The sequence below is a fragment of the Rhizobium sp. TAL182 genome (assembly GCF_002117725.1).
GTDB classification, from domain to species: domain Bacteria; phylum Pseudomonadota; class Alphaproteobacteria; order Rhizobiales; family Rhizobiaceae; genus Rhizobium; species Rhizobium esperanzae.
On record NZ_CP021024.1, the window covers coordinates 2,197,382 to 2,252,417 of the forward strand.

At 61.5% G+C, this 55,036-nt stretch carries 59 protein-coding genes (1 of these 59 only partly in view); 35 read left to right on the plus strand and 24 right to left on the minus strand.

From position 1 onward, the window contains the following. Positions 1-196, minus strand: the 5' end (the start) of a protein-coding gene (locus Tal182_RS11055) for an ornithine carbamoyltransferase (RefSeq protein WP_085859458.1). 668 nt of this gene lie to the left of the window's left edge; 196 of the gene's 864 nt are visible here — the first part of the coding sequence; the start codon lies at positions 194-196; the stop codon falls past the left edge of the window. Between the two features lie 573 nt (positions 197-769). Between Tal182_RS11055 and Tal182_RS11065 the strand changes: the two genes are divergently transcribed. After that, on the plus strand, positions 770-1,051 hold the full coding sequence (locus tag Tal182_RS11065) for a DUF982 domain-containing protein (RefSeq protein ID WP_064802447.1): 282 nt from the start codon (positions 770-772) through the stop codon (positions 1,049-1,051). A 168-nt stretch (positions 1,052-1,219) separates the two neighbouring features. Here Tal182_RS11065 and Tal182_RS11070 read toward each other — a convergent pair whose 3' ends face one another. Further along, a complete protein-coding gene (locus Tal182_RS11070) occupies positions 1,220-2,047 on the minus strand; it encodes a nickel-binding protein (protein ID WP_085859460.1) in 828 nt (275 codons plus the stop codon). A gap of 413 nt (positions 2,048-2,460) precedes the next feature. Between Tal182_RS11070 and Tal182_RS11075 the strand changes: the two genes are divergently transcribed. From Tal182_RS11075 to Tal182_RS11080, 3 genes are all read left to right on the plus strand, one after another. After that, the gene (locus Tal182_RS11075; protein ID WP_011425300.1) at positions 2,461-2,718 is read left to right on the plus strand and encodes a DUF982 domain-containing protein; all 258 of its coding nucleotides are present in this window, start codon (positions 2,461-2,463) and stop codon (positions 2,716-2,718) included. A gap of 120 nt (positions 2,719-2,838) precedes the next feature. Then, entirely contained in the window at positions 2,839-3,009 is a 171-nt protein-coding gene (locus Tal182_RS31495; RefSeq protein ID WP_164517744.1) for a hypothetical protein, read from the plus strand. Beyond that, positions 3,009-3,245, plus strand: coding sequence for a hypothetical protein (locus tag Tal182_RS11080; protein ID WP_064802451.1), 237 nt, complete (start codon positions 3,009-3,011; stop codon positions 3,243-3,245). Before Tal182_RS31495 ends, Tal182_RS11080 begins: the two co-directional genes overlap by 1 nt. A gap of 172 nt (positions 3,246-3,417) precedes the next feature. Here the strand turns inward: Tal182_RS11080 and Tal182_RS11085 are convergent, their stop codons facing one another. The 4 genes from Tal182_RS11085 to Tal182_RS11100 form a co-directional block, all read right to left on the minus strand. Then, entirely contained in the window at positions 3,418-3,966 is a 549-nt protein-coding gene (locus Tal182_RS11085) for a nuclear transport factor 2 family protein (protein ID WP_085859461.1), read from the minus strand. Positions 3,967-4,046: 80 nt separating this feature from the next. Then, the gene (locus Tal182_RS11090; RefSeq protein ID WP_085859462.1) at positions 4,047-4,850 is read right to left on the minus strand and encodes an SDR family oxidoreductase; all 804 of its coding nucleotides are present in this window, start codon (positions 4,848-4,850) and stop codon (positions 4,047-4,049) included. A gap of 53 nt (positions 4,851-4,903) precedes the next feature. After that, complete coding sequence (locus tag Tal182_RS11095) at positions 4,904-5,302, minus strand: heme-binding protein (protein ID WP_085859463.1); 399 nt, start codon at positions 5,300-5,302, stop codon at positions 4,904-4,906. A 162-nt stretch (positions 5,303-5,464) separates the two neighbouring features. Then, positions 5,465-6,352 (minus strand): AraC family transcriptional regulator, encoded by an 888-nt coding sequence (locus tag Tal182_RS11100; protein ID WP_064810341.1) that lies wholly within the window; start codon positions 6,350-6,352, stop codon positions 5,465-5,467. Between the two features lie 252 nt (positions 6,353-6,604). Between Tal182_RS11100 and Tal182_RS11105 the strand changes: the two genes are divergently transcribed. Then, positions 6,605-6,790, plus strand: coding sequence for a hypothetical protein (locus Tal182_RS11105; RefSeq protein ID WP_085859464.1), 186 nt, complete (start codon positions 6,605-6,607; stop codon positions 6,788-6,790). Between the two features lie 29 nt (positions 6,791-6,819). On the opposite strand, the gene Tal182_RS11110 is transcribed toward Tal182_RS11105, so the two are convergent. From Tal182_RS11110 to Tal182_RS11140, 7 genes are all read right to left on the minus strand, one after another. Next, positions 6,820-7,209, minus strand: coding sequence for a RidA family protein (locus Tal182_RS11110; protein WP_064802462.1), 390 nt, complete (start codon positions 7,207-7,209; stop codon positions 6,820-6,822). After that, on the minus strand, positions 7,210-7,791 hold the full coding sequence (locus tag Tal182_RS11115; RefSeq protein ID WP_085859465.1) for an NAD(P)H-dependent oxidoreductase: 582 nt from the start codon (positions 7,789-7,791) through the stop codon (positions 7,210-7,212). Next, positions 7,791-9,197 (minus strand): FAD-binding oxidoreductase, encoded by a 1,407-nt coding sequence (locus Tal182_RS11120; RefSeq protein ID WP_064802467.1) that lies wholly within the window; start codon positions 9,195-9,197, stop codon positions 7,791-7,793. Before Tal182_RS11120 ends, Tal182_RS11115 begins: the two co-directional genes overlap by 1 nt. Position 9,198: 1 nt before the next feature. Beyond that, positions 9,199-10,512, minus strand: a complete 1,314-nt coding sequence (locus Tal182_RS11125) for a cytosine deaminase (RefSeq protein ID WP_085859466.1) — start codon at positions 10,510-10,512, stop codon at positions 9,199-9,201. After that, positions 10,512-11,354, minus strand: a complete 843-nt coding sequence (locus Tal182_RS11130; protein WP_085859467.1) for an ABC transporter permease — start codon at positions 11,352-11,354, stop codon at positions 10,512-10,514. The genes Tal182_RS11125 and Tal182_RS11130 overlap by 1 nt, the downstream gene beginning before the upstream one ends. After that, positions 11,351-12,178, minus strand: a complete 828-nt coding sequence (locus tag Tal182_RS11135; protein WP_064802473.1) for an ABC transporter ATP-binding protein — start codon at positions 12,176-12,178, stop codon at positions 11,351-11,353. The genes Tal182_RS11130 and Tal182_RS11135 overlap by 4 nt, the downstream gene beginning before the upstream one ends. 66 nt (positions 12,179-12,244) lie before the next feature. Beyond that, complete coding sequence (locus Tal182_RS11140; protein WP_011425314.1) at positions 12,245-13,261, minus strand: ABC transporter substrate-binding protein; 1,017 nt, start codon at positions 13,259-13,261, stop codon at positions 12,245-12,247. A 182-nt stretch (positions 13,262-13,443) separates the two neighbouring features. Here Tal182_RS11140 and Tal182_RS11145 point away from each other — a divergent pair, with 182 nt between their 5' ends. After that, entirely contained in the window at positions 13,444-14,394 is a 951-nt protein-coding gene (locus Tal182_RS11145; RefSeq protein WP_085859468.1) for a LysR family transcriptional regulator, read from the plus strand. Positions 14,395-14,412: 18 nt separating this feature from the next. On the opposite strand, the gene Tal182_RS11150 is transcribed toward Tal182_RS11145, so the two are convergent. Then, positions 14,413-15,210, minus strand: coding sequence for a creatininase family protein (locus Tal182_RS11150; RefSeq protein WP_085859469.1), 798 nt, complete (start codon positions 15,208-15,210; stop codon positions 14,413-14,415). 235 nt (positions 15,211-15,445) lie between these two features. Between Tal182_RS11150 and Tal182_RS11155 the strand changes: the two genes are divergently transcribed. Further along, positions 15,446-15,925 (plus strand): DUF2938 domain-containing protein, encoded by a 480-nt coding sequence (locus tag Tal182_RS11155; protein ID WP_064810345.1) that lies wholly within the window; start codon positions 15,446-15,448, stop codon positions 15,923-15,925. Positions 15,926-16,125: 200 nt separating this feature from the next. Here the strand turns inward: Tal182_RS11155 and Tal182_RS11160 are convergent, their stop codons facing one another. From Tal182_RS11160 to Tal182_RS11170, 3 genes are read right to left on the minus strand one after another with little or no spacing between them, the layout of a single operon-like run. Next, positions 16,126-16,767 (minus strand): ThuA domain-containing protein, encoded by a 642-nt coding sequence (locus Tal182_RS11160; RefSeq protein WP_085859470.1) that lies wholly within the window; start codon positions 16,765-16,767, stop codon positions 16,126-16,128. Positions 16,768-16,785: 18 nt separating this feature from the next. After that, on the minus strand, positions 16,786-17,886 hold the full coding sequence (locus Tal182_RS11165; protein ID WP_085860905.1) for a Gfo/Idh/MocA family oxidoreductase: 1,101 nt from the start codon (positions 17,884-17,886) through the stop codon (positions 16,786-16,788). Between the two features lie 32 nt (positions 17,887-17,918). Then, entirely contained in the window at positions 17,919-19,118 is a 1,200-nt protein-coding gene (locus Tal182_RS11170) for an ROK family transcriptional regulator (RefSeq protein WP_085859471.1), read from the minus strand. A 199-nt stretch (positions 19,119-19,317) separates the two neighbouring features. Between Tal182_RS11170 and Tal182_RS11175 the strand changes: the two genes are divergently transcribed. The 4 genes from Tal182_RS11175 (at position 19,318) to ugpC (Tal182_RS11190) (ending at position 23,579) form a co-directional block, all read left to right on the plus strand. Continuing rightward, complete coding sequence (locus Tal182_RS11175) at positions 19,318-20,622, plus strand: extracellular solute-binding protein (RefSeq protein ID WP_085859472.1); 1,305 nt, start codon at positions 19,318-19,320, stop codon at positions 20,620-20,622. Positions 20,623-20,703: 81 nt separating this feature from the next. After that, positions 20,704-21,642: a sugar ABC transporter permease gene (locus tag Tal182_RS11180; RefSeq protein WP_064802485.1), complete on the plus strand. Its 939-nt coding sequence runs from the start codon at positions 20,704-20,706 to the stop codon at positions 21,640-21,642. Continuing rightward, on the plus strand, positions 21,635-22,483 hold the full coding sequence (locus Tal182_RS11185; protein WP_064802487.1) for a carbohydrate ABC transporter permease: 849 nt from the start codon (positions 21,635-21,637) through the stop codon (positions 22,481-22,483). The genes Tal182_RS11180 and Tal182_RS11185 overlap by 8 nt, the downstream gene beginning before the upstream one ends. 22 nt (positions 22,484-22,505) lie before the next feature. Beyond that, entirely contained in the window at positions 22,506-23,579 is a 1,074-nt protein-coding gene (gene ugpC / locus Tal182_RS11190; protein ID WP_085859473.1) for a sn-glycerol-3-phosphate ABC transporter ATP-binding protein UgpC, read from the plus strand. 288 nt (positions 23,580-23,867) lie between these two features. On the opposite strand, the gene kdgD is transcribed toward ugpC (Tal182_RS11190), so the two are convergent. From kdgD to Tal182_RS11205, 3 genes are all read right to left on the minus strand, one after another. Continuing rightward, positions 23,868-24,794 (minus strand): 5-dehydro-4-deoxyglucarate dehydratase, encoded by a 927-nt coding sequence (gene kdgD / locus Tal182_RS11195; protein WP_085859474.1) that lies wholly within the window; start codon positions 24,792-24,794, stop codon positions 23,868-23,870. Positions 24,795-24,826: 32 nt separating this feature from the next. Beyond that, positions 24,827-25,801: a mannonate dehydratase gene (locus tag Tal182_RS11200; RefSeq protein ID WP_085859475.1), complete on the minus strand. Its 975-nt coding sequence runs from the start codon at positions 25,799-25,801 to the stop codon at positions 24,827-24,829. A 65-nt stretch (positions 25,802-25,866) separates the two neighbouring features. Further along, positions 25,867-26,577: a FadR/GntR family transcriptional regulator gene (locus Tal182_RS11205; protein WP_064802503.1), complete on the minus strand. Its 711-nt coding sequence runs from the start codon at positions 26,575-26,577 to the stop codon at positions 25,867-25,869. A 132-nt stretch (positions 26,578-26,709) separates the two neighbouring features. Here Tal182_RS11205 and Tal182_RS11210 point away from each other — a divergent pair, with 132 nt between their 5' ends. The 5 genes from Tal182_RS11210 to Tal182_RS11230 are packed head-to-tail and all read left to right on the plus strand — an operon-like array spanning position 26,710 to position 31,855. Continuing rightward, positions 26,710-28,305, plus strand: coding sequence for an ABC transporter substrate-binding protein (locus tag Tal182_RS11210; RefSeq protein WP_085859476.1), 1,596 nt, complete (start codon positions 26,710-26,712; stop codon positions 28,303-28,305). 20 nt (positions 28,306-28,325) lie between these two features. Then, positions 28,326-29,354 carry an ABC transporter permease gene (locus Tal182_RS11215; protein WP_085859477.1) on the plus strand — a complete coding sequence of 343 codons (1,029 nt, stop codon included), beginning with the start codon at positions 28,326-28,328 and terminating at the stop codon, positions 29,352-29,354. 11 nt (positions 29,355-29,365) lie between these two features. Next, a complete protein-coding gene (locus Tal182_RS11220; protein WP_085859478.1) occupies positions 29,366-30,268 on the plus strand; it encodes an ABC transporter permease in 903 nt (300 codons plus the stop codon). A 1-nt stretch (position 30,269) separates the two neighbouring features. Then, on the plus strand, positions 30,270-31,115 hold the full coding sequence (locus Tal182_RS11225) for an ABC transporter ATP-binding protein (RefSeq protein ID WP_085860906.1): 846 nt from the start codon (positions 30,270-30,272) through the stop codon (positions 31,113-31,115). After that, positions 31,112-31,855, plus strand: coding sequence for an ABC transporter ATP-binding protein (locus Tal182_RS11230; RefSeq protein WP_085859479.1), 744 nt, complete (start codon positions 31,112-31,114; stop codon positions 31,853-31,855). Before Tal182_RS11225 ends, Tal182_RS11230 begins: the two co-directional genes overlap by 4 nt. Before the next feature lie 23 nt (positions 31,856-31,878). On the opposite strand, the gene Tal182_RS11235 is transcribed toward Tal182_RS11230, so the two are convergent. Both Tal182_RS11235 and Tal182_RS11240 read right to left on the minus strand, forming a co-directional pair. Continuing rightward, positions 31,879-32,409, minus strand: coding sequence for an NADPH-dependent FMN reductase (locus Tal182_RS11235; protein WP_085860907.1), 531 nt, complete (start codon positions 32,407-32,409; stop codon positions 31,879-31,881). A gap of 13 nt (positions 32,410-32,422) precedes the next feature. Then, positions 32,423-33,487, minus strand: a complete 1,065-nt coding sequence (locus tag Tal182_RS11240; RefSeq protein ID WP_085859480.1) for a LacI family DNA-binding transcriptional regulator — start codon at positions 33,485-33,487, stop codon at positions 32,423-32,425. Positions 33,488-33,670: 183 nt separating this feature from the next. Here Tal182_RS11240 and Tal182_RS11245 point away from each other — a divergent pair, with 183 nt between their 5' ends. The 5 genes from Tal182_RS11245 to ugpC (Tal182_RS11265) all read left to right on the plus strand — a co-directional run bounded on the left by Tal182_RS11245 (position 33,671) and on the right by ugpC (Tal182_RS11265) (position 40,708). Further along, on the plus strand, positions 33,671-36,190 hold the full coding sequence (locus Tal182_RS11245; protein WP_085859481.1) for a hypothetical protein: 2,520 nt from the start codon (positions 33,671-33,673) through the stop codon (positions 36,188-36,190). Between the two features lie 65 nt (positions 36,191-36,255). Further along, complete coding sequence (locus Tal182_RS11250) at positions 36,256-37,515, plus strand: ABC transporter substrate-binding protein (RefSeq protein WP_085859482.1); 1,260 nt, start codon at positions 36,256-36,258, stop codon at positions 37,513-37,515. Between the two features lie 11 nt (positions 37,516-37,526). Beyond that, on the plus strand, positions 37,527-38,564 hold the full coding sequence (locus Tal182_RS11255) for a sugar ABC transporter permease (protein ID WP_085859483.1): 1,038 nt from the start codon (positions 37,527-37,529) through the stop codon (positions 38,562-38,564). Continuing rightward, entirely contained in the window at positions 38,561-39,610 is a 1,050-nt protein-coding gene (locus Tal182_RS11260; protein ID WP_085859484.1) for a carbohydrate ABC transporter permease, read from the plus strand. Before Tal182_RS11255 ends, Tal182_RS11260 begins: the two co-directional genes overlap by 4 nt. An 18-nt stretch (positions 39,611-39,628) precedes the next feature. Next, positions 39,629-40,708 (plus strand): sn-glycerol-3-phosphate ABC transporter ATP-binding protein UgpC, encoded by a 1,080-nt coding sequence (gene ugpC / locus Tal182_RS11265; protein ID WP_085859485.1) that lies wholly within the window; start codon positions 39,629-39,631, stop codon positions 40,706-40,708. Positions 40,709-40,765: 57 nt separating this feature from the next. Here the strand turns inward: ugpC (Tal182_RS11265) and Tal182_RS11270 are convergent, their stop codons facing one another. Next, the gene (locus Tal182_RS11270; protein WP_064810365.1) at positions 40,766-40,948 is read right to left on the minus strand and encodes a hypothetical protein; all 183 of its coding nucleotides are present in this window, start codon (positions 40,946-40,948) and stop codon (positions 40,766-40,768) included. A 377-nt stretch (positions 40,949-41,325) separates the two neighbouring features. Between Tal182_RS11270 and Tal182_RS11275 the strand changes: the two genes are divergently transcribed. The 6 genes from Tal182_RS11275 to Tal182_RS11300 all read left to right on the plus strand — a co-directional run bounded on the left by Tal182_RS11275 (position 41,326) and on the right by Tal182_RS11300 (position 46,248). Further along, a complete protein-coding gene (locus Tal182_RS11275) occupies positions 41,326-41,535 on the plus strand; it encodes a hypothetical protein (protein ID WP_064708964.1) in 210 nt (69 codons plus the stop codon). Between the two features lie 9 nt (positions 41,536-41,544). After that, positions 41,545-41,919 (plus strand): GFA family protein, encoded by a 375-nt coding sequence (locus Tal182_RS11280; RefSeq protein ID WP_085859486.1) that lies wholly within the window; start codon positions 41,545-41,547, stop codon positions 41,917-41,919. 213 nt (positions 41,920-42,132) lie between these two features. Continuing rightward, positions 42,133-43,425: an efflux RND transporter periplasmic adaptor subunit gene (locus Tal182_RS11285; protein ID WP_085859487.1), complete on the plus strand. Its 1,293-nt coding sequence runs from the start codon at positions 42,133-42,135 to the stop codon at positions 43,423-43,425. Positions 43,426-43,437: 12 nt separating this feature from the next. Continuing rightward, complete coding sequence (locus Tal182_RS11290) at positions 43,438-44,154, plus strand: ABC transporter ATP-binding protein (protein WP_085859488.1); 717 nt, start codon at positions 43,438-43,440, stop codon at positions 44,152-44,154. Beyond that, positions 44,144-45,346, plus strand: coding sequence for an ABC transporter permease (locus Tal182_RS11295; RefSeq protein WP_085859489.1), 1,203 nt, complete (start codon positions 44,144-44,146; stop codon positions 45,344-45,346). Before Tal182_RS11290 ends, Tal182_RS11295 begins: the two co-directional genes overlap by 11 nt. Positions 45,347-45,633: 287 nt before the next feature. Next, complete coding sequence (locus tag Tal182_RS11300) at positions 45,634-46,248, plus strand: GntR family transcriptional regulator (protein ID WP_085860908.1); 615 nt, start codon at positions 45,634-45,636, stop codon at positions 46,246-46,248. Between the two features lie 50 nt (positions 46,249-46,298). Here the strand turns inward: Tal182_RS11300 and Tal182_RS11305 are convergent, their stop codons facing one another. Then, positions 46,299-47,111 carry a ferredoxin--NADP reductase gene (locus Tal182_RS11305; protein ID WP_004673785.1) on the minus strand — a complete coding sequence of 271 codons (813 nt, stop codon included), beginning with the start codon at positions 47,109-47,111 and terminating at the stop codon, positions 46,299-46,301. Between the two features lie 113 nt (positions 47,112-47,224). On the opposite strand from Tal182_RS11305, the gene Tal182_RS11310 reads away from it, so the two are divergent. The 8 genes from Tal182_RS11310 (at position 47,225) to ytfQ (ending at position 55,018) form a co-directional block, all read left to right on the plus strand. Further along, entirely contained in the window at positions 47,225-47,467 is a 243-nt protein-coding gene (locus Tal182_RS11310; RefSeq protein ID WP_064810370.1) for a hypothetical protein, read from the plus strand. After that, positions 47,464-48,192, plus strand: a complete 729-nt coding sequence (gene pcsA / locus Tal182_RS11315; RefSeq protein WP_064802532.1) for a phosphatidylcholine synthase — start codon at positions 47,464-47,466, stop codon at positions 48,190-48,192. The genes Tal182_RS11310 and pcsA overlap by 4 nt, the downstream gene beginning before the upstream one ends. Before the next feature lie 10 nt (positions 48,193-48,202). After that, on the plus strand, positions 48,203-49,183 hold the full coding sequence (locus Tal182_RS11320; RefSeq protein WP_085859490.1) for a quinone oxidoreductase: 981 nt from the start codon (positions 48,203-48,205) through the stop codon (positions 49,181-49,183). A 39-nt stretch (positions 49,184-49,222) separates the two neighbouring features. After that, positions 49,223-50,791, plus strand: a complete 1,569-nt coding sequence (locus Tal182_RS11325) for an ABC transporter ATP-binding protein (RefSeq protein WP_085859491.1) — start codon at positions 49,223-49,225, stop codon at positions 50,789-50,791. Beyond that, positions 50,781-51,866 (plus strand): ABC transporter permease, encoded by a 1,086-nt coding sequence (locus tag Tal182_RS11330; RefSeq protein WP_064810373.1) that lies wholly within the window; start codon positions 50,781-50,783, stop codon positions 51,864-51,866. Before Tal182_RS11325 ends, Tal182_RS11330 begins: the two co-directional genes overlap by 11 nt. After that, on the plus strand, positions 51,863-52,783 hold the full coding sequence (locus Tal182_RS11335) for an ABC transporter permease (RefSeq protein WP_085859492.1): 921 nt from the start codon (positions 51,863-51,865) through the stop codon (positions 52,781-52,783). The genes Tal182_RS11330 and Tal182_RS11335 overlap by 4 nt, the downstream gene beginning before the upstream one ends. A gap of 53 nt (positions 52,784-52,836) precedes the next feature. After that, the gene (locus Tal182_RS11340) at positions 52,837-53,913 is read left to right on the plus strand and encodes a BMP family ABC transporter substrate-binding protein (RefSeq protein ID WP_064802541.1); all 1,077 of its coding nucleotides are present in this window, start codon (positions 52,837-52,839) and stop codon (positions 53,911-53,913) included. Between the two features lie 142 nt (positions 53,914-54,055). Next, positions 54,056-55,018 carry a galactofuranose ABC transporter, galactofuranose-binding protein YtfQ gene (gene ytfQ / locus Tal182_RS11345; protein ID WP_064802543.1) on the plus strand — a complete coding sequence of 321 codons (963 nt, stop codon included), beginning with the start codon at positions 54,056-54,058 and terminating at the stop codon, positions 55,016-55,018. Positions 55,019-55,036 lie beyond the last annotated feature (18 nt).

The window sequence follows — 55,036 nt, forward strand, 5'->3', positions numbered from 1 at the left end:
CCTTGACGCCGAGATCGAAGGCCGCGGTGTTCCGCCATCCTGTGTCGTCGACGATAACACCAACTCGCTTGCCCAGCAGCGACTGTGGCATGGTGCGGTCCGCCCAATGCTTCGCAAGCTGGCCGGCTCTGTCGATAATTGCAGTGACGGTGTCCAGCGGCAATGAGTGGAACTCGAGGAAGTCTCTGTTCGGCATGGAACTCACGGTGTTTCCAATGTTTCTCTTGGCGATCGAGCGCTCGGCAATGGTTGTTTCCCGGCTCCTGATGCGCCAAACCGCCCATTGACGGAACGGATCTTTCAATAGCTGCACGAGCGAGCATTGCCGGGTCTGAATCCGCCCGCACAGGCCGGGTTCCTCGAAGTATCCAGCTGATATTGATAATCCTCCCGGTCCTGCCTTGCTGGCGAGGTGCAGGAAGCCGTGAGCGTGGACAAGCCGATTACCGCGCTGGTCGCGAACAAGGTGAGGAATCGGGTCATCTGCGCTTCTCCTGAGGTTGGTCTCGGCAATCTATCATGCCGGCACAAACAGATGCGAGAACCAGTGAGATCAATCACGCTCATCTGATGGGAAATGGCTTCGATGATCGAGGGACCGTTCTTCGCTCCATGGGAAAATTCGCGGATAATCTGGCCGGACTATTCTGCGGTTATGGAAGTAAATCCGCAGTGTCGTAAAGCGAGTGATTCCCGATTTTGTCTTGAACAAATCGCCGATTTTCAGTAATATAAATCCATAAAAAAGTAATATAAATGGGAGGTTACTATGTCGGAAGCTCGGTTCGAGCCGGTTTTTCTTCATCGTCAGCATTTCGTCGCCGAGATCACATGTCTCGACGAAATCTTCGAACTTCTGGATGAGTGGCCGCAGGACAAGCGAGGTCTGGCATATGACACACTGCTGAAGGCGTGCAGGGATACCGCCAAGGGGGCATTTCCTCTCAGCGCCGCACGCGAGAATTTCCGCCGTTTTCTGAAGATGTCGGGCATGCTCGACAGCGGCCCCAAATTCGAGGGGATGGGCGATCGAAACGTCGGCAATGCTTGAAGAGCCAAGTCTGCTCGTGACGATCTGAGCCGGCGTGCCGCCATGTCATAAGCGGCGCCTCCGGTCGCGAATCTCCAGTCATAGGCAACCGCGGCAAGCCGCGGGAAACGGCAGCAGTCTCAGCGGATTTCACCGGATCTATGCGCGTCGCACCGATCGCGACGCGCTTTAGCGAAGGCCGGCACCTGCCCAATCGCAGCGGAAGACCAGCATGGGTTTCGAAAATCCCTTTATGCGCCGGCGCGTCGCGTGGGCGAAGAGGTCGCCGGCGCCATATTCCCGGAATACATTCTCCGACACGAGGATCTGGTCACTGGCTGCGGCCGCGCAGAGGCGGGCTGCGAGCTGCACGGTGGAGCCGAAGAGGTCATTGCTGTCCTCGACCGGCTCGCCGCAATCGAGCCCGATGCGAACATGGATCGGCTCGGCCTTGCTGCCGTTGTAATGCTGGAATTCCTGCTGGATTGCCATGGCGCATTCGACTGCCGCGGTCGTCGCCGCGAAGGCCGCCATGATGCCGTCGCCGGTGTGCTTCACCTCGCGGCCGGAATTTTTGCCGAGGCACCGGCGTACGATCGCGTCATGAGCCCTGACCAGCTCCGTCCCCATGCGGTCGCCGAGGCGCGCCGTCATCTCGGTCGAGCCGACAATATCGGTAAAGAGGATCGCCCGGTGGCCGGCATCCATCTGCGGCGTGGATTGGCCTGGCGCCGGATCGGGGTCATTGATGCGACCGAGAAAAGCCTCGACGGCCGACAGTGCCACCTCGACGACCTCATTGGCGACGAAACCGTGCGCCTCGCGATGGACGCAGTGGACGGTTTCGACATCGGGCGCATCCACCAGGCAGAAGGCCGTCCCGCGCCGCTCGTCGAACCAATACGTCAGAAACTTGACGCCGTATCGATCCTGAATGTCGATATCCATGCGATGCGCCTGCGCAACCTCGGCGGGCGAAGTACCTTCGAGAAAGTGCCGGTCCATGAAGATGGGCATCGCGCGTCCTCCCAGATCCGCCGCGTGCAGGAGGTGGCATTGTACGATCTGGAAGCATTCCCGTCCACCTTAGGGACAATCAAAGGCTGATCGTCGCAAGGCGTTGCTTCCGGAAACGCAACGCGTTGCTGCACATTCGAGAGAATGTGCATGAATACTGCGGTTTTAATGAGTAGGCGTGGTGGGTTCTGTCTGATATTTACCATAATCGGTCGTTTAATGCTGATAGCCAGATTTCCGGAACCCCCTCGAGAAGCTTCAGACGTTTCCCGTTTCAAGCGTCGCCTGCCGGATCCCACCGTGAGAGACAGGTCTGTCACGGTCATGGTGCCAAGGATCGAAGGCCGCTGCCAACGGCATGCTAATTGCATATTATCGGTTAGCTCGCCGAAATTAGGAAAAGCTGTAGCAAAGTGAGACAGACGGCAAATTTTCGACCGGTCGGCCTGGCCTCCATGGGGCTCGGCCATTATGCCGTTATTAACTCAGTGTGGGATGCCGCGCGCACGCTGCTTCGTGACTGGCCGGTGGATGACGGCGAAGAATATTTCGAAGCGGTCAAAGCCTGCCTGGATGCGATTACCGGCGATCTCCCGCCGGATCATGTGCGCGCCGTCTTCATCAGGGCTGCGCAGGAGGCGGGCATCGCTGTCATAGAAGCTGCCGACTGACCAGCGGCCGCATCCTAGCCCCCCGTTTCTCCTCCTGTTTCCACGACAAGCTCATCGTCGCGCTTGACTTCTTTGGGCGAAGGTCTAAAGTAGAACAAAACAGGAACATTGGAGATGGTCATGACACATACGGAACAGGTGATCGCCAACGCCCTAGCCCTTGTCGAAGCCTCTCGGGCGGCCCGCGAGCGGGATCAGCAGCGCCGCGCCGCCTGGCAGAAAAAGGTGGAACTCAGCCGACCGCTGCCGCCTCTGCCGCGCCCGGTGCAATTGCCGCTGGCGTTGAACTGATGCAGCCGGCAAAGACATCCAAGTCCGATGAGCCGCCGCCGGATCCGGCTTGCTCTGATCCTGCATGGGAAGTGGAAGCCGTGCTTGCCTGGCATGACGACGACGCCAAGGCGGCGATCCGCTCGCTGCTCGACGACTGCAGACATCTGCGCCGGCAACTGGCGCTGGCGGAAAGCGTAATGAGCCGCGGAATGGCCCGCGGCTGGACGCCGCGATACGAACGCGACTCCCTTTGAAACATACCTGCGGCGACCTCTGTTGCCATCAGCACGATCATGGCCGTCAAGACGGTTATTCGACAGCAGGCCGAGGCCGACGATCGACCAGATAGGCCTCCAGCGCTGAGGCCTTACCGAAGGCGACATAGCCATCCGAACACACGAGCACGCCAGTCGCCGGGCTCCACATCTAGTCGGCCGGCGTCACACGGGTCCAAAAGGCGTTGAACGCGATCGAATCGAAGAGGGCCGAGGCACGGACGATACGGCCGTCGCGCATGTCGAGAAACCAGGCATAGGTGTTTGCGTATGGCTCTCCGTCGCGGGCGATGCCACGCGCGTCGAAAAAGGCGATCACAGTGTCGCCGTCGGCATATACGTTGCGGATCGCCGGCTTCAGCGGTGCCTTCATTCGAGCATTAAACGGGCGGATCACCTCACGCAGGAATGCCTCGCGGCTGGGGTAGGTCTTCGAGGCCAGCGAATAGCCCTCGATTGTCCAGCGGGCGTCGTCGGCGAGGAGATCATAAGGACTGCCTGTTCCGGCCGCCCAGGCTTCGAAGCCAGCCTCGACGGCTGCCTTGTTGCGGCGTTCGGTTTCGGTGAGAGACTGCGCTGCGGCGCGGGCTTCGAGCCCGCCCAGAGCAAGGATGGTGGTGGCGATGCCGAGGATTGCATTGAAGACGCGCATCGTCAGGGATTGCGGCCGACAGATGGCTGCCGTTGCGGTGTGGGACATGGTTATCTCCAGAGGGTCGAGTGAGTGGGGCGACACCCGCTGGCCGGGTGCCGCTTGCGGGCTCGCCGCCAGAAATCTGCTTAGATCTGGTTTTCCCAAGCTCTCAGCTGATGCTCCTTCAGCATGTCCTCGATAACCTTCGGAACGACATTGCGGAACCTGCCGGTGTCGGCCGGAACGACTTCGATCATCCGGTCGATCATTTCCTTCGGATCCATCTTGCCTTCGGGCGTCGCGAAGAAATCGTCGAAGCCCTTTCGCAGATCTGCGCGTTTAGTGAAGTTCTTGCTGTCATCCAGCCAGCGGAACGGATTGTCCGCCATCGTCTCATTGTAGCCGGTGTAATAGGCGCCCGGATTGATCGTCTGGACCTTGATGCCATAACGGGCGAGTTCCTGCTGCAGCGCCTCGGCGATCGATTCCAACGCGTGCTTGGTGGAGACATAGGTGCCCCAGTTGGCCGGGGTGAAGAGGCCGCCCATCGAGGAGGTGAAGACCACCTTGCCCTTCTGGCCTTCGCGCACCCATCTCTGGACGACGCCCTGAGTCAGCACCAGCGGCAGAAAGACGTTGACTTCGTAGTTCTTGCGAACAAGTTCGATCGGGATTTCCCAAACCGGGCCGGCTTCGCCCATACCGGCATTGTTCCAAAGAACGTCGATATCCCATCCCTGCGCCTGCTTGATGTCGTAGGGATCGGTGAGGTCGAGTCGCTCGACACGGATGTTCTTCAGGCCGAGGGCGGCCACCTCCTCACGCAGCGGCGTTACCTGCGAGGAAACCTGCGTGGTTGCGATGATGCTGTGGCCGTTCTTGGCCATGCCGATGGCGGCACCCTTGCCGAAGCCGGAGCCTGCGCCGGTAATCAAAATGGTCTTGGTCATGAGACATTCCTTTCGATGGGTTCAGGTTGGTCGAAATCAGTCTTGGCACAGCATCACGCGACGGCCGCAGCCGCTGCCTGCGCGATTTCGAGATCCTGTGAAACCGCTCCTCCGGAGACGCCAACGGCGCCTATGACCGTTCCGTCGCGGGCAAAAAGCGAGATGCCGCCGGCAAAGGGAGCGAGGCCGCCGTTGGATAGTTCGAGGCCATGGGCGGGAGCCCCGGGCTTGCAATAATCCCAGACGGCCTCGCTTGTGGTTTGAAACAATACGGCCGTCCGGGCTTTGCCCATAGCGAGGTCGATCGAGCCGAGCACTGCGCCGTCCATTCGGCTGAACGCCTTGAGATGGGCTCCGGCGTCCAGGACCGCGATATTGACCGGCACACCGATCTCATTGGCCCGCGCCTCACCTGCGGCGATGATCCTGCGAGCTTCGGCAATGGTAATCATCTCCTGTCTCCTCTTTTCAGCTCGGGGCTAACTCGACGAGACAGGTGTATAGGCGGAACCGGTATTGCGGTATTTTCAGCTCTTGCTGCGCTATGCGCAAATCTTGCGCTCCGGCGTGCCGGCATGCACGAATGGCGAATTATCTCCGGCAGGCGGAACCCGCTAACCGGTGACGAGCGCGCGATATTGGCCGGGCGTCAAGCCGGTCGTCTTGCGGAAGACCCGGGTGAAATTCGCCTGCGAGCCGAAGCCGGTATCGAGCGCGATCTCCACGAGCGAGGACCGTGCGAGCCGGAGCTTTTCCTTGGCCGCTTCGATCCGTCGCTCGGTGACGTAACGATGCGGCGTCAGGCCGGTAGCCCTGCGAAACATGCGGGCAAAATGAAAGGGGCTGAGGCAAGCCTCCGCAGCAAGGTCATCCAGCGAGATTTCGGCTGCGATGCGGGCTTCAATGAAATCGAAGACGCGTTGCAGCCTTTTGGGGTCGACAGTCGGCGCCCGTGCGGCAGGTTGCCAGCGAACAGACGAATAGGTGCTGAGCAGGTGCGCCGCCAGCGCCGTCTGAATGCCGTCCAGATAGAGGCGATCAGTCGGTTCAAGGCTTCTGTTCAACAAACCTCGAAAGAGTTGACCGAACTGCAGCACCATGGGATCGGGGACGCCTCCCGCATAGGCGAGCTGCACCTTGGCCGGATCGATGTCGAAGTTTGAAAGTGCGCTCTCACCGACGAGCGACGGCGGGAGAAAGATGTGGAGGGACTCGGGCATGGTACCCATGATTTCCACGGCACTCTCATGGACACCCGCCGGACAAACCCAAGCGACACCGGGGCGGGCAATCGCCTCCCGCCTGTGGCCGTCACCCGTCCACCTGATCTTCGACTGCCCCGAGAGCAGGACAGCTATTTCCGTGCATTCGAGTGTAAGGTCGACCTGCCAGCCGGGATCGAAATGTCTGAGCTCGACCTGTAGCGATGAGCAATCAACAAGCCCACCCACGCGCTCGCTGGTCCGATACTTTCTGTCACCTTGCGATTCCACGAAAGACATGTCGCATCCATGCCGCCAATGAAACAAATTCGTATTGTTCAGTCCGGGTAGGCAGATTGCCGCCGTCACGCTGTGAAATCCGCACTCAACGTTGATTTATCGAATGAATGCGTAAAGGAGGATTGCTGTCGGAGCACAAGTATTCGATCAGTATTTTTGGCTAAATTGCAGAGGAGCGCAAGACCTTGGCGCAATCGATATGGCGCCTCATTTTGCGGTTTCCGCCGCCAGAGTGTCAGGCGTTCCGGTTGGATGTTCGTTCGCCTTTTTTCGATGGCCGACCGCATCGATGCCGCACGCGAAAGCGTCGGACGCTCTTCGAAAGCTTGGAGGAACACGATCTCAATGAATTGGTACGCGCTGATGCGCAAATTCGCAGATGAGATCAGCGGCAAGATAAGCGTCAGCGCCCGTAAGCCGCAGGAGGATGGCGACTGACAGGTGGGGGGTCGAGAAAGCGCCTTGTCTCAAAATACTTTTGCGGCCGTAACTTCGACTTCCACAAGGAATTCCGGGCGGGTAAAACCGGCGACGACGATTAGCGTCGAGGTCGGCTTCGGCTCGAGCGTGTATCGATCCCGGACCTCCATATAGTCGGCGAAGTGCTCGCGCTTCGTCACAAAACCCGAGATGCGGATAACGTCGGCAAAACTCATCTCCGCCTCGCCAAGAATCGCCTTGATCGCCTCGAAGCAAAGTTCTGCCTGCGCGCCGACATCCTCCGTCACCTCCTCCTCGAGGCTAATGCCAAGTTGCCCGGAGGTTACGAGCAACGAGGCGCCCGGTGGGACCAGCAAACCGTGATTGTAATTTCCGAAGGGGCGGCGAACGGAGGAGGGATTGAAGATCCTCTTCATCTAGAACCGCTCCATCGCCGTCTTCACCTTTTCCAGAAACCTCGCCCGTGTCTGCGGTGTGCAATTGTTCATGTCATAATGCGCAAGAAAGGTGACCGATCTTAGCGGGTTGATCTGCGCTCTCAGCACACGTTTGACAATCTTCTTCGGCGGATTGCCGGCGGCGAAGGCGCGAAACGGCGTGGCGCCGTATGTCAGAACCGCTGCGAGCTTTCTGATATGGCGCAGCCGCGATTCGACCTTTCCATCGACGAGATCGAAGGAAACACCGGGAAGCCAGACGCGGTCGAAATAGCCCTTCAGGATCGCCGGGAACCCGAAATTCCAGATCGGCGTCACCAGCACTAGGCCCTCGGCCCGCTTCAGCCGCTCGACATAGGATTTCACCAGATCAGAATTGGCGGGATAGTCGTGATAGCTGAGCCGGTCGCTGCGGGAGAGCACGGGGTCGAATTTCTCGGCATAGAGATCGCAGGCATCCACCGCATGGCCTGCTTTCTTAAGGCTTTCCAGCGTCTGTTTGTAAAGCGCCTTGCCGTAGCTTTCCTCGACCGGGTGCGAATGAAGGACGAGAACGTTCATCAGGCCTCCATGACGCTCGCAAGTCCCGGAAACAGATAGTTCTTGCCGGCATTGAAATCGAAACTAGGATTCTCCCAGGCAATCATCTTGCCGGGGTTCAGCAGCCCGCGGGGATCGGTCTCGTGCTTGAAGGCGAGCTGCACCTTGTCGGTGCGCTTCATGCCGCCTTCCTCCAGCGTGTAGCGGTGCGGATTGAAGATCGGGCAGCCGTGATCCTGGTGGATCTTGATGATCTCCTCGAGCCGCGCCTCTGTGGTGTAGCGTACCAGCGGCAGGCCGGAGCACTGGATCTGCCCGTCGAACTTGATGAATTCGAGATGCCCCGGCACTTCATCACCGAAGATCTCCACCATTTTGGCGACCTTGGCCACATGATCCGGCCCCGGATACTGCACTTGCAGATAGGTGAAGTTGGGGTCGACCTTGAGAGCACGCAGCGTCGTGTGGTTCCAGGCAAGCTCATAGGCATGCGGAATGCCTTTCATGCTTTCGACCCTGTCGGAGCGGAAGATGACCTCGCCCTTGTGAGCGGCGGCAAAGGCGAGGAACGCATCCATGGAATGCGGCGCGATCATCAGCACCACCACGGACTGGCCCTTGCTGATATAGGATTTATGCCGGGTGAAATAGTCGTGCGGTATGGGGGCGGCGATCGGTGCGATCTCCTTGACGAGGATGCCGTTGCATTTGGCGAGCGCATCGGAGAAGCGCACGGCAGCCATGAAGTCGTCATAGCCGACGAGAACGTCCACCCAATCATAGGCGGGCGCCAGCGGCATTTCGATCTCGGTAATGATGCCGTTGGTGCCATAGGCATGGCTGACCTTCTGCAGGTCCCAGCCGGTGAGATCGAGCACGCGTGGCTCAGCCTCCATGGTGACGACGCGCAGGCGCAGGATATTGCCGAGGTCGCGCAGGCCGCCCCAGGTGATCGAGCCGACACCGCCGGAGCCGCCGGCAATGAAGCCGCCGACGGTTGCCATCTGCGCCGTGGACGGGTGGAACCGCAGCTCCTGGCCGGAATGGGCCTTGGTCTGCTTGTCGAGCTGGGCGATGATGATGCCAGGCTCGCAGATCACGCGGCCGGGATGGATTTCCTTGATCTTGTCCATGGCCGCCAGATTCAGCACGATGCCGCCGGAAAGCGGCATCGCCTGGCCGTAATTGCCGGTGCCGCCGCCGCGGGGCGTGACCGGCACGCCATGCGCGAAGGCAACCTTCAGCGTCCGGATGACCTCTTCTTGGTTTTTTGGCGTGACGACGAGATCGGCCGTCACGTTGTCGAGCTGCGCCTTCAGTATCGGTGAATACCAGTAGAAATCACGGCTCTTCTGGCGCACCAGCGCCGGATTGTCTTCGATGGCGATGCCTTCGAGTTCTTTCTTGATCGACTGATAATCCGGCATGTCAGGCTCCAACGACGCTGTCGAGTTCACGGTAGTCCGGCAGGCGGCGGTCGATCACCTTGCCGCGGCGAAGCACGACGCGGTCGGACTGCGGACGGGAAAGAAATTCGCTCCAGCGCCGGGCGCTGAAGAGCACCAGATCGGCCGAGGCGCCGGCGGCGATGCGCCCCTTATCGGGCCGGCCGAGAATCTCGGCAGGTGAGGTGGTGACGACGCGCGCCGCCGTATCCAGCGGATGGTCGAGATGCAGGATGCGGACCGCCTCGCGGAACACCTCCACGGCGTCGAGATCGCCATAGGCATAGAAGGGGTCGCGGGTATTGTCGGAGGCGACTGCCGTTGCCACGCCGGCCGCGGCCAATTCCTTGAACAGGGTAACGCCGCGCCAACGCGGTGTGCGGCCGGGGTAGCGGTCCTGCAGATACATGTTGCACATGGGTAGCGAAACGACGGCGATACCCGCCTCGGCGACGAGTGCGACCGTGCGCTTTGCCGTCTCTTGGTCGTGACGGGCGAGCGAGCAGCAATGGCCGGCCGTCACCTTGCCGTCGAAACGGTTGCGCAATACGGCTTGCGCGATCGCCTTCAGTGTTTCAGCGCCCCGATCATCTGTCTCGTCGACATGCAGATCGACATCAAAGCCATTATCGGCCGCGGCTCTGAACAGCGTATCGAGCTGGCTGTCGAGATCCGGGCTCATCCGGGTGACGCCGCCCATCAGGCCACCCTTGTCGCGAACCACCGCGACGAGCTCGGCGAAATAGGCGGCATCCGCCATATTTTCCATCGGAAAGAGCGCCACCGCCTGCAACGCAATCCTGTCCTTCCAGGCTTCGCGCATCTCGGCGAAGACCTCGAAGGAAATGCGATGCTGTGGCGCCAGCGAATCGAGATGGGTTCGAATGAGGCTTGTGCCGTGCGCGTAGGCGCAGCGCAGGGAAAACTCCATGCGCTTCTTCACGTCGCCAGCCGACCAGTTCGCTTCGCGGTCTGCGCGCACGGCCTCCAGCGCTCCCGGAAAGGTGCCGTCCGGATTGGCGTTGCGTGGCCAGATATGACCCTTGTCGAGATGCGTATGCATGTCGGCGAAGCAAGGCCAGACCATGCTCTCCTTCAGGTCGGACTTCGCCAGTTCCACGGGCGCTTCCCCGGGCGGCAGTACATCGGCAATGATGCCGTCGGCGATGACGATATCGGCCCTGACGAGCCCCTCGACAATAGGCGCCTCATAACCGGTGACGGCGGCGCTAGGCAGGGTCGCATTGCTCAGCACGAAGCGGCCGGAATTGGGCGGTGAAATGAAGGAATAGGTCATCAGTTTTCCCGTTTCAGGCTACTCTCGTGCCAGCGGTGCAGGGCAAGCCACGAAATGAATGAGGTGACGGCGAAGATCGCCACACCGAGCAGCGAGAGCATCAGCAGGGCCGCAAAGAGTCGTGGAATGTTGAGCCGGTATTGCGCTTCGAGAAGCCGGAAGGCGAGGCCTGAGCCCGCACCCGCCGAGCCTGCGGCAAATTCCGCGACGACGGCAGCAATCAGTGCAAGGCCGCCGCCGATCCTGAGGCCGGTCATGAAATAGGGCTGGGCAGCCGGGAGCTTGAGAAAGAGCAGCGTCTGCCAGCGCGAGGCGCCGTAGAGCTCGAACAGATTGATGAGATTGTGATCGACGCTTTTCAGCCCCTGAACCATATTCGAAAGAATAGGGAAAAAGGCGACGAGGAAGGCGCAGATCAGAAGCGCCACCTGCGTTGACGGCGCATAGATCAGGATCAGCGGCGAAATCGCGACGATCGGCGTGACCTGAAGGATGACGGCGAGCGGATAGAAGGCGAGTTCGATCCAGCGCGACTGCACCAGGAAAATCGCGAAGCCGACGCCACCGACCAGCGCCAGCATCAACGATATCAGCGTGATTTTGGTGGTGACCCAGAGGGCAGGGGCAAGCGTACCCCAATCCGTGACGAAAGTGCTGGCGACGGCCGCCGGACCGGGCAGGATATAGGGCGGCACGCCTGACAGTCTGACATAGGCATACCAGATCAGGACCAGGCACGCGATGACCAGCAAGGGCGTCAGGACGCGCAGCGCCAGTTCGCGACGATGGGCGCTTGCAGTCGCTTTGACAAACAGCGGCGCCGCGGATTTTTCGTCACTCATCGACGATCCTCCGCCGCGTTGATTGCTCCGATGAGCGCGTGCGAGACCGTCTCGCAGGCTTTGCGGTATTCTTCCGAAGTGCGATAATGGGCGTCGCGTCCCAGACTGGTCATCAGCGGCAGATCGGCATGTACACGCCCCGGCCTTGCCTTCATCACGACGATGCGGTTGGAGAGATAGGCGGATTCGAAGACCGAATGGGTGACGAAGATGACGGTGATGCCGGTCGTCTTCCAGAGCCTGAGCACGTCATCATTCAACTTCTGTCGGGTGATCTCGTCGAGAGCCGCGAAGGGCTCGTCCATCAGTAGCAGCTTCGGCTTCGTCACCAGAGCCCGGGCAATCGAAACACGCATCTTCATGCCGCCGGACAGTTCGCGCGGATAGGCCTTGGCGAAATCCTGGAGGCCGACCGTGGTCAGCGCTTCCACGATCTGATCATGTGCCGCCCTCTTGGAGATATGTCGAAGCTTCAGCGGCAGATGAACATTGTCGAACACGGTCTTCCAGGGCATCAGCGTCGGCTCCTGAAAGACGAAACCGATATCCCCCTCCGGAAGACCCTTGGAGTTGATCCGAGAACTCGGCCAGTCGATCGCGCCCGACGTGACATCGCCGAGCCCGGCGATAATCCGCAGCGCCGTCGACTTGCCGCACCCGGATGGGCCGAGCAGGCTGATGAACTCGCCGCTCTCCACTGTGAGCGACATCTCCGAAAGGGCAACAGTTCCGCTAGAGAAGGCTTTCGAAACAGCTTGCATGACGACCAGCGGCCGCTTGCGCAACTCTTTCGGGGATAGGGCCTGAGCTTCTGCTGGGGGCATTGGCTGTCTCGTTCATCAGCGAATGGAATCCGCCGTATGAGGTGGATCTCCGACGGAGTCTTCGGCTTACTTCTTCATCGCCATTCCGGTGCCTTTGCAGACGAATTTCGTCGTGAAGGCTTTGGTGTAATCCGTTTCCGGCTTGAACACCTTGATCGCTACCATTTCATCGAAGAAGGCCTTGTAATGCGCCTCGGTCAGGCAGCCGATGCCTTTGTCGAGGCTGTCGCCGGATTCGATGATGCCGTACTCCTTCATCTTGGCGATGGAATAGGCGATCTGACCATCCGTCATTTCAGGATTGTCCTTCTTGATCAGCTCGTTGGCCTTGGTGTTGTCACCGTAGAGATAGTGGTACCAGCCTTCGATCGAGGCATCGACGAAGCGTTGGACGACATCGGGCTTGCTGTCGATCATCGCCTGCGTGGTGGTGATCATCGTCGAATAGGGGGAGTAGCCGTTGTCGGCGAGCAGGAAGACTTTCGGCTCGAAGCCGGCCTGCTTCTGAATCTCGTAGGGTTCCGAGGTGAGATAACCTTGCTGCGCGGAATCCTTGTCGGCAAGGAACGGCGCCGGGCTGAAATTATAGGGCTTGTACTGTTCGTCCCTGAAGCCTTTGAAATTCGCCTTCATCCATTCGAAATAGGTGAGATAGCCGTCCTTGCCGAGAAACAGCGTCTTGAGCTTGGCGAGATCTTCGAATTTCTCGATTCCGGCATCGGGATGTGCGATCAGCACCTGCGGATCCTTCTGGAAGATCGCCGCGACGTCGACGAGCGGAATGCCCTGCTCGACGGCCGAAATCTCGCCCTGCGGCCCGCCCATGTAGAAATCGATCTTGCCGGAGATCAGCAGCGCGCTGTTGGCCGCATTCGGACCGCCCTGGACGATGGTGACGTCGAGTCCGTGCTTGGCATAAGTGCCGTCGGCGACCGCCTGGTAGAAGCCGCCATGCTCGGCCTGCGCCAGCCAGTTGGTGCCATAGGTGACCTTGTCGGCCGCCTGAGCGGAGGCGATGGAGGCAATCATGCCGCCAAGCCCGGCCAATGCGGAAAAGACCCTGTTCTTCTTTGTCATGGGCATGATCAACGTTCCCCTTCTGAGTTCGCGGCCGTCGCGGCGACGTCCGATTTTCTTCATAGGAGCCGTTGCTTTGCTCTTTGAAAAGCATCAAATTTCGTGCGCAATGATGCCTTTTCGGCATCTCACCGAAAGCCTGTGCCTATTTTGCGCTGCGTGCCTGATATTTGTGCAACGAGGTTCTGATGCTGCATTCCAGAAAGCTTCTCTATATCAACGAGATCGCGCGTTCGGGCTCGATCCGCAAGGCGGCGGCACGACTGAACGTGGCGTCTTCGGCGATCAACCGGCAGATTTTGGCCTTGGAAGAGGAAATGGGCGCGCCGCTCTTCGAGCGCCTGCCGCGCGGGCTGCGGCTGACCGCCGCCGGCGAGCTCTGCATCGAACATATCCGCGAGGTGCTGAAGAACTACGAGCGGTTGGAGGGGCGTATCCGCAGCCTGAAGATGCAGCAGGCGGGCAAGGTTCGGCTGGTGACGACCGTCGGCCTTGCGGCAGGGCCGCTGCCGGAAATCATCGCCCGCTTCCAGTCGGAACATCCGCGCGTCTTCATGCAATTGCGGAACGACGCCGGCACGATGACGGTCAACCCGGTGCTTTCAGGTGAGGTGGATATCGGCCTCGGTTTCAATATTCCGGCAACGCCCGGCATCCGCACGCTCGGCAATTTCGACATTCCGATCGGCGTGGTTCTGCCGCCCGGTCACCATCTGATCGGTTCCGGCCCGATCAACCTGGCCGATATCGTCCAGGAGCGCCTGGTGCTGGCGCAGCAAGGGACCAGCCTGCGCGACGTGATCAATCTGGCTTTGGCGCGCCTCGACGTGCATGTCGAACCGGTACTCGAAACCAATGCTTCGGAGATGCTGAAAAAACTGGTCAAATCGGGGGCGGGGCTAACGATCCTGAACCCGCTCGACGTCATCACCGAATGCCGGCAGGGCGAACTGGTCTTCCGGCCGATCGCGGAGCCGCATGCGCGCCACCAGCCGATGAAGCTTTTTGCCCGCGCCCGCGCGCCGCTCGACTCCGCCACCAGCCTGTTCGTCGAATATCTGCTGGCCGAGCTGGCCGGCCTGGTGCAGGAACTGCAGGCCAAGGGGCACATCGCGGCGGATACTTCCGTCGCGATCTGAGCCGCGGTTCGGCAGGCCCTACTTGGAATAAAGACTGGAAAGCGGATAGCGCTTCAGGTCGCAGAGCAGTTCGATGAACCCCTTGACCTGATGGCGGCAGATCGCTTCGCCCTTTTCGGCCGTCCCGCGCGACGCGTCGCCGACGACCCCGTTGGGATTGAGATCGTGGGCGATCCAGGCGAGCGAATGCGGCGGCAGCGGCTGAATGTAATTCGATTGCTCCCGCATCCATACCGCCTTGGATTTGAAATTCCGCGCCTTCTCCATCCGTACCAGGTCAGGCCGGAAATGCAGCATCAGCGACGTTTCCACCTCGCCGCCATGGATGCCGTATTTCAGCTCATGCTCGCTGATCATGCCCCCGGGGTGACCGAAGCGGCCCCATTGCGTGGAGATGACGGCCATCGCGTAGCGCACGCGCAGCTCTCGCGCCACGATGCTCATGATATCGACATTGCCGCCATGCGAATTGATGATCACCATCTTGCGGATGCCGGCTTCGGCAACCTTTGCGCCAATCGCGGTCCAGACCGGAATGAGCAGTTCGGCGCCGAGCGACAAGGTACCCGGACCGTAGATATGTTCATTGGCCTTACCGATTTCCTGCGTCGGCAGCACCAGACAATCGAGATCGACGGGTTTCTGCTTGCGTAATTCGGCGAGCATGCCTTCGGCGATGGCCACATCGGTCGCGATCGGCAGATGCGGCCCGTGCTGTTCCGTCGAGGCGATCGGCAGGATGGCGATCGTGGTGTCGGGAGACAGTCCGGCGAAGTCGTCGCTGACCAACTCGTTCCAGTAAAATGGCACTGTCATTGCCGTTCGCCTCTCATTGCCGTTGGAGACAGTGAGTAGGGAATAACGCTACCTGCGAAAAGCATCAATTTGCGGTCGCACCGATGCCTTTTTGCGGATGATGGAGCAACGGCCCCGTCGAGCGCGGCTCTTTGCCGTGATGTCTCCGGGCATGTCTTGCCGAAACCATTGCGCAAGTGCGTCCGCAATGGTTTTCTACCGCCTCTGCAATTGCAACGCTTTCCGGTGATTCCCGATGTTCGATATTCTGTGGCGCGGTCTGGTGATCGGCGCCGGCGCAACCATCCTCATGGACCTCTGGGCGATCGTACTCACGAAGGTCTTCGGCCAGACGCCGCCGAACTGGGCGCCGGTCGGCCGCTGGTTCTGGCATCTTGGTCGCGGCAAGGTCTTTCATGAGAACATCGCCGATGCAGCGCCTTATGCGAATGAACTCGCTCTCGGCTGGATCAGCCACTACGCCGTCGGCATTCTCTATGGCGTGATCTTCGCGATCATCATGGGGCAGGGTTGGCTCGCTACACCGACATTTCTCCCCGCCTGGATTTTCGGCATCATCACCGTCGGGGCAGGGTGGTTCCTGCTGCAGCCCGGCCTCGGTCTCGGCTGGGCGGCTTCCAGACATCCGAAGCCGATGAAGGTCCGCTGCTTCAATCTGCTTGCGCATACGGTGTTTGCGCTGGGGCTATTTGGGACGGCGTTGATTATTCGCTGAGCCAAAAACCCCTCCCCAACCCTTCCCACAAGGGGGAGGGACTAAGCTGTGGCGTCCGGCGGCGACCAAAGCAGAGGTCTTGCTGGCTGTTACCGTTCGACGGATTGAAACGATAGAGTTTATGTGAAGCGGTGCGGCATCTTAGCCCCTCCCCCTTGCGGGGGGGATGGGTCTATTGGTTCCCTGCGAAAATCCCTATCCTACCGCGCCGCCCAATTCGCCCCGCGGCGGAAGATCGTCTTCATCTCGGGCACGTCGAACTCCTTGGCCTGGTGGCCGAGCGAGGAGTAGAAGACGCGGCCCTTGCCGTATTTGCGCTTCCAGACGACGGGCATGACGACGCCGTCGATCCAGTAGGCGTGCTCGCCGGTGAACCTCGTCGTTGCCAGAACCTCGTTCGAGGGGTCAACATGCATGTAATATTGCTCTGACGTATAGGGAAAGTCGGCAATCCCTTCCATCAGCGGATCGTCGGGGCGGGTAATGTTGACGGTATAGTTGATGATGTTGCCGGGATGGGCCACCCACTGGCCGCCGATGATGAACTGATAGTCGACGGAGTCGCGGAAGGCATCGCCCGCACCGCCATGATAGCCTGATATGCCGACGCCGCTTTCGATTGCGGCGGCGAGGTTCTTGACCTCCTCCTTTTCGATCTTCGACATCGTCATGATCGGCACGACGAGGCTGAGATCGTGGACGGAGGGGTCGGCGAGCGCCTCGGTACCGTGTTCGAGATAGACCTTGAAGCCGTCTTCCTCGAGCATGGTCTTGATGATTTCGGCGCATTCCTGCGGCTCGTGCCCGCTCCAGCCACCCCAGACGATCAGTGCTTCACGCATTCTCTTTCCTCCTGAAACTTATTTCGCCAGCTGTCCGTCGACGATGGATTGGGACAAGGGGGCAGGGCGTTCCACCGCCGTGGTGATCGTCACCGTCCGACCGGTCTCGGACGCGGTCTGGAAGGCTTCCATGACTTCGAGCACATGCAGCGCCAGATCGCCGTTGGCGCGGTGCGGCCGGTTCGCGCGGATCGCATGCGCCATGTCGGCAACGCCGAGCGAGCGGAAATTGCCCTCGGCATAGGGCGCGGTGACCGGCTGGTCCTCGAAGGCGCCGCCCTTCTTCAGATATTCGACGGGGCCGGCGAATTTGTTGGGGTCGGGGACAATAAGCGTGCCCTCGGTTCCATAGACCTCCAGCGGCACATGCTTGTGGCCGGCGACGTCGAAGCTCATGGCGATCTGGACGACCGCGCCGTTGGCAAAAGCCATCATGCCGGCGACATGGGTCGGCACATGCACGGGGATGCGCTCGCCATTGCGCGGCTCGCTGGTAATGAGCCGTTCGGCCCGCGGCGTCGTCGCAAAGCCGGCGACCTGGGAAACCGGCCCAAGCAGATTGACGAGATCGGTGATGTAGTAAGGGCCCATATCGAGCATCGGCCCGCCGCCGACCTCGTAATAAAAGGCCGGGTTCGGATGCCAGCGCTCGTGCCCAGGGCACATGAAGGTCGCCGAGCCGCCGACCGGCTGGCCGATGACGCCCTGGTCGATCAGGGCGCGCGCCGTCTGGTGACCGCCGCCGAGAAAGGTGTCGGGGGCCGCGCCGATGCGCAGATTGCGCCCGCGTGCCGCGTCGGCCAATTTTTTCCCTTCCGCGAAATTAATCCCGAGCGGCTTTTCCGAATAGGTGTGCTTGCCGGCCTCGAGCGCCTGCAGCGCGACGGCGACATGGGCTTTGGGGATCGTCAGGTTGACGATGATCTCGACCTTTGGGTCGGCGAAAAGCTCCTCGACGGATTTGACAGGCACGTTGAATTCGGCAGCTTTTGCCTCTGCCAGTTCCCGGTTGAGATCGGCGACGCCGCGAATGTCGAGAATGGGGAAGGATGCCATCGCCGTGAGATAGGCGCCCGAAATATTGCCGCATCCGATGATGCCGATACCGACCTTGTCCATGAATTCCTCCATTGATCTTGAGTGTGCGCTCCTCAGAGCGCCGGCCCTGTGGTGCTCCAGGGCGATTCGTAGAGTTCGTAGAGCGCGACTGCGGCAGCACCCTGTGCCCAGAAATCATCGCTCGAATCGTCGAAGACGAGTTCGCTGACGCCTTTCAGCGACGGCGGAATGGCGAGCGCATAGGCATCGCGCAGGCTGTTCAAAAAGGGTTCGCCGAGCGCCAGGCTGGAGCCGACCAGGATGACCCGCGGCGGCGCAAACAGCGTGACGATATTGGCGATGGTCAAGCCGACTGCTTCGCCGGCGCGGATGGCGGCGCCGATCAGCCGGTCGTCATCGGCCTTGATCAGCGCCTGGGCATGCGTCATGCCGCGCCCGAGGCGGATGGCTTCGGCAAAACGCCCGTCGGTCTGATGCTCGCCGAGGATCGCGCTTTCGCCGGCCTGGCTGAAAAGCCGCACCACGCCATTCGGTCCCATGCCGAGCACGAGGTCGCCGAGATTGTGGCTGAGGCCGCCGGCTCCGCGGAACAGGCGATTGCCATGCAACACGCCGAGCCCCAGCGTTTGTTCCAGCGAAATCAACACCATATCCTCGAGATCCCTGGCTCTTCCGAACCAGTGATGGCCGAGCGTAATGGCATGCGCATCGCTTTCGACGATGGTCGGCGTCGACAGCCGCGTGGACATCTCGGCGGCGAAATCGACATTGGTGTCGCGGAAGATCGGGCTGCTTCTGATGTAGCCGGTGCGGTGCTCGATGACACCGGGAAAGCCGAGGCAGACGCTGTCGACATCTTCGAGCGACAGCCCGGCATCGACCACGCAGCGCCGCACTCCATCCTCGACGAGATCGGCGATGACGCCGATCGGCTGCCGGTCGAGGCGGATCGGCAAAGCGAGCTTCGACAGCACGTCGCCACGGAAATTGGTGACGACGAAGACCATCCGGTTGGCGGCGATCTTACCGCCGACGACGCGGGCGGCATCGGGATTGAGTTCCAGCGCCACGCGCGGCCTGCCGCGCACCGCCTCGTTGCGGATATCGCCTTCGTGGCGCGGCAGGATCAGTCCATCGTCGAGCAGGGAGGCGGTAATAGCGGAAACGGTCGTGGTGGAAAGCTCGGTCCGTTCGCTGATCTCGATGCGCGAGATCGGACCATGGCGCCGGATGGTATCGAGCACGTTCAAGCGGTTGATCGCGCGCATCAATTCTGGATCTGCGGTCTTCATGAAAAACTAGCCGGCATAGTTCGTTGGGCGGAAGCCAATATTTTTAACGGGTTACGAAATAAATAGCAGCCAATCCCGCAGGCCTGTCAAGCGCATTTGCTAAAAATAGCCGAAGTTGGGTTGACATCCGGCGCAAGCTCCGCTGAATTATTCCGCATAGGGGAAAAATTGTGAGGATGGGTCCCCTGGGAGGAAAATCATGAATTTTATGCTGAAGAACGCCGCTTTCGGCGGCAGGCGCATCGTATCCATGGCCGCGGCAGCCGGCATGTTGCTGGCCGGAGCAGGAACTGCCTCGGCGACGACGGTGGTCAAGTGGCTGCATCTCGAAACCGATCCGAAAAATGTCGCGGCCTGGGAAGACATCGTCAAGAAATACGAAGCTCAGCATCCCGATGTCGATATCCAGATGCAGTTCCTCGAAAACGAGGCCTTCAAGGCCAAGCTTCCTACGCTGCTGCAGTCCGACGACGTGCCAGATTTCTTTTTCAGCTGGGGCGGCGGCGTTCTGAAGCAGCAGTCCGAAACCGGCGCGCTGCAGGATGTGACGGCAGCCCTCGATGCCGATGGCGGCAAGCTGCGCAAGGCTTATACCCCGGCCTCGGTCGACGGCCTGACCTTCGACGGCAAAACCTGGGCGGTCCCCTACAAGGTCGGTCTGGTCAGCTTCTTCTACAACAAGGCGCTCTTTGCCAAGGCAGGCGTCAAGGCCGAGGACATCAAGACCTGGACCGATTTTCTTGCGGCCGTGAAGAAGATCAAAGGGGCCGGCATCGTGCCGATTGCCGGCGGCGGCGGCGAGAAATGGCCGATCCACTTCTACTGGAGCTATCTCGTCATGCGCGAGGGCGGCCAGAAGGTCTTCGATGCGGCCAAGAACGGCGAGGGTGAAGGTTTCCTCGATCCAGCGATCATCAAGGCCGGCGACGATCTCGCCGAGCTCGGCAAGCTCGAACCTTTCCAGCCCGGCTATCTCGGCGCAACCTGGCCGCAGACGCTCGGCGTCTTCGGTGACGGCAAGGCGGCGATGATCCTCGGCTTTGAAGCGACCGAGGCCAACCAGCGCAAGAATGCCGGTGACGGCAAGGGACTTTCGCCCGACAATATCGGCCGTTTCGTCTTCCCGACGGTTGAAGGCGGCGCCGGCAAGCCGACGGATACGCTCGGCGGCCTGAACGGCTGGGCGCTTACCAAGAAGGCCTCCAAGGAAGCGGTCGATTTCCTCGCTTTCCTGACGAATGCGGACAATGAGCGGGCGATGGCCAAATCAGGCATGCTCCTGCCCGTCGCCGTCGGCGCCGATGACGGCGTGGTCAATCCGCTGCTGGCTGAATCGGCCAAACAGCTTGCCGGTTCGACCTGGCATCAGAACTTCTTCGACCAGGATCTCGGTGCGGCCGTCGGCCGTGTCGTCAACGACGTCTCGGTGGAAATCGTCTCCGGACAGATGAACTCCAAGGACGGCGCCCAGATGATCCAGGACGCTTTCGAACTGGAACAATAACCAGCGCCCGCAGAACCTTCCGGCGCTCCTGCCAATCGGGAGCGCCGGCATCGCTGCCGACGAAAGGCTAAAGCAGGAACCATGGCCAATATCTCAGTCCTATCGACACCGAGCGCAGCAAGGCCGGCAAGGCGAGCCGCAAACCGGAAGAGCTCGGTCGCCCACGACCGCCTGACCGTGCTGTTGCTGTTTCTGCCACCGGCGCTGCTGCTCTTCACGCTCTTCGTCATCATGCCGATGGGCGAGGCGGCCTGGTACAGCCTCTATAAGTGGAACGGGTACGGCACGCCGACGGAGTTCATCGCGCTCCGTAATTTCCAGGTCCTGTTCCGCAACGCGGCGTTTACCCAGGCGCTGGTCAATAACGGCCTGATCATCATCATTTCGATCTGCATCCAGGTGCCGCTCGCCATCTGGCTGGCCACGATGCTGGCGCACCGCATTCCCGGTGTCGTCGCTTACCGCCTGATCTTCTTTCTGCCTTATGTGCTGGCGGATGTTGCCGCAGGCCTCATCTGGCGCTTCGTCTATGACGGCGACTACGGCCTGTTTGCCGCCATTTCCAGCTTCTTCGGTTTCGCCAATCCTTACGTGCTCGCCGACAAGGACGTGGCGATCTATGCCATCCTCGGGGTTATCGTCTGGAAGTATTTCGGTTTCCACATGATGCTGTTCATCGCCGGCCTTCAATCGGTGGACAAGAGCGTGCTGGAGGCGGCCGAGATCGACGGCGCCACCGGCTGGCAAAAATTCCGTTACGTCACCCTGCCGCTGCTCGGCTCCACCCTGCGCCTTTCGATCTTCTTCGCCGTCGTCGGCTCGCTGCAGCTCTTCGACATGATCATGCCGCTGACCGGCGGCGGACCGTCCAACTCGACGCAGACGATGGTCACCTTCCTCTACACCTACGGCGTCATGCGCATGCAGGTCGGCCTCGGCAGCGCCGTCGGCGTGGTGCTGTTCATCATCTGCGTGACGCTCGCCTTCGGTTACAAAAGGATTTTCATGCGCCATGACTGATATGAGCTCTTCCGTCCGCATGAGGACATCCACCCGGATCTATCTTTACGTGTCGCTGAGCCTGATCGCCGCGATCGTGCTGGTGCCGCTGCTGACGACGGCGCTCGGCGGCTTCAAGACCCTGGGCGACCTGCGCACCAACCCCTTCGGCCTGCCGACGGAATGGCAATGGGCGAACTATACCGACATTCTCTTCGGCGAGCGCTACTGGCTGCAAATCGGCAATTCGCTTGTCATCGCAGCCCTCACCGTGCTCTTGACGCTGATCGTCTCGTCCATGGCGGCTTTCGCCTTCGCCCATGTCCGCTTTTTCGGCTCATCCTTCCTGCTCAATTATTTCCTGCTCGGCCTGATGTTTCCGGCCGCAACCGCTATCCTGCCGCTTTTCATCCGCATCCGCGATCTCGGCCTGCTTAATACCTATTGGGGCGTGGTGCTGCCGCAGGTGGCCTTCGGCCTCGGCATGAGCATCCTTTTGTTCAGGAATTATTTCCGCAATCTTCCGGAAGAATTGTTTCAGGCGGCCTTCGTCGACGGGTGCGGTTATATGAGATTCTTCTGGCATATCTCGCTGCCGCTCTCCCGGCCGATCGTCGCCACCGTCAGCATCATCTCCTTCGTCGGCAGCTGGAACAGCTACATCCTGCCGCTAATCATGCTGAACTCGGAATCCAAATATCCCTGGCCGCTCGGCATCATGGTCTATCGCGGCGAATACGGCACGGAGTGGCAGCTGGTGCTGGCCTTCATCACGCTGACCATCCTTCCCACCATCATCGTCTTCTTCGTCGCGCAGAGACACATCATCGCCGGATTGACCGCTGGCGCCGTGAAGTCCTGAGCCGAACCATTGGAGTGCAATCATGGCATCCGTTGAGCTGAACAATATTCGCAAGGCCTATGGCGCCGTCGACGTCATCCACGGCATTTCGCTTCAGATTGAGGATGGCGAATTCGTCGCCCTCGTCGGCCCGTCCGGCTGCGGAAAATCGACGCTGCTGCGGATGATTGCCGGCCTCGAGGAGATCACCGACGGCGAGATCGCCATCGGCGGCAACGTCGTCAACGCGATGACGCCGCGCGAGCGCAACATCGCGATGGTCTTCCAGTCCTATGCGCTCTATCCGCACATGACGGTGGCCGAAAACATGGGTTTCAACCTGAAGCTTGCCGGCGTTGCCAAAGCGGAGATCGAGGCCCGCGTCGCTGAGGCCGCCCGCATGCTCGATCTCGCCAAGCTGCTCGACCGCAAGCCGGCCCAGCTTTCCGGCGGCCAGCGCCAGCGCGTCGCCATGGGCCGCGCCATCGTCCGCAATCCGGCCGTCTTCCTGTTCGATGAGCCGCTCTCCAACCTCGATGCGAAACTGCGCGTGCAGATGCGTTCGGAGATCAAGACGCTGCACCAGAAGGTCCGGACGACCTCGATCTATGTCACCCACGACCAGATCGAGGCGATGACGCTCGCTGACCGCATCGTCGTGCTCAATCATGGCAGGGTGGAGCAGTCGGGCACGCCGCTCGAACTCTATAAAAAACCCGCCAATCTCTTCGTCGCTGCCTTCATCGGGTCGCCGGCGATGAACATGCTCGAAGGCACGGTCACCGGAGAAAACGGCGAACCCACCGCCCGCCTCGACGATGGCACAGCGATCCGCATCGCACCCGACCGCCGGGTCAGACCCGGCCAGGCCGTCACCATCGGCTTGCGTCCGGAACATCTCGTTCCCGGCCTATCGGCCGGTACGGCGCTCGCCGGCCGCACCATGCTGGTGGAACCCACAGGCGCCCAGACCCATATCGTCTTCGATCTCGCCGGCCAGCAGGTGACGGCGGTCGTCGACGGCGAATACCCCGCCCGCTACGGCGCGGTGTTCGAAGCGAGCATCGCCAGCGATCAGGTCCACGTTTTCGACCGCGGCAGCGGGGTGGCGCTGTAGGCGACGATTAGTCTGCTGGGGAATGGCGAGGGTGCGGCGCATCGTCTTCTCCTCTCGGGGAGAAGGTGCCGGCAGGCGGATGAGGGGGCGGAACGGCACCCCCCCACGTAAATTCTATTCCGGCACGCGGCCGGAAATGCCGTGCGCAGCATCCCGCACATAGTCGAGATGAGCTGGAGGAGAAGACCGGCATCGTCGGCCCCCTCATCCGCCCTACGGGCACCTTCTCCTCGAGGGAAGAAGAGGGAATCGAGAGGGCGCGGCAGATACTCCTGCCGTCCTCGGCGATTATTCCGCCGCAATCCGCGGGACGCCGTTGGCCTGCACGATTTTCTCCAGCAGCGCCAATTCTTCCTGGGTGAGATCCGTCAAAGGCGGGCGCACCGGGCCGGGGTTCTGTCCAAGCACGCGAAGCCCCGCCTTGATGATCGAGACGGCATAGCCTTTCTTGCGGTTGCGCAGTGCGACGAAGGGGAAGAAGAAGCCCTTCAGGATTTCGTCGACGGTCGCCTGGTCACCGGTGCGCAAGGCGCCGTAAAAGCGCTGGGCGAGGGCGGGGACGAAGTTGAACACGGCGGAGGAATAGGTGGTCACGCCGGCGGCGAAATAGGCTTGCGCATAGACCTCGTGGGTCGGCATCCCGCCGACATAGACGAGGCGGTCGCCAAGCCGCGTGGTGATCTCGATGACCTTGTCGACATCGCCGACGCCGTCCTTGAAGCCGATCAGATTCGGGCATTCCTCCGCAAGGCGCGCGATGCTGTCGGCGGTCAGGATTGCGTTGTCGCGATTATAGACGATGACGCCGATACCGACCGATTGGCAGACCGCCTTGACATGGGCGATCAATCCGGCCTGTTCGGCAAACATCAGATAGGGCGGCAGGAGCAGCAATCCGTCCGCGCCGGCCTTTTCGGCCGCTTGTGCGATCTCGATGGCAAGCGACGTGCCGTAGCCGGTTCCCGAGATGATCGGCGTATTGCCGGCTGAGGCCTTGGCGGCGCGCACGACCTGAGGGATTTCGGACGGATTGAGGGAGAAGAACTCCCCGGTGCCGCCGGCGGCAAACAGCGCCGCGGCGTTATAACCGGCAAGCCACTCGACATGGCGGCGATATTTCGCCTCGTCGAATTTCAGCTGGTCGTCGAAATGGGTGACCGGAAACGAGAGCAGGCCACTGCCGACGGCCTTCTTCAATTCAATCGGGTTCATCATCAAGTCCTATTCCTTACGTGTTGAAAATCGTGTCAGGCGTTCTCGAGCACTTGCAGAAGTGCCGCGATGTAGCCGTAGCAGAAGGCAAATGCGGTGGCGGACGGATCCTTGCCGCTGACGGTCGGCACATGGTCGGGCATCAGCATGTATTTGTAGCCGACTTCCTTGTAGATCCTGGCCGAGCGGACCATGTCCATGTCGCCCTCGTCCGGGAAGGTCTCCATGAAGGAGAGCTTGCCGCCGCGAATGTTGCGGAAGTGGACGTTGAAGATCTTGTTGCGCTCTCCGAACCAGCGAATGATGTCGTCGATCTCTTCGCGTGGATTTTCGAGCATCTCGCCGACCGAGCCCTGGCAGAAATTGAGGCCGTGATAGGGGTTCTCGCGCATCTGCACGAATTTCTTCAGCCCTTCCACCGTGCCGAGCACGCGCGTGACGCCACGATAGCCGGGCGGCGTATAGGGGTCGTGCGGATGGCAGGCGAGCCTGACGCGATTGCTTTCGGCGACCGGCACGACGCGTTCGAGGAAATAATCGATCCGTTCCCAGTTTTCGTCCTCGGAGAGCACGCCGGCAAGGCCGGGGGCTGCCTGCTGATCGGTCTTCTCCCAGCGAAAGCTCGCGTTCAGCGAGCCGCCGCGTCCGGGTTCATCAGGCGTGCGCGGAATGCCGATCAGGTTGAGATTGTATTTCACAGCCGGAATGCCGGCCGCCGCGACATCCTCGATCATCTGGCAAACCGCGTCGATCTGCCGGTCACGCTCAGGCCCGGCAAGCAGGATGTCGGGATAGGAAGCCTTCTCGATCGGCTGCGAGGGCAGGGGCAGCTGGATCATGTCGAGGATCAGGCCGAAGCTCTCGACCTTGTCGCGATGGCGTTCGATGTCGGCAAGCGTCCAGCTGCTCGGCTGTCCCGGCGGATCGGCGCTGATATGCTTCACCCCCAATTGCGCGAAGATCCGATAATCGTCATCGTCGCGCGCCGCCACCTGTGTTCCAAGATACATCAGAGACCCTCTCCAAATTCAACAATGTCATATGACATAATATGAATCTTCGGGAGTGTCGAGCCCTATTGCTGTTCGGCGAGCATCCGATAGCGACGTTGGCTCGCCATCAGATGCGCGCGCATCGCCTGGCGGGCACGGTCGGGATCCTGATCGGCGATTGCCGACAGGATTTCCACATGCTCGGCATAGACCTTCTGCAGATATTCGCGGTCATTGGCCTCCGGCAGCGTCGGAAACTGCCCGCGGGGAATGGCGCGCGGGCCGAAATGACGGAGAACATCGACATAGAACCGGTTGTTGGTGGCGGCGGCGATCGCCATGTGAAAGGCATAATCAGCCTCGACCGTCTGCTGTCCGCTTTCGATCAGTTGCGCCATTCGGCGGTTGGCCTCGCGGATTGCCGCTTCCTGCTCGGCGGTGCGACGATAGGCGGCAATCGCTGCCGCTTCACCCTCGGTCGCCATGCGAAACTCCAGCAACTCAAGGGTTTCCGGAATGCTTTTAATTTCCACCGGCGTCAGCGACATGACCGAATGAACCTTCGGATCCGCGACGAATACGCCTTTGCCCTGGATCGGCCGGACAAAACCCGCAGCCCTCAAATCCGCAATCGCCTCGCGCACCACGGTGCGGCTGACCCCGAAGGTCGATTCGAGCTGAGGCTCGGTCGGCAGCTGGTCGCCGACGCGCAATTTCCCCGTCTCGATTTGCGCGCGCAATTGATCGATGACCTGCTGCGCCAGTCTTTGCCGACCACGGCCAAGTGTCGTCATTCTCGTTTCCCCAGTTCCTTCGCCTCACGTCTTCCGCACGGGTCTTGCAAATCAAATCGGACTTCGATAAATCATAATACGACATACGGACGACATAATATGTCTCTTATAGTAATCCAGGGAGGAGTTACAATGAAGCATTTTTCGAAAGGCCTGTTCGTCGGCGCCGTCATCGGCGCTTTGACGATCGCTGCGCCGCTCTCGCATGCCGCCACCCCTAAGGATCAGCTGGTGATCGGGACATCGCTGGCGCAGGTCCTGTCGCTCGATCCGCATCAGGCGACCGAGGGCAAGGCGGTCGAGATCATGTCGAACCTCTACGACCGCCTGGTCAACAGCACGCCGGATGGCAAGATCGTGCCGCAGCTGGCCGAAAGCTGGAAGGTCGATGACAAGGGTATCACCTTCACCCTGCGCCAGGCCAATTTCGCCTCCGGCAATCCGGTGACATCAAAGGACGTCGTCTATTCCATCGGGCGGCTCCTGAAGCTCGATCAGGCTGCCGCCGCCAACCTCAAGCGCGTCGGCTACGACAAGACCAATGTCGACAAGCTCGTCACCGCAGTCGATGACAAGACGGTGCGCATCGATTTTTCCGGCCAGGTGACCGCCGAGATGCTGCTCTACCGGCTGACGACCTCGACCACCAGCGTCGTCGACAGCGTCGAAGTCGAAAAGCACGTCGCTGACAATGATTACGGCAATGCCTGGATGCGCACGCATTCGGCCGGCTCCGGTCCGTTCACCCTGAACCGCTGGTCCCCGAACGAGCTCGTGATCCTCGACGCCAACAAGGATTATGTCACCGGCGCTCCGAAGATGAAGCGCGTCATCGTCCGCCATGTGCCTGAAAGCCAGGTCGAGCGGCTGATGCTGGAGCGCGGCGACATCGATATCGCCAGCGCCATGACCGCAGCCGACCTCGCGACCTTCAAGGACAAGCAAGGCTTTACCATCCAGCGCATTCCCACAGGCGGCTTTTACGTGCTGTCGATGAATGCCGGCAACCAGTACCTGTCCAACCCGAAGGTGCGTGAGGCGATTGCCTATGGCATCGACTATAAGGGCATCGAGAAGACGATCATGGGTCCCTACGGGCGGGCGAGAAACGTTCCGGTTCCGGAGAATTTCGAATCTGCGATCCCGAATCCCGACTGGCATCTCGACGTCGAAAAGTCCAAGCAGCTGTTGGCCGAAGCAGGGTTCAAGGACGGCTTCTCGCTGACGCTGAAGACGATCGCGCAGACGCCGCGCATCGATCTTGCCACGGCCATCCAGGCGTCGCTCGCCCAGGTCGGCATCAAGATCGACATCCAGCAGGGCAACGGCTCGGAAATCATCGCTGCCCATCGCGCCAGGGACTTCGATCTGCTGATCCCGCAGACCAGCGCCTACATGCCGAACGTGCTCGGCTCGATGGAGCAGTTCTCGTCCAACCCCGACAACTCGAAAGAAGCCAACAATGCCGGCAACTTCGTCTGGCGCTCGGCCTGGGACATCCCGGAGCTGACGGCGCTGACGGCAAAGGCATCGATGGAGCCGGACGCCAAGAAGCGCGGCGAGCTCTACGTCGAGATGCAGAAGATGTTCGTCGAACAGAAGCCTGCGGTGCTGCCTATGTTCGAACGCTTCGAGCCGATCGTCCTGTCGAGCACGGTGCAGGGATATGTAGGGCATCCGACCCAGCTGACGCGTCTTGAGAACGTCACCAAGTCTGAAGCCCAGTAATACTCCCGAGGCAGCCGATCATGAAGGAACTCTCTGCAGCCGAATTCGGCCGACGCCTGGCGCATCTGCTCGTCAGCCTGTTCATTCTCCTCTGCGTCACCTTCGTGATCGGCCGCGTCCTGCCCACGGATCCCGTCGGCGCGATCGTCGGCGAACTCGCCGATCCCGCCGCCTATGCCGCGATGCGGACGCGTCTGGGGCTCGATCTGCCGATCTATCAGCAGTTCTTCCTCTATCTGAACGGGCTCGTTCATGGTGATTTCGGTACGGCCGTGCTCACCGGCAACCCCGTCTCTTCCGATCTCGCTCAGGCCTTTCCGGCGACCTTCGAACTGGCCACGCTTGCCGTGATCATTTCGACCTTCGTCGGCATCCCGCTCGGCCTGGTCGCGGCGCTGTTTCGCGATAGCGTGATCGACAAGGTCGCGCGCGTAGTCGCCCTCGTCGGTCATTCGATCCCGGTTTTCTGGTTCGGCATCGTCGGCCTCGTCATCTTCTATGCCGGCCTGAACTGGGTCGGCGGGCCAGGCAGGATCGATGTGTTTTACGAAGGCCTCGTCACCCCGCAGACCGGGCTGCTGCTGGTCGATAGCCTCCTGCAGGGCGAGACGGAAATCTTCTGGAATGCCCTCGGCCATATCATCCTTCCTGCCATCATCCTCGCCTATGCCGCGATGGCCTACATCACCCGCATGACCCGCAGCTTCACCCTCGAGCAGTTGAGCCAGGATTACGTCATTGCGGCCCGCGCCAAGGGTGTGAGCCCCTTCGGCACGATCTGGCGCCACGTCCTGCCGAACATCGCCGTGCAGCTGATCACCATCCTGGCCATTTCCTACGGCGGATTGCTCGAAGGCGCCGTCGTGACGGAAATCGTCTTTTCCTGGCCGGGCATCGGCCAATACATGACGAATGCGCTGATGATCGGCGACATGAACGCCATCGTGGCCGGCACCATCATTGTGGGATTCATTTTCATGCTGTTGAACTTCCTCGCCGACGTCGCCTACGCCATATTTGATCCGCGCATGCGGGAGGTGGCGCGATGAGCCCCAGCCCGATGAGCAATGTTATCCGCGGCGAGATTCAGATCCGTCCTCCGAGCGTGCCGAGCCGCATGGCGGCGTCGTTTGCCCGTGCCGGCCGCAAGCTGGCTGCCGAGCCGCTCGGCCTTGCCGGCTTCGTCATCCTCGGCCTGCTTTGCCTGATTGCGATCTTCGCGCCGTTACTGGCGCCTTATGACCCGGTCATCCAATCGCTTGGCGACGCCCTGCAGCCGCCGAGCCTCGCACATTGGGCCGGCACCGACGAATTCGGTCGCGACATTCTGAGCCGTCTGATCTTCGGCACGCGCATCACCATTCAGACCGTGCTGTCGATCTCCCTGATCGTCGGGCCGATCGGCCTGTTGATCGGCGTGGTCGCGGGTTTCTTCGGCGGGCGCACCGACGCGCTCTTGATGCGGGCCACCGATATCGTTCTGTCCTTCCCGTCGCTGATCCTGGCGCTCGCCTTTGCGGCAGCACTCGGCGCCGGCCTGACCACGGCCATCATCGCCATCTCACTGACGGCATGGCCGCCGATCGCCAGGCTCGCGCGCGCCGAGGCGCTGGTCGTCAGAAATGCCGACTATGTCGTCGCCGCCCGCCTTTACGGCGCCTCGCCAATCCGCATTCTTCTTCTCTATATCGCGCCGATGTGCGTGCCGTCGGTCATCGTGCGCCTGACGCTCAACATGGCGGGCATCATCCTGACGGCGGCCTCGCTCGGCTTCCTCGGCCTCGGCGCCCAGCCGCCGGCACCGGAATGGGGCGCGATGATTTCCAACGGCCGCAAATTCATGCCCGATTACTGGTGGGTCGCCGTCATGCCCGGTATCGCCATCCTGCTGACCAGCCTTGCCTTCAACATCGCCGGAGATGCTCTGCGCGACATTCTGGATCCCCGCCATGCCAGATCTTGAAATGAAAGATCATGATTTGCAGCCCGTTCTGTCCGTCAAGAACTTGAGCGTTCGCTTTGGGCGAGGGGCCGTGCCCGCCGTCTCTAATGTCAGTTTCGATGTCGGGCGCGAACGGGTCGGCATCGTCGGAGAATCCGGTTCCGGCAAGTCGACGACCGGTCGCGCCGTCATGCGTCTGCTGCCGCCGGCCGCGGTCGTCACCGCCGAACGTCTGGATCTCGGTGGCGATCCGTTGCTGTCGAAGAGCGAGCGCCAGATGGGCGCGCTTCGCGGCAAGGATATCGCGCTGATCATGCAGGATCCGCGCTATTCGCTGAACCCGGTGCTCTCGATCGGCAAACAGATCGCCGAAGCCGCACGCCTTCACCTCGGTCTTGGCAAGAGCCAGGCGTTGGATGCAGCCCGCGCCATGCTGGAGCGCGTGCGCATCAGCGATCCCGACCGGGTTATGGCGCTTTATCCTCACCAAATATCGGGCGGCATGGGCCAGCGCGTGATGATCGCCATGATGCTGCTGGCCCGGCCGAAGCTTGTCATTGCCGACGAGCCGACCTCGGCGCTCGATGTCAGCGTCCGCAAGGACGTGCTGCTGCTGCTCGACGAACTGGTGCGCGAGAACAATTCGGGCCTGCTCCTGATCAGCCACGACATCCGCATGGTGGCAGCCTTCTGCGAGCGCATCATCGTCATGTATGCCGGCCGCATCGTCGAAACGCTGACCAGTCTCGAAGAGGCCCGCCATCCCTATACGCGCGGGCTGATCGCGGCGCTGCCCGACCCGAAGCACCCGGTTCGCCGGCTTGCCGTTCTCGACCGGGCGAAACTCGATCTGGAGACGGCGCAATGATCAATGTCCGTGACCTCGACGTCGTCTTTTCCTCCGGCAAATCAAGCAATCATGTCGTCAGGAGCATCAGTTTTCAGGTGGGCCAGGGTGAGACCCTCGGCATCGTCGGCGAATCCGGCTGCGGCAAATCGACGGTGCTGCGCTGCCTCGCCGGCATGGAGGCCGGTTGGACCGGTCAGATCGAGCTTCGCGGAAGGCCGATCGGCAAGAAGCGCTCCCGCGAGGAATTGACCTCAGCCCAGATGGTTTTTCAGGATCCCTACGGATCCCTGCATCCGCGCCACCGCATCGGCACCGCGCTCGCCGAGCCGCTGCGCGCCATGCGCCATTCCGACATCTGGTCGAAGGTGGAAAGGGCGTTGATCCAGGTTGGCCTGCCGGCAAGCTTCGCCAACCGTTTTCCGCACGAACTTTCCGGCGGCCAGCGGCAGCGCGTGGCGATCGCCCGGGCGCTGATCCTGTCGCCGCCGATCCTGCTGCTCGACGAGCCCACCTCGGCGCTCGATGTCTCCGTCCAGGCCGAAATCCTCAACCTGCTTGCCGATCAGCGTGAGGAGAAGGGGCTGACCTATCTCCTCGTCAGTCACGATCTCGCGGTCATTGCCCATATGTGCGACCGGGTGCTGATCATGAAGAACGGCGGCTTCGTCGACGAACTCACAAAGGCGGATCTGCAGGCCGGCACGACGCATGATGCCTATGCGCAGGAGCTGTTCGAGGCGAGCTTCATGGAGGCTTGACGGGGTCGTTGCGCAGCCGAGCCTCAGGCTGCACTGCAATAGCGTGCGAAAGCCTCGAGGAAATCGCGCATCTCCCCCTGATGCCGGGGCGCGGAAAGATGCTCGGCAATTTCTTCCGGGGAAAGCTTCATCAGATGGAGGCGAAGAAAGAGCTGCTCGTTGAAGCGCTCGCTCAGCGTGGCAAGAACGCTGCGAAGCTGCTGCAGCATGTCGTCGCCGCGATGCGACGCGTGCACAAGCACGATCGGTTTGCCGATCACTTCGTTGCGGGAGACGAGCCAGTCGATGGCGTTCTTCAGCCCGCCGGGGATTGACCTGATATATTCGGGGCTCGCCAGGATCAGTCCATCCGCATCCGCGATCGCCTTTGCAAGAGCCGCCACTTCGGAAGGAGGCTCGGGAAGTTCGAGATCGGGCGAGAAGACCGGGAGCTCGCCAATACGATCATAGACCGAGAGCATATGCGCCGGCCCGGCAGCCGACTGGAGGGCATATAGCATGGCCGTATTGGTCGAGGCTCTGCGGGCGCTTCCGGATATCGCCAGGAATTTCATGATCGGCATAACCTCATGCGATTGGCTTGATGTGATCCATGGCAACCGGATGGCGGACGGCTGCGACGCTGCCTCTTTCGACGACATGGCAGGCAAGCTCGACACGGCGGCGCGGCAAGGCAAGGCCAAGCATCATGTCGCGCAACAGGTCGAGCGCGGTGGCGCCGAGTTCGCGCATCGGGATGTGCACCGTCGACAGAGGCGGATTGAGAAAGGCCGATTGCGGCAGGTCGTCTATGCCCATGACGGAGACATCCTGCGGCACCGCATAACCCATCGCCTGCAATCCGCGCACGGCGCCGTTGGCGAGACTGTCGCCTGCCGTCAGAACGGCGGTGAAGCAAAGACCCTTGTCGCCGACGAGACGGGTAATCGCCTTGGCGCCGAGTTCCGGCAACCAGTCCTCGACCTCGAGCACCAGGTCGGCATCGGCCGTCAGCCCATGATGCTGCAGCGCGTCGCGCCACCCCTCCAGGCGCCGCTCGATCGTCCGCCGTCCCGGCCGCAGCATGAACAGGATGCGTTGATGCCCGGCCTCGATCAAGCGCTCGGCGGCGATGAAGGCGGCCGAGCGGTTGCAGGGCGTCACACTCGAAAGCCGCATATAGGGATCGTCGCTGTTGACGAGCACGACGGGCTTCCCGAGATCGGCGGCGGCCGCCAGCATGTCCTCCTCGTCGACCGTCAGGATCAGCATGCCGCCGAAACTTGCATCATTGCGCATCTCGTCGATGACGCGGGCTTCATCGGCCTTGTCGGCGACCGGGCGCATCGCCATCTCGATGCCGAGGGCGGACGCGCGCGCGTTCAATCCTTCGAGCACGTGGAGCGTGAACTGGTTGCGGACATAGTCGATCATCGCCGCGCCGGAGGCGACGAGCATGACCTTCTTGCCGGCGACGCTCGCCGGTAGCGCGTAACTGACAGCGCTCGCCGTTTCCAGCACCAGCTTGCGGATCTCGGGCCTGACGCCCTTTTCGCCGGCCAGCGCCCGCGACACTGTGCTGATCGAAACGCCGCAGCGGGCGGCGATGTCGTCGAGGCGTGTGCGCCTGCCTTTTTTCTGCTCCGCGGCCATCACATCTCCTCGCTCCCTCTTGAAGTATGCAAAAATCTTTCAGATTGCGCAAACGGAATGGCTATGCACAATTGACGTGTCAGCGACAGGCGGCAGAGCAGGGAGGCTTTGAAGATGCGGTTTGACGGCAAGCCCATGCGTCGGCATTTTGCCCGGCGTGTTAAAGCTCAAGCGGGCTGAAGCATGGCCGCCGAGCAGTCCTATCTTCGCCGCAAGACCGCGAAACAGAGTCCGATCGTCTACTGGCAGCTCGGCTCGCTCTCACAGGCGCGCTACGACGTTGCCGACCGGCCGATGGAAGGCAACATGGATCCGTTTTTCTTCGTCACCAAGACGAAGAATTTCATCCCGCATGAATATCCCTGCCGCACCGAATTCAAGGCATCCTTCTCCGGGCGGCGGCCGCAGCCGGCCGCCGAATTCGAGGCTGTCCGCTGGTGGCTTCCCTTTTCATCGCCGCGCGTCGATCTCTCCGGATTCTGGTTTCGCCCGACGCGCATCGGCTGCTGGGCGCGCACCGTTCTCGACGCGCGCGCCGCTGGTTCCGCCGCGTTGCGCCTGTCGACCTGCGGCGGCGCCATCCTCTTCGTCAACGGCCGCGAGCAGGGTTTCATGGCGCCTTACGTGCGCAATCTGGAAACTCAACAGATTTTCGACGTCGAGCTTTCCAAGGGCCTCAACGAGATCCGCATCTATTTCGACGATCTCGCCGAGCGCGACGCCCGCTTCTATTTCCAGCTGGATTATCTCGATGGGCCGGAGGTCGAAACATCGGTGCCTGTCCCCATCGCGGCCGGTGACGCGGACGGGCTGGAAGCAATCCTCGAAGGCATGCGCTTCGACCGCACCGCCTATCTCGGCGAAGACGTGACGATCCTGTTTCCCGCGCCGCTGCCGGTGGCGTTGAGCTGTCATGTCGAGATCGAAGGCGACTTCATGTCGGTCGAGCGCTTCGATTATGAATTCGCGCTGAAAGCGGGAGCAACGAAGCTGGAACTCGGCCCCTCGGCCGATATGCCCGCCGATTTCCGCCATTTCCGGATCACGTTCAAAGCAGGCGAATTTTCTATCAGCCGCACGCTCGGCGTCGAGATCTGCCATCCCCAGCGCCAGGGACTGGCGCCCGCCGCGCTCGAGGATCGCGTCGCCGAGGCGCTTGCCGAGGTCGCCGCCCATTCCGAGCCCGATACGGTCTGCGCCTTCGCGCGCCTGGCTTTGGGGCAGGGCGGCGAGGAGACCGAGGCAATGATTTCGGCCATGCTTCCGGTCATCGAGGAATGTCACGATTGCGCTGATTTCGTGCTGGTTCCACTGTTGTTTGCCTATACGCGCTGGAGCGATCTGCTGTCGCAAGCCCGGCGGCAGCGGATCGAGCATGCCGTTCTCAATTACCGCTACTGGATGGACGAGCCGGGCAACGACGTTCAGTGGTATTTTTCGGAAAACCACGCGCTGCTCTTCCACACTGCCGCCTATCTCGGCGGCAGGCTGTTCCCCGATGCCGTCTTCGTCCGTTCCGGCCGCACCGGCGCCGAGCAGATGAAGGTTGGCGAAGAGCGCGTCCGCGCCTGGCTCGATCATTTCGAGCGCTGGGAAATGGCCGAGTGGAATTCCGTTCCCTATTTTCCGATCGACCTCAAGGGTCTGACGGCGCTCGCCGCCTGCGCCCCGGATGAGGCGATCCGCGCCCGGGCGAGCGCCAGCATCGTCCGCCTGATGGAAATTGTCGCCCGCTCGTCCCATCACGGCATGCTGACCGGCAGCCAGGGCCGCTCCTACGAACACACGCTGCGTCCCGGCCGCTCGGTCGAGCTGTCGGCCATCGCCCGGCTGCTCTGGGGGCCTGGCTGGTACGGCCGCCGCGTCCACGCGCTGCCGCAGCTGGCCGTCTGCATCCGCGATCATGGTCTGCGTTTTCCGCAAGAGCTCGCGGCCATCGCTGCGCACCAGTCCGACGACGCGCAGGAATGGACCTTTTCCCAGGGCGAGAACCGCTTCGCCGCCCTCTATCACTACAAGACGCGCGACACCGCACTCGGCACCATCGCCCATTATCGCCCAGGCGCCTGGGGTTATCAGGAGACGGTTCTGCATCTGCGTTTGGGCGAGCGGCCGGAAGCGCAGATCTGGATCAACCATCCCGGCGAAACCATCCAGTTCGGCTACGGCCGGCCGAGCTTCTGGGGCGGTTGCGGAACGCTGCCGCGCGTGCATCAATATCGTGACCTCGCCATTCTCGATTTCGACATCCACGAGGGCCAGCCGGATTTCACCCATGCCTGGTTCCCGCTCGAAGCCTTCGACGAGAAGCTGGTCGACGGCAAGCTGGCGCTCGCCCGCTCCGGCAATGGGCTTGCGATGCTGGTCGGCAACGGCCTGCTCGAACCGGTGAAACACGGGCCGGCGACGGATGTCGAGTTGCGCCTGGCCGGCCGCACGGGGCGCTGGATTGTCCGTCTCTCCGATCTCGGGCGCGAAGACGGCCTCGACGGCATGCGGGCGCGCTTCGCCACGCTTACAGTCCGCCGCGACAATGAGGGTGCACTGATCATCGTCGATCCGGATTACGGTCAGGTCGTCTTCGAAGAGGACGGCACCGTGCGCGCCGAAGGCCGTATTCTGAGACCCTCGGACTGGTCGGTGCGGGGAGAAGCGGTACATCTGGAGATACCGGGCAGGCAGCGGCGGCGCGCTGCCTCGTAGACGACTGTTCGGCCGGTGGAGGACCCGGCCGGGCGCAGGAATTCAGCGGTCAAGAGGAGGAGACTATGACCAGAATGAAATCGATCGGCGCGGCTTTTGCTGCGGTTCTCTTGAGTTCCGTTGCCGCCCATGCCGGCGACGTGCGCATCATGTGGTATTCCGACGGCGGCGAAGGCGAGGTGATCAAGGATCTGCTGGCGCGTTTCTCCAAGGCCAATCCCGATGTCAACGTCATTCTCGACGAAGTCTCCTATGACGTCGTCAAGGAACAGCTGCCGGTGCAGCTGGAAGCCGGGAAGGGACCGGATATCGCCCGCGTCACCAATCTGAAGGCGCAGGCGCAGCATTGGCTCGACCTTCGCCCGCTCCTCGCCGATGCGAAATACTGGGACGAGAATTTCGGTGCCCAGGCCGATTGGATGCGCCCCGATGGTTCGAACGCCATCACCGGCTTCATGACCCAGCTGACGCTGACCGGCGGCTTCGTCAACAAGACGCTGTTCGAGCAGGCCGGCGTCGAAATTCCCGGTCCGAAAGCAACCTGGGATGACTGGGCGGCGGCGGCCAAAAAGGTCGCTGACAGCCAGAAAGTCTTCGCCATGGCGATCGACCGCTCCGGCCACCGCGTCTCCGGCCCGAATATTTCCTATGGCGCCAACTATATCGCCGCTGATGGCAAGCCGGCGCCCATCGATCAGGGCTCCAAGGAATTCCTCAGCCGCTTTGTCAAATGGAACGAGGACGGCACCGTCAACAAGGACGTCTGGGTCAGTGCTGCCGGCAGCACCTATCGCGCTGCGGCCGAAGATTTCATCAATGGCGGTCTCGCCTATTATTATTCGGGCAGCTGGCAGGTTTCGGGCTTCGCGCAGAAGATCGGCGACAGTTTCGACTGGATCATGGCCGGAAGCCCCTGCGGCACGGTCGCCTGCACCGGCATGCAGGGCGGTGCGGGTCTCGTCGCCGTCAAGTACACCAAGAACCCGAAGGACGTCGCCAAGGTGATGGACTACCTGGCAAGCGCCGACGTGCAGAAGGAATTTGCCGAGCGCAGCCTGTTCATTCCCGCGCATAAGGGTGTGGCCGCCGGCCAGGTGGACTTCAAGACCGATAATCCGCATGTGAAGGCGGCGCTGAAGGCCTTCGTCGAATCGGCCGGCCAGACAGCCGCTCCTGCGATGAAGCTGCCGGGCTGGAAGTGGTCGGACGCCTATTACAGCGCCATCGTTGCCCGCATCAGCCAGGTCATCGCCGGCGAAATGAAGCTCGACGACGCCTACGCCCGCATCGACGAGGACATCAAGGCCAAGGTTGGCGGCAACTGACGGACGAACGAATGGCGGAGAAGACGGTTTCTTCCGAACCACCGGCGAAAGCCGGTCTGCGGCAGGCGCTCCTTGCGCCTGTCAGGCTCGCCATGGGGATGATCGACATCCCGATGCGCGCCTGGCAGAAGCTGACGGGACTGAGCGGCATGGCGGGCGTCTTCCTGGCGCCCAACATGCTGATCTTTTCCATCTTCGTGCTCCTGCCGCTGGTCATCAACTTCATCTATTCAACGACGAGCGGCGGCGCCATCTTCCTGCCGAACAGGACCTATGTCGGCGCTGAGCAGTACCGCATCCTCTTCGATTGCCGCTCCTATCTCGACCCCTCCACTTGTGCTGCCGACACCTTCTGGGCTGCCGTGCGCAACACCGCCGTCTTCGTCGTCTTCCAGGTCTCGGCAATGCTGGTCGCGGCGCTCGCAACGGCGTTGATCCTCAATCGCGAACTTTCCAATCGCGGCTTCTGGCGCGCTGTCTTCTTCTTTCCGGTGCTGCTGTCGCCCGTGGTCGTCGGCCTGATCTGGAAGTGGATCCTTCAGCGCGAGGGCCTGTTGAACTATGCGCTGAGCCCGTTCGGCTTCGAACCCTTCTCCTGGCTCAGCGATCGTTTCTGGGCCTTCTTCTTCGCTGTCTTCGTCTCGGTCTGGGCGCATATGGGTTTTTACGCGCTGATCCTGCTCGCCGGCCTGCAGGCGATCCCGAGAGATCTCTACGAAGCGGCGGCGATGGACAAGGCGAGCCCGACCCGCATCTTCCGGCGGATCACCCTGCCGCTGCTGATGCCGAACCTCATCGTCGTCCTGGTCCTGGCACTGATCCGCGCCGTGCAGATCTTCGACGAGGTTTTCGTGCTCACCGGCGGCGGGCCTGGCACCAGCACCATGTACATCACCCAGTTTATTTACGAGACCGGCTTTGCCAGTTCGCTGCGCAATCCCGGCCTGGCATCGGCCGCCTCGATCCTGATGGGCATCGTGCTCGTCATCCTGACGCTGGTCCAGCTCGCCGCAAGCAGCCGCAACGAGAAGAAGGGGAAACGTCTATGAGCGCCGTCGCCACCTTCCTGCTTCGCCGCCGCGGCCGCGGCTGGCACTGGACCGATGTCGTCACCTGGATGTGGCTGATCTCCGGCGTCATCCTGATGTTCGGCCCGGCCATCTGGCTCGTCTTCTCCTCGTTCAAGACACCGGCCGCCCTTGCCGAGTTCCCGCCGTCCGTCCTGCCCTATGTCACCGAGCAGGCCGTGGTGCCGGGTTACGACAAGCCTTTGCCGCTCTATAATGTGACGATGCCGGATGGCAGCACCCATGTTCTCGCCGAAGTCCGCCGCATCGGCATCATGGGCCAGATGGTCGATCCGAAACAGCCGGGCGAAATCGTCAAGGTCAACATCAAGGACCGCACGCCGGTGCGTGAGGTGGAATTCGCGACCAACAACTACACCGAGCCTTTCCAACGCTTCGACTTCTTCCTGTTCCTGCGCAACTCCGTCTTCGTGACGGTGGTGGCGACGGCCATCACCCTGCTGGTCAATTCGATGGCCGCTTTCGCGCTGTCGAAATACCAGTTTCCCGGCCGCACCGCCGTCATGCTGATGATCCTGGCGACGCTGATGGTGCCGCTCTCGGTGATCGTCGTGCCGCTCTATTCGGTCATCGGCAGCTTGAACCTCTTCGACAGCCTCTGGGGCGTCATCCTGCCGACCGTCGCCACGCCGACGGGCGTCTTCCTGCTGCGCCAATATATGCTGACGATCCCCGACGAGCTGATCGATGCGGCACGCATGGACAAGGCCAGCGAATGGCAGATCTACTGGCGCATCATCCTGCCGCTGTCGGCGCCGGCGCTGGCGGTGCTGGCGATCTTCTCGGTCGTCTGGCGCTGGAACGACTTCCTCTGGCCGCTGATCGTGCTGTCGCGCAAGGAACTCTACACGCTGCAAGTAGGGCTCAACGTCTATGCCGGCGAGCTCAATGTGCAATGGCACTATATCCTCGCCATGACCGTCGTCTCGATGATCCCCGTCGTGCTGATCTTCGTCTTCCTGCAGCGCTTCATCACGACTGGTATTGCCGGCTCGGGGCTGAAATAATATGAAACAGGAGAGTGCATGAGCGGACTCGAGCTCAGGAACATCGTCAAGAATTTCGGCGCCGTCGAGGTCATCCGCGATGTCTCGCTTGAGGTCAATGACGGCGAGTTCGTCGCTTTCGTCGGCCCGTCCGGGTGCGGAAAATCGACGTTGCTGCGCCTGATCGCCGGTCTCGACAAGCCCACAGGCGGCAGTATCGCCATCGACGGCAAGGACGTCACCGCGATCGGTGCGGCCGACCGCGGCCTTGCCATGGTCTTCCAGTCCTATGCGCTTTATCCGCATATGAGCGTACGCGAAAACCTTGCCTTCGGCTTGGAGAACACCAAGGTGGCGAAGGCCGAGATCGAAGCACGCATCGCTGACGCCGCCCGCATGCTGGAGATCGAGCCGTTTCTGCAGCGCCGTCCGGGCCAGCTCTCCGGCGGCCAGCGCCAGCGCGTCGCGATCGGCCGCGCCATCGTCCGCCGGCCGGATGCCTTCCTGCTCGACGAGCCGCTCTCCAATCTCGATGCCGAGCTACGGGTGAGCATGCGCGCCGAACTCGCCGCGCTCCACGCCCGCCTGAAGGCGACGATGATCTACGTCACCCATGATCAGGTCGAGGCGATGACCCTCGCAAACCGCATCGTCGTGCTCAGAGGCGGCAGGATCGAGCAGGTGGGAACGCCGCTGGAACTCTACAACAAGCCGGCCAACCGCTTCGTCGCCGGTTTCATCGGCGCGCCGCACATGAATTTTCTGGAAGCCTCGATCGTGGGTCACGAGGACGGTTTCGCGCAAGTCGAAACCGTCGGCGGCCACCGTCTTTCCGTCATTGCCAAGGAGACGGGCCCCGTGGGCGAAAGGATCAGTATCGGCATCCGGCCACAGCACATCAGCCTCGCCGATGCAGCCGCCGCAGCCAGGCTGGACACGCGGATCACCCTTGTCGAGGAGCTGGGTTCTGAAACCGTCGTCCACACCGAAGCCGCCGGCAAGAAGCTGATCGCCGTCTTTGCGGGCCAGCAGAAGATGAAATCGGGCGACAGCCTGCCGCTGCATCTGGACCCCCAGGTTCTCCACCTCTTCGGTGAGGACGGCCGGCGTCTGTCTTGAAACAAAAAGCCCGCGCCGGAATGGAGGGCGCGGGCCGAGTTTCATGTCGCGACAGCTTTAGTGGCTGTTCTTGTGACTTTGTTGACCAGCCTTTACATGCTGCTCATGGCTGCCGCCGCGGGTTCCGCTGGACTGCGCGTCGCGGCTGCCTGAAGAGGCGCTGCGGGTATTGGAGTCGTTCTTGTGACTCTGCTGCCCAGCCTTGACGTGCTGTTCATGGGTACCACCTTGGTTTGCCATTTGGTTTCTCCTTGGTTTTGAACTGAGGCCACGTCGACCTCGTCTTGACAACCTCGCCCCGGCGCATGCGTTCCGCATTTTAACATTTCGTGATCTCACCCGAGAATGAGGATGAGGAAGCGGACCGGGCGGGTAGGGAGCTCGCCTGCCATTTCGTTGGCCATCGGGAGAAAGCGGAAAAATCCCGATGTTCTCCAGCGCCGCCGCGTCCGCTTGGCGCGGCCCGCAGCCTCGCTTCGAAAACCGTCTCTCGGCAAAAAGGTTCCAGGAAAATCAGCCGCATCCGTCCCGGTTGACGGCCCCGCCGAGGCCGCTCGACTCTTTTCAAATAGATGGGCCGCTCTAACTTACAGGGAAGCTGAGGAAAGGAGAAAACCATGACCGACGCACCGAAAACGGCGACCCCGGCGCGAAGAGTGTTGCGTGGCCGCCCCTACAGCATGAGCGAATTTGCCAGAAAATACCGGTTGGACGACAAGGAGGCCAAGCGCCTCTATGACAAATTTGGCCCCTCCGCCACCGAGCTCGACCTGTTGATGGCGGCCAAGCGGCGCCCGCCGCGACTCCCCACCAAGCTCGACTCCTGACGGCAGTCCATGAGCATCAGAACGGGAAGCTGCCTTTGCGGAGCGATCGCCTACCGAGTGAAGGGCGAGCCGCTTGGCGTCGGCCTCTGCCACTGCGCCGATTGCCGCAAATCGAGCGGCTCCGCATTCGTCTTCTTTGCGCTCTGGCCTCGCTCGGCTTTCTCCCATAGCGGCGAGATTGCCACTTTCGCCGGTCGCAGCTTCTGTCCCATCTGCGGCAGCAGGCTTTTCTGCCTTCAGGAGGCGGCGGTGGAAATCCGCCTCGGCTCGCTCGATAGCCCGCCGACGGATCTTGAGCCGAGCCATGAAGTCTGGATCAAGCGGCGCGAACTGTGGCTGCATCCACTGCCGGGTGCCGGGCAACATGCCGAGGATGCCGATTGACCGTCGGCAATTGCTGCCTGTCGGGAGCGCGAAAGCACTGCAGAATTTTGCGCGATAGGCTCCGCCGTGCGGAAACTTGAGTTTTCTTACCAATATTTCATTTCACCTGTCCGCAATTCCGTGCCAGTTCGGCGGCAACGCTAATTCCCGGTTCATCTGCGGTGTGATTATTTCATTGCAGGCCGATGCGGCCACTGACTGATCGAGGATGACATGAACAAAATCGTAAGCGGCGACGAAACCGGAGCAAAGGCCGGCGCGGCGCCCGACCTCGCAGCGGTTCTTGCCGCGTCGGCAAGGCAGAACAAGCGGGGCCGCTGGCGCGGGCGTCTGCTCGTTCTGCTGATCATCCTCGCTGCCGCCGCGGGTGCCGCATACTTCTATGCTGGCCGGGGGGAAAGCGAAGTGAGCTACGCCACCCAGCCGGTAAAACGCGGCGACCTGACGGTACTCGTCACAGCCACGGGTTCGGTGCAGCCGACCGAGCAGGTGGACATATCGAGCGAACTTTCCGGCACCGTCCGCGACGTCAACGTCGATTATAACAGCACGATCAAGGCAGGCGACGTGCTGGCGCTGCTCGACACCAACAAGCTCGAAGCGGATGTGAAGAGCTCGCGCGCCAAGGTCAATTCGGCCAAGGCGAATGTCGCCAAGGCCAATGCCGATCTCGAATCGGCAAGCACCTCGCTCGAGCGGCTGAAGAGCCTGGTCAGGAGCAATGTCTCCACCCAGCAGAGTCTCGACGACGCCACCTACAAATATGATTCCGCCGTCGCCGCCAAACAGATCAACGAAGCCGAGGTTCTCGCCTCGGAGGCCGACCTGCAGCTTGCCGAGGTCAATCTCGCCAAGGCAAAGATCGTCTCGCCGATCGACGGCGTGATTCTCACCCGGTCCGTCAATCCGGGCGCCACCGTCGCGGCCTCGCTTTCGGCGCCAATTCTCTTCACCATCGCCGGCGATCTCAGGAAGATGGAGCTGCAGGTGGATGTCGACGAGGCCGACGTCGGCAAGATCGCCGTCGGCCAGAAGGCGAAATTTACCGTCGATGCCTATCCCGACCGGTCCTTCCCCGCCGAGATCGAGCAGATCCGCTTCGCCTCCGAAGTGGTCAACAACGTGGTGACCTATAAGGCGGTGCTCTCGGTCGACAATGCTGACCTGCTGCTGCGCCCTGGCATGACCGCGACCGCCGACATCACCGTCGAGGCCGTCAAGGATACGCTGATGGTGCCGAACGCCGCCTTGCGTTATGCCCCGCCGCAGGCGGAACGGCGCGGACGCGGCATTCTCGGGATCTTCGGGCCGCCACGCCGGCGCGGCGGCAATTCCGGTGAGATGCTGACCGGAGCGCAGCGCCGCGTCTGGGTGCTGCGCAACGGCCGCGCCGCGCCCGTCATTATCCAGGTCGGTTCGTCCGACGGCCAGTTCACCCAGGTGGTCTCCGGCGACCTCAAGGCAGATGACGCATTGGTGACCGACGCCACGGTGCGGACGAATTAGGCGGAGACACGGATGACAAACCCGCCGCTGATCGAATTCAGGAAGGTCTCGAAAATCTACGGCGAGGGCGAGGCGGCGATTCGCGCGCTCGACCATGTCGATCTTGCGATCGATGCCCATGAGTTCGTCGCGATCATGGGGCCGTCAGGCTCCGGCAAATCGACGGCGATGAACATTCTCGGCTGCCTCGACGTGCCGACATCGGGCGATTACATCTTCCAGGGCGTTCCGACCAGCGGCTTCGACCGCAGCCATCTGACGCTGTTGCGCCGCCACATGCTGGGCTTCGTCTTCCAGGGTTTCAACCTGTTGTCGCGCACCTCGGCGGTCGAGAATGTCGAGCTGCCATTGATCTATCGCGGCATGGCGGTGCGCGAGCGGCGTGAACGGGCGCGTGAGGCCCTGGCGCTGGTCGGCCTCACCGGGCGTGAGCACCACAAGACGCAAGAACTGTCCGGCGGTCAGCAGCAGCGCGTCGCCATCGCCCGCGCCATCGTCACCGAACCGGCGCTGATGCTCGCCGACGAGCCGACGGGCAACCTCGACACCAAGACCAGCGTCGAGATCATGGATCTGATGACGCGGCTGAACCGCGAGCAGGGCATCACCATCGTCATGGTCACGCACGAGCCCGATATCGCCGCCTATGCCGGGCGGCTGCTGCGCTTCGTCGACGGCAAGCTCGAGACGGAGCTGGAGCATCGGAGGAGGGCGGATCATGTTCTTTGAGACGCTGAAGCTCGCGCTGCGCGCTATCAGCCGCAACATGCTGCGTTCGTTCCTCACCGTGCTCGGCGTCGTCATCGGCGTTGCCGCCGTCATCGCGCTGGTGACGATCGGCAACGGCACGACGGCACAGGTTTCGACCGAACTGTCGCGGCTCGGCACCAACATGCTGTTCGTCCGTCCCGGCCAGTTCGGCCCCGGCCGGGCGAGTTCCGAGGCCAAGCGCTTCAGCGTCAAGGATGTCGCCGCCATCCGCGACCAGATCGGCGGCTTGAGGGCGGTGGCGCCGCTCAACCAGTCGACGGCAACGGTGATATTTGGCGGCCAGAACCATTCGACCAGCGTCTCGGGCACTACCAACGACTATTTCACCGCGCAGGACTGGAGCCTGGCGCTCGGCCGCACTTTCACCCCCGCCGAAGAGCGCGGCCAGTCCCGCTGCATTATCGGCGAGACGGTTCGCTCGCAGCTCTTCGGCGCCGGCGATCCGATCGGCCAGCAGATCCGCGTCGGCAAGGTTTCCTGTCCCGTCATCGGGGTGCTTGCCAAGCGCGGCCAGTCCGGCATGGGCACCGATCAGGACGACGTGGTCATCATGCCGGTCAAGGTGTTCCAGCGGCGCATCAGCGGCAACAGCAACGTGCCGCAGATCATCATCTCGGCGCGCGACGGTGTGCCCACGGCCAAGGTGCAGGCCGATGTCGAAAATCTGCTGCGCGAACGCCGCAAGATTATTCCCGGCCGGCAGGACGATTTCAACGTCAACGACATGACGCAGATCGCCGAGGCGATGACCGGCACGACGACGCTGCTCACCGGCCTGCTCGGCGCCGTCGCCGCCATCAGCCTGCTTGTCGGCGGCATCGGCATCATGAACATCATGCTGGTCTCCGTCACCGAGCGGACCCGCGAAATCGGCATTCGTCTCGCAATCGGTGCGCTCGAAAACCAGGTGCTCACCCAATTCCTGGTCGAGGCGGTGGCGCTCTCGCTCTTCGGCGGCATCACCGGCATCGTGCTGGGCTTGAGCCTCGGCCTGGTGGCGGTGACTTTCCTGAAAGTGCCCTTCGTCTTCAGCCCGATGATGGTCGCCGTCGCCTTTCTTTTCTCCGCGGCAATCGGCATGATTTTCGGCTATTTTCCGGCGAGACGGGCAGCCCAGCTCAATCCGATCGAGGCGCTGCGGCACGAGTGACGCATGATAAATGCGTCATCGGAAAATGCCTCTGTAGGCGAGCGAGTTGGCGAGAAGGCCAACCGCACTCTCCGTCCTCCTCGGCCTTAAGATGTGGATGCTCGGCTCAAGGCCGAGCAGGACGGAGGGTGGGGCGGCCAATGAGTTCCTTCGGAGCGTAGACGCCTGAGTCCCCGAAGCCATGGCGCTGTTATCTATTTGTCTCTTTTTTGATATTTCAATGGCGACTTGTCACCGGTTTTTGACCGTGCCACTATGTGATATATCAGTTCGGCGGGATTTTCGGCATGCAGACGTCACAAAGCCATCGTGCCTATCTCGCGCTGGAGCACCTGATTGTCACCCTGGCGCTGCAGCCGGGCGCGCTCGTCACCGAAAAGCAGCTGATCGATCTGGCAGGCCATGGGCGAACACCGGTGCGCGAGGCGATCCAGAAGCTTGCCTGGCAGGGGTTGATCCTCGTCAAGCCGCGCGTTGGGCTGCAGGTGGCCGAAATCGCAGCGGAGGATCATCGCAATGTCATGCAGGTGCGCCGTGAGCTGGAGCCGATCGCGGCCGCATTAGCCGCAGAACATGCGACCGACGAGCAGCGTGAACGCCTCGGCGACTGCGCTCGCGGGATGGGGGAATGTGCCGTGACCGGCGATCTTGCCGGCTTCTTTGCCGCCGATAAGGCGTTCGATGAAATTCTCGAGGATGCCTGCCCGAACGGCTTTATCATGGCAGCACTCGCCCCGGTGCAGACGCATTCGCGCCGCCTCTGGTACTCCACCGCAAGTCCGGAGCGCATGGATCGCGCCATCGCGTTGCACGTTGCCGTCATTCGCGCCATTCAGCAGGGCAGGCCGAAGGAGGCGCGCGCCGCCATGGCGGAGCTGATCGACTATCTCGCCCAAAAATAGAAACGGCCCCGCTTCCGGAGCCGCCGCCTGATTTGATTATCGGGAAAATCTCAGCCGACGAAAGCGCGTTCGATGACGAATTCGGCGGGCTTGCTGTTGGCGCCTTCATTGAGGCCGGCCTGTTCGAGCAGTTCCTTGGTGTCCTTCAGCATGGCCGAGGAGCCGCAGATCATGCCGCGGTCGATTGCCGGATCGAGCGGCGGCACGCCGAGATCGGTAAACAGCTTGCCTGACGAGATCAGGTCGGTGATGCGGCCGCGATATTCGAAGTCTTCGCGGGTGACGGTCGCATAATGGCGCAGCTTGTCGCCGACAACCTCCTTCAGCAGCTCGTCATTCTGGATTTCATGCACCAGGTCGAAGCCGTATTTCAGTTCGGCGACATCGCGGGTCGTATGGGTGAGGATGACTTCCTCAAACTTCTCGTAGGTCTCGGGATCGCGGATCAGGCTGGCGAAAGGCGCGACGCCCGTTCCCGTCGAGAACATGTAGAGGCGACGGCCGGGGGTCAGCGCATCGAGCACCAGCGTGCCCGTCGGCTTCTTGCGCATCAGCACCTGGTCGCCGGGCTTGATCGCCTGCAGATGCGAGGTCAGCGGGCCGTCCGGCACCTTGATCGAGAAGAATTCCAGCTCCTCGGCCCAGGCGGGGCTGGCGATCGAATAGGCGCGGAAAACCGGCTTGCCCTCGACCATCAAGCCGATCATCGCGAATTCGCCGGAACGGAAACGGAAGCCCTGCGGCCGGGTCATCGTGAAGCGGAAGAGCCGGTCGGTGTAATGCGTCACGGCAAGCACCGTCTCGGCGTAGACGCCGGCGGGGATGGACGATGCGAAGTCTTCGGTCTTTGCAGGCGCGTTCATTTCGGTAGCGGATCCCGTATTCGTCGGATGAACTGTCGGATTGGGAGCGAGATATTACAAATCCGGCCGGAATTAAAGGCATTCCATTCCACGCGACGCTTCAGAAGGGAAATATGCATGTCATTGTCAGGATTCAATGGCGAGCGGAGAATGTCATATTTCCCGCTGGCGAAGCCGGGCAAAGGATGCATATTAGAGCGGCGGACCGCAGCGTAATGCTGATTTTCGGCAAAAGCGGTGCGACAACAAAGACCTACGGCGTCGAACCCAACCCGATTCAGGAACAGGGTCCGGTGATGATGGCGAAAAAAACACGCTTGCCGGGGCGAGCGCGACAGGCGGTCGGGGGACTATGAAGATTTTCAACTACAAGCGTGTTCCTTACGCCGAGATGCGCGCCTTTTCCGTTCATATCCTGACGGCGTCCGGCTCGTTCCTCGCCTTTCTCGGCGTCGTTGCCGCCGCCGAGCATCGCTTCATCGACATGTTCTGGTGGCTGGGTCTGGCGCTTCTCGTTGACGGCATCGACGGGCCGATCGCCCGCAAAGTACGGGTGAAGGAAGTGCTTCCGAACTGGTCGGGCGATACGCTCGACAATATCATCGATTACGTCACCTATGTGCTGCTGCCGGCCTTCGCCCTCTATCAGAGCGGCATGATCGGCGAGCCATGGTCCTTCGTCGCCGCAGGCATGATCGTCGTCTCCAGCGCCATCTATTACGCCGATATGGGCATGAAGACCGACGAGTATTTCTTCTCCGGCTTTCCTGTCGTCTGGAACATGATCGTCTTCACCCTGTTCGTCATCGATGCGAGTGCGACGACGGCGCTTGTCGTCGTGACGATTTCGGTGGTGCTGACCTTCCTGCCGATCAATTTTCTCCACCCGGTCCGGGTGAAACGACTGCGCCCGCTCAATCTCGGCGTCTTCCTGCTGTGGTCGGCGCTCGGTGTCTATTCGCTGCTGATGCATTTCGAAACGCCGGAATGGGCGCTCATTCTCTTTATCGTGACCGGGCTGTATCTTTACGTCATCGGCGCGGTGCTGCAATTCTTCCCCTCCCTTGGACGCGAAGCTTAGGACAGGCAATATGACGAAGACGCATGCGGTTTCATTCTCGCAGACGGGCGGACCTGATGTTTTCGACTATGTCGAGATCGATCTTCCGCCACCGGCGGCAGGCGAGGTGCAGATCCGGCAGGCGGCGATCGGCCTCAACTTCATCGATGTCTACTTTCGCAACGGCTCCTATAAGGTGCCGCACTTTCCCTTTGTCACCGGCAAGGAGGGCGCCGGAACAGTGACGGCGGTCGGGCCTGATGTTGCCGATTTCAAGCTCGGCGACCGTGTCGCCTATGCCAGCGCCGACGGCGCCTATAGCGTCGAGCGCAATATCGAGGCGCGCCATCTGGTGCATGTGCCTGACGGCATAGAGCTCGAAACGGCAGCGGCGATGATGCTGAAGGGCATGACTGCCGAATATCTCTTGAACCGCACCTTCAACGTCGGTCCGCAGACGGTGCTGTTGTTCCATGCTGCCGCCGGCGGAGTCGGCCTGATCGCCGGCCAATGGGCAAAAGCGCTCGGCGCCACCGTCATCGGCACGGCCGGTTCCGAGGACAAGATCGAGCTGGCGCTGGCCCATGGCTACGACCATGTGATCAACTACAAGAGCGAAGACTTTGTCGGCCGCGTCCGCGAAATAACGAGCGGCAAGGGTGTCGATGTCGTCTATGATTCGATCGGCCGGGACACTTTTCCACAGTCGCTCGATTGCCTGAAGCCGCGCGGCCTTTTTGCCTCCTTCGGCCAGTCTTCCGGGCCGATCGAGAATTTCACCCTCGCCATGCTGGCTCAGAAGGGTTCGCTCTTCGCGACGCGGCCGTCGCTCTTCGCCTATATCGCCACGCGGCAGGAATTGGACGACAGTGCAAAGGCGCTATTTGATGTTGTGCAAAGCAACAAAGTGCGTATCAATGTCAACCAAACCTATCCGTTGCCTGAGGTTGGGCGGGCTCACGCGGATCTGGAAGCAAGAAAAACAACAGGAACGACGCTGCTGATTCCATGAGATCCGAACGGACCGGTCGGCAGAAGAAATGAGGGGAACGTGTCTGCATTGAATGTGCCGGATTCCGGTGCGTTGTTATCCGTCCAGAAGCTGACGAAGTTTTTCGGTGGCTTTGCCGCCTGCAATGACATCGATCTCGACATCGCGCCGGGCGAAATTCATGCACTTCTCGGCGAGAATGGCGCAGGCAAATCCACATTGGTCAAGATGCTGTTCGGCGTGCTGGAGCCGACGCACGGTCAGATCCGCTGGGAAGACAGACAGGTCGCCATCACCTCGCCGGGCCAAGCCCGCAAGCTTGGCATAGGCATGGTCTTTCAGCATTTTTCGCTATTCGAGGCGCTGACGGTGGCCGAAAACATCGCGCTGTCGCTCGAGGACGCCATCCCGATCGACAGGATCGCCGCGGAGGCGAGGGCGCTGTCGCACGCCTACGGCCTGCCGCTCGATCCGCACGCCCATGTCGCCGATCTCTCCGTCGGCGAGCGCCAGCGCATCGAGATCGTTCGGGCGCTGCTGCAGAACCCGAAGCTGATTATTCTCGACGAGCCGACCTCGGTGCTGACGCCGCAGGAAGCCGACAAGCTGTTCGAGACGCTGTTCAAACTGCGCGCCGAGGGCCGTTCGGTTCTTTATATCAGCCATCGCCTGGAGGAGGTGCAGCGCATCTGCGATCGCGCCACCGTGCTGCGCCATGGTCGGGTGACCGGCGCCTGTGATCCCAGGCAGGAAACCCCTGCTTCGCTCGCCCGCATGATGGTCGGCAGCGAAGTGGCGACCGTCACCCATCCCGAGCGCAGCGACAGGGGCGAGGTGCAGCTTGCCGTTTCGAACCTGTCGGTTGCCGCGCGCACGCCCTTTGCCATGCCGTTGCGCGACGTCTCCATGACGGTGTGTTCGGGTGAGATCCTGGCTATTGCCGGTGTGGCGGGCAACGGCCAGAGCGAGCTGTTCGACGCGCTGTCGGGCGAGTATCCGGTTGCCTCCGCCGAAGCGATCATCATCCGCAAGAAGCCGGTGGGCACTGAGGGCATTACCGCCCGTCGCCTGCTCGGCGCCGGTTTCGTGCCGGAGGAGCGGCACGGGCATGCGGCCGTTTCCGCCATGAAGCTGTCCGACAATCTGGTGCTGGCCCGCAGCCAGTCGGATCGCAAAGCCTTTCTGGGCGTGCTCGGCATCATCAGACAGGGCGCGGTAAAGTCTGCGGCGCGGCGCATTTCCGAGGCGATGGATGTCCGCAAGAGCGGTGATGATCCCGCCGCCGGCTCGCTCTCCGGCGGTAATCTGCAGAAATTCATCGTCGGCCGCGAGCTCGACCGCCAGCCGGCCGTCCTCGTCGTCAACCAGCCGACCTGGGGCGTCGATGCGGGAGCCGCAAGCCGCATTCGCCAGGCGCTCGTCGATCTGGCAAAGGCCGGCTCCGCCGTCGTCGTCATCAGCCAGGACCTTGACGAAATCTTCGAAGTGGCAACCGATATCGCCGTCATCTCCGAGGGGCGCCTTTCCCGGCCCTATCCGGCCGGCGAACTCACCCGCGAAAAGATCGGCCTGCTGATGGGCGGCCTGCATGAGGGCAGCTCGGCCACGGAGACTGCCCATGCGCATTGAACTGGAAAAACGTCCCGACGTCTCGAAGCTCTTCGCCTTCGTCTCGCCGCTCCTGGCCCTTGCCCTGACGCTCGCTTTCGGCGCCATCATGTTTGCCATGCTCGGCAAAGACCCCGTCGAGGCGCTCGATGCATTCTTCGTCGAGCCGCTGCTCGAGGTCTGGTCGCTGCACGAGCTGGCGATCAAGGCAGCACCGCTGATCCTGATCGCCGTCGGCCTTGCCGTCAGCTACCGCTCGAACAACTGGAATATCGGCGCCGAGGGGCAGTTCACCATCGGCGCCATTACCGGCTCCTATCTGCCGATCGTCTTTTACGACTGGCATTCGCCGCTCGTTCTGCCGCTGATGCTGCTGCTTGGGGCGCTCGGCGGCGCGCTTTTTGCCGCCATTCCGGCGCTGTTGAAGGCCCATTTCAACACCAATGAGATCCTGACATCGCTGATGCTGGTCTATATCGCCCAGCTCTTCCTCGATTGGCTGGTGCGCGGCGCCTGGCGCGATCCGCAGGGATTCAACTTCCCGGTCTCGCGGGATTTCGCACCCGAAGCCGTGCTGCCGGCGATCTGGGAGGAATCCGGCCGGGCCCACTGGGCCTTCATTTTCGCCATCATCGCGGCAATCGGCGTCTGGTTCATGCTGCGCTATACGCTGAAAGGCTTCGAGATTGTCGTCCTCGGCCAGTCGGAGCGGGCAGGGCGCTTTGCCGGCTTCTCGTCCAAGAAGATGATCTGGTTCAGCTTTCTCTTCTCGGGCGCGCTTGCTGGCCTTGCCGGGATATCAGAGGTCTCCGGTTCGATCGGCCACCTGCAGCCGGCGATCTCGCCGGGATACGGCTTCACCGCCATCATCGTCGCCTTCCTTGGCCGGCTCAATCCGCTCGGCATCATCGCGTCCGGCCTGGTGCTGGCGCTGACCTATCTCGGCGGCGAGGCGGCGCAGCTGTCGCTCGGCGTCTCCGACAAGGTCACGCGTGTTTTCCAGGGGCTGCTGCTTTTCTTTGTGCTCTCCTGCGACACGCTGATCTACTACAAAATCCGCATTGTCTGGTCGCGGGTCAGGGGCGTGGGGGTATGAGCATCTTCGAAGCCATTCTGCTGACGGTTATCACCGCCTCGACGCCGCTCGTCATCGCCGCGCTCGGCGAACTCGTGGCGGAACGCTCCGGCGTTCTCAATCTCGGCGTCGAAGGCATGATGATCATGGGCGCGGTTGCCGCTTTTGCCGGCGCGCAGCTATCGGGCTCGCCCTATGTCGGGATCATCTGCGGCATAGCGGCGGGTGCGCTGTTCTCGCTGCTGTTCGCCTTCCTGACGTTGACGCTGGTGGCCAACCAGGTGGCGACGGGACTGGCGCTTACGCTTCTCGGCCTCGGCGCATCCGGCATGCTCGGTGAGCCCTATGTCAGCGTTCCCGGCATTCGCCTCGAAGAGATCGTCGTTCCCGTCCTGTCGGATATTCCCGTCATCGGCCATGTGCTGTTCAGGCAGGATCTGATCTTCTACCTGTCGATTGCGCTTGTGATCGGCGTCAGCTGGTTCCTGTTTCGCAGCCGGGCCGGGCTGAAACTGAGAGCGATCGGCGACAGTCATACGTCGGCCCATGCGCTCGGCATCGGTGTCATCCGCACGCGATACCTGGCGGTGATGTTCGGCGGCGCCTGCGCCGGTCTTGCCGGAGCGCAGCTCTCGCTCGTCTATACGCCGCAATGGGCGGAGAACATGTCGGCCGGCCGCGGCTGGATCACCCTGGCGCTTGTCGTTTTCGCTTCCTGGCGGCCATGGCGGGTTTTTGCCGGCGGGTATCTCTTCGGTGCGGTCACCATCCTGCAGCTGCACGCGCAGGCCTTCGGCCTCGGCATTCCCTCTCAGTTTCTGTCGATGCTGCCCTATGCCGCGACTATTGTGGTTCTCATCATCATTTCTCATAATCGGCGCACGACGATGATCAACACGCCGGCATCGCTTGGAAAAGCTTTCGTGCCGGAGCGATAAAGCAACAACAACAGACGGGTTTCCGGAATAACTTCAAACCAACAGGGGTTACCATGAAGAAGTTCGCACTCACACTTGCCGCTTCGGCAGCCGCCATTATCGGCGTCTCCTCAGCCGCTCAGGCCGCCGAGAAGACGAAGGTCTGCTTCGTCTATGTCGGTTCGCACACCGACGGCGGTTATTCGCAGGCCCACGACCTCGGCCGCCAGCAGGTCCAGGCAGAATTCGGCGACAAGATCGAAACGCCTTATCTCGAAAACGTCCCGGAAGGCCCGGACGCCGAGCGCGCCATCGAGCGCCTTGCCCGCTCCGGCTGCAAGCTGATCTTCACGACCTCCTTCGGTTTCATGGATGCGACTGTGAAGGTCGCCGCCAAGTTCCCGAAGGTCAAGTTCGAGCATGGCACCGGCTACAAGACTGGCCCGAATCTCGCGACCTACAACTCGCGATTCTATGAGGGCCGCTATATCCTCGGCCAGATCGCCGCCAAGACCTCGAAGAACCACGGCGCCGCCTACATCGCTTCCTTCCCGATTCCCGAAGTGGTGATGGGCATCAACTCCTTCGAGCAGGGTGCGAAGTCGATCGACCCGAGCTTCAAGCTGAAGGTCATCTGGGTCAACACTTGGTTCGACCCCGGCAAGGAAGCCGATGCCGCCAAGGCAATGGTCGACCAGGGCGTCGACGTCCTGACGCAGCACACCGATACAACTGCGCCGATGCAGGTTGCCGAAGAACGCGGCATCCATGCCTTCGGTCAGGCGTCCGACATGATCGCAGCCGGCCCGAAGGCGCAGCTGACGGCGATCGTCGACACCTGGGGCGCCTACTACTCCAAACGTGTGCACGCGCTGCTGGACGGCACCTGGAAGTCGGAACAGAGCTGGGACGGCCTGAAAGACGGCATCCTGAAGATGGCGCCCTATACCAACATGCCTGACGACGTGAAAAAGATGGCCGAGGAAACCGAAGCCAAGATCAAATCGGGCGAGCTGCATCCCTTTACCGGCCCGATCAACAAGCAGGACGGCACGCCTTGGCTGAAGGCGGGCGAGAAGGCAGATGACGCCACGCTGCTCGGCATGAACTTCTATGTCGAAGGTGTCGACGACAAGCTGCCGGCGCAATAATTCCGCAGGCTTTCTGCAACTTCCAAGGGCGTCCCGGCGGGCGCCCTTTTTCTTCTGTAACGCTAAAAAAAGTGATTGCCAAAAGTAATACTATATGATTTTTTGACCCTGCGCCGCGAAGGAGCGGCATTGGGAGGATATCATGAAATTGAAGACTGCACTTTTGAGTGCCACGGTTCTGGTTGCCTGCATGTTCGGTTCGGCTTCGGCCGGTGGCTTGACGGTCGGCTTCTCGCAGATCGGCTCGGAATCGGGCTGGCGTGCGGCTGAAACCACTGTCACCAAGGAACAGGCCAAGAAGCGCGGCATCGATCTGAAGTTTGCCGATGCGCAGCAGAAGCAGGAAAATCAGATCAAGGCTTTGCGCTCCTTCATTGCTCAGGGCGTTGATGCCATTCTGATCGCTCCGGTTGTCGAAACCGGCTGGGACGACGTTCTGAAGGAAGCCAAGGAAGCCAAGATCCCGGTCATCCTTCTCGACCGCACCATCAAGGCCCCCGACGATCTGTACCTGACGGCCGTTACGTCGGATCTCGTTCACGAAGGCAAAGTCGCAGGCGACTTCCTGGTGAAGACTGTCGGCGACAAGAAGTGCAACGTCGTCGAGTTGCAGGGCACGACCGGTTCCTCGCCGGCGATCGCCCGCAAGAAGGGTTTCGAAGAAGCTCTTGCCGGCCACGACAACCTCAAGATCGTTCGCAGCCAGACCGGTGACTTCACCCGCACCAAGGGCAAGGAAGTCATGGAAAGCTTCCTGAAGGCCGAGAACGGCGGCAAGGATATCTGCGCTCTTTATGCCCATAACGACGACATGGCCGTCGGCGCCATCCAGGCGATCAAGGAAGCCGGCCTGAAGCCCGGTAAGGATATCCTCGTCGTCTCCATCGACGCCGTGCCCGATATCTTCAAGGCGATGTCCGAAGGCGAGTCCAATGCCACCGTCGAGCTGACGCCGAACATGGCTGGTCCGGCCTTCGACGCGCTCGATGCCTATCTGAAGGACAAGAAGGCTCCGCCGAAGTGGATTCAGACTGAGTCCAAGCTCTACACGCCTTCCGACGAGCCGATGAAGGTCTACGAAGAGAAGAAGGGTCAGGGCTACTGATTTGAACCTGGAACCGCA

Bases quoted from the DNA above. Each gene is read 5' to 3' on its own strand.
- Tal182_RS11065 (WP_064802447.1), top strand. From the start codon at position 770: ATGTCGGAAGCTCGGTTCGAGCCGGTTTTTCTTCATCGTCAGCATTTC.
- Tal182_RS11070 (WP_085859460.1), bottom strand. From the start codon at position 2,047: ATGCCCATCTTCATGGACCGGCACTTTCTCGAAGGTACTTCGCCCGCC.
- Tal182_RS31495 (WP_164517744.1), top strand. From the start codon at position 2,839: ATGACACATACGGAACAGGTGATCGCCAACGCCCTAGCCCTTGTCGAA.
- Tal182_RS11080 (WP_064802451.1), top strand. From the start codon at position 3,009: ATGCAGCCGGCAAAGACATCCAAGTCCGATGAGCCGCCGCCGGATCCG.
- Tal182_RS11085 (WP_085859461.1), bottom strand. From the start codon at position 3,966: ATGTCCCACACCGCAACGGCAGCCATCTGTCGGCCGCAATCCCTGACG.
- Tal182_RS11090 (WP_085859462.1), bottom strand. From the start codon at position 4,850: ATGACCAAGACCATTTTGATTACCGGCGCAGGCTCCGGCTTCGGCAAG.
- Tal182_RS11095 (WP_085859463.1), bottom strand. From the start codon at position 5,302: ATGATTACCATTGCCGAAGCTCGCAGGATCATCGCCGCAGGTGAGGCG.
- Tal182_RS11100 (WP_064810341.1), bottom strand. From the start codon at position 6,352: ATGTCTTTCGTGGAATCGCAAGGTGACAGAAAGTATCGGACCAGCGAG.
- Tal182_RS11105 (WP_085859464.1), top strand. From the start codon at position 6,605: ATGTTCGTTCGCCTTTTTTCGATGGCCGACCGCATCGATGCCGCACGC.
- Tal182_RS11110 (WP_064802462.1), bottom strand. From the start codon at position 7,209: ATGAAGAGGATCTTCAATCCCTCCTCCGTTCGCCGCCCCTTCGGAAAT.
- Tal182_RS11115 (WP_085859465.1), bottom strand. From the start codon at position 7,791: ATGAACGTTCTCGTCCTTCATTCGCACCCGGTCGAGGAAAGCTACGGC.
- Tal182_RS11120 (WP_064802467.1), bottom strand. From the start codon at position 9,197: ATGCCGGATTATCAGTCGATCAAGAAAGAACTCGAAGGCATCGCCATC.
- Tal182_RS11125 (WP_085859466.1), bottom strand. From the start codon at position 10,512: ATGACCTATTCCTTCATTTCACCGCCCAATTCCGGCCGCTTCGTGCTG.
- Tal182_RS11130 (WP_085859467.1), bottom strand. From the start codon at position 11,354: ATGAGTGACGAAAAATCCGCGGCGCCGCTGTTTGTCAAAGCGACTGCA.
- Tal182_RS11135 (WP_064802473.1), bottom strand. From the start codon at position 12,178: ATGCCCCCAGCAGAAGCTCAGGCCCTATCCCCGAAAGAGTTGCGCAAG.
- Tal182_RS11140 (WP_011425314.1), bottom strand. From the start codon at position 13,261: ATGCCCATGACAAAGAAGAACAGGGTCTTTTCCGCATTGGCCGGGCTT.
- Tal182_RS11145 (WP_085859468.1), top strand. From the start codon at position 13,444: ATGCTGCATTCCAGAAAGCTTCTCTATATCAACGAGATCGCGCGTTCG.
- Tal182_RS11150 (WP_085859469.1), bottom strand. From the start codon at position 15,210: ATGACAGTGCCATTTTACTGGAACGAGTTGGTCAGCGACGACTTCGCC.
- Tal182_RS11155 (WP_064810345.1), top strand. From the start codon at position 15,446: ATGTTCGATATTCTGTGGCGCGGTCTGGTGATCGGCGCCGGCGCAACC.
- Tal182_RS11160 (WP_085859470.1), bottom strand. From the start codon at position 16,767: ATGCGTGAAGCACTGATCGTCTGGGGTGGCTGGAGCGGGCACGAGCCG.
- Tal182_RS11165 (WP_085860905.1), bottom strand. From the start codon at position 17,886: ATGGACAAGGTCGGTATCGGCATCATCGGATGCGGCAATATTTCGGGC.
- Tal182_RS11170 (WP_085859471.1), bottom strand. From the start codon at position 19,118: ATGAAGACCGCAGATCCAGAATTGATGCGCGCGATCAACCGCTTGAAC.
- Tal182_RS11175 (WP_085859472.1), top strand. From the start codon at position 19,318: ATGAATTTTATGCTGAAGAACGCCGCTTTCGGCGGCAGGCGCATCGTA.
- Tal182_RS11180 (WP_064802485.1), top strand. From the start codon at position 20,704: ATGGCCAATATCTCAGTCCTATCGACACCGAGCGCAGCAAGGCCGGCA.
- Tal182_RS11185 (WP_064802487.1), top strand. From the start codon at position 21,635: ATGACTGATATGAGCTCTTCCGTCCGCATGAGGACATCCACCCGGATC.
- ugpC (WP_085859473.1), top strand. From the start codon at position 22,506: ATGGCATCCGTTGAGCTGAACAATATTCGCAAGGCCTATGGCGCCGTC.
- kdgD (WP_085859474.1), bottom strand. From the start codon at position 24,794: ATGATGAACCCGATTGAATTGAAGAAGGCCGTCGGCAGTGGCCTGCTC.
- Tal182_RS11200 (WP_085859475.1), bottom strand. From the start codon at position 25,801: ATGTATCTTGGAACACAGGTGGCGGCGCGCGACGATGACGATTATCGG.
- Tal182_RS11205 (WP_064802503.1), bottom strand. From the start codon at position 26,577: ATGACGACACTTGGCCGTGGTCGGCAAAGACTGGCGCAGCAGGTCATC.
- Tal182_RS11210 (WP_085859476.1), top strand. From the start codon at position 26,710: ATGAAGCATTTTTCGAAAGGCCTGTTCGTCGGCGCCGTCATCGGCGCT.
- Tal182_RS11215 (WP_085859477.1), top strand. From the start codon at position 28,326: ATGAAGGAACTCTCTGCAGCCGAATTCGGCCGACGCCTGGCGCATCTG.
- Tal182_RS11220 (WP_085859478.1), top strand. From the start codon at position 29,366: ATGAGCAATGTTATCCGCGGCGAGATTCAGATCCGTCCTCCGAGCGTG.
- Tal182_RS11225 (WP_085860906.1), top strand. From the start codon at position 30,270: ATGAAAGATCATGATTTGCAGCCCGTTCTGTCCGTCAAGAACTTGAGC.
- Tal182_RS11230 (WP_085859479.1), top strand. From the start codon at position 31,112: ATGATCAATGTCCGTGACCTCGACGTCGTCTTTTCCTCCGGCAAATCA.
- Tal182_RS11235 (WP_085860907.1), bottom strand. From the start codon at position 32,409: ATGAAATTCCTGGCGATATCCGGAAGCGCCCGCAGAGCCTCGACCAAT.
- Tal182_RS11240 (WP_085859480.1), bottom strand. From the start codon at position 33,487: ATGGCCGCGGAGCAGAAAAAAGGCAGGCGCACACGCCTCGACGACATC.
- Tal182_RS11245 (WP_085859481.1), top strand. From the start codon at position 33,671: ATGGCCGCCGAGCAGTCCTATCTTCGCCGCAAGACCGCGAAACAGAGT.
- Tal182_RS11250 (WP_085859482.1), top strand. From the start codon at position 36,256: ATGACCAGAATGAAATCGATCGGCGCGGCTTTTGCTGCGGTTCTCTTG.
- Tal182_RS11255 (WP_085859483.1), top strand. From the start codon at position 37,527: ATGGCGGAGAAGACGGTTTCTTCCGAACCACCGGCGAAAGCCGGTCTG.
- Tal182_RS11260 (WP_085859484.1), top strand. From the start codon at position 38,561: ATGAGCGCCGTCGCCACCTTCCTGCTTCGCCGCCGCGGCCGCGGCTGG.
- ugpC (WP_085859485.1), top strand. From the start codon at position 39,629: ATGAGCGGACTCGAGCTCAGGAACATCGTCAAGAATTTCGGCGCCGTC.
- Tal182_RS11270 (WP_064810365.1), bottom strand. From the start codon at position 40,948: ATGGCAAACCAAGGTGGTACCCATGAACAGCACGTCAAGGCTGGGCAG.
- Tal182_RS11275 (WP_064708964.1), top strand. From the start codon at position 41,326: ATGACCGACGCACCGAAAACGGCGACCCCGGCGCGAAGAGTGTTGCGT.
- Tal182_RS11280 (WP_085859486.1), top strand. From the start codon at position 41,545: ATGAGCATCAGAACGGGAAGCTGCCTTTGCGGAGCGATCGCCTACCGA.
- Tal182_RS11285 (WP_085859487.1), top strand. From the start codon at position 42,133: ATGAACAAAATCGTAAGCGGCGACGAAACCGGAGCAAAGGCCGGCGCG.
- Tal182_RS11290 (WP_085859488.1), top strand. From the start codon at position 43,438: ATGACAAACCCGCCGCTGATCGAATTCAGGAAGGTCTCGAAAATCTAC.
- Tal182_RS11295 (WP_085859489.1), top strand. From the start codon at position 44,144: ATGTTCTTTGAGACGCTGAAGCTCGCGCTGCGCGCTATCAGCCGCAAC.
- Tal182_RS11300 (WP_085860908.1), top strand. From the start codon at position 45,634: ATGCAGACGTCACAAAGCCATCGTGCCTATCTCGCGCTGGAGCACCTG.
- Tal182_RS11305 (WP_004673785.1), bottom strand. From the start codon at position 47,111: ATGAACGCGCCTGCAAAGACCGAAGACTTCGCATCGTCCATCCCCGCC.
- Tal182_RS11310 (WP_064810370.1), top strand. From the start codon at position 47,225: ATGCATGTCATTGTCAGGATTCAATGGCGAGCGGAGAATGTCATATTT.
- pcsA (WP_064802532.1), top strand. From the start codon at position 47,464: ATGAAGATTTTCAACTACAAGCGTGTTCCTTACGCCGAGATGCGCGCC.
- Tal182_RS11320 (WP_085859490.1), top strand. From the start codon at position 48,203: ATGACGAAGACGCATGCGGTTTCATTCTCGCAGACGGGCGGACCTGAT.
- Tal182_RS11330 (WP_064810373.1), top strand. From the start codon at position 50,781: ATGCGCATTGAACTGGAAAAACGTCCCGACGTCTCGAAGCTCTTCGCC.
- Tal182_RS11335 (WP_085859492.1), top strand. From the start codon at position 51,863: ATGAGCATCTTCGAAGCCATTCTGCTGACGGTTATCACCGCCTCGACG.
- Tal182_RS11340 (WP_064802541.1), top strand. From the start codon at position 52,837: ATGAAGAAGTTCGCACTCACACTTGCCGCTTCGGCAGCCGCCATTATC.
- ytfQ (WP_064802543.1), top strand. From the start codon at position 54,056: ATGAAATTGAAGACTGCACTTTTGAGTGCCACGGTTCTGGTTGCCTGC.